53 protein-coding genes and 4 tRNA genes (1 of these 57 only partly in view) are annotated in these 57,671 nt (G+C 34.0%); 21 read left to right on the plus strand and 36 right to left on the minus strand.

The genetic code is table 11. The features are described 5' to 3' along the window. Positions 1 to 4: 4 nt before the first annotated feature. The 18 genes from rpoC to HNQ00_RS04995 form a co-directional block, all read right to left on the minus strand. Positions 5 to 4,324: a DNA-directed RNA polymerase subunit beta' gene (gene rpoC, locus HNQ00_RS04910; RefSeq protein WP_173837217.1), complete on the minus strand. Its 4,320-nt coding sequence runs from the start codon at positions 4,322 to 4,324 to the stop codon at positions 5 to 7. A gap of 249 nt (positions 4,325 to 4,573) precedes the next feature. After that, positions 4,574 to 8,386, minus strand: coding sequence for a DNA-directed RNA polymerase subunit beta (rpoB, locus tag HNQ00_RS04915; RefSeq protein ID WP_173837218.1), 3,813 nt, complete (start codon positions 8,384 to 8,386; stop codon positions 4,574 to 4,576). A gap of 272 nt (positions 8,387 to 8,658) precedes the next feature. Continuing rightward, positions 8,659 to 9,027, minus strand: a complete 369-nt coding sequence (rplL, locus tag HNQ00_RS04920) for a 50S ribosomal protein L7/L12 (RefSeq protein WP_173837219.1) — start codon at positions 9,025 to 9,027, stop codon at positions 8,659 to 8,661. An 86-nt stretch (positions 9,028 to 9,113) separates the two neighbouring features. Beyond that, the gene (rplJ, locus tag HNQ00_RS04925) at positions 9,114 to 9,623 is read right to left on the minus strand and encodes a 50S ribosomal protein L10 (RefSeq protein ID WP_173837220.1); all 510 of its coding nucleotides are present in this window, start codon (positions 9,621 to 9,623) and stop codon (positions 9,114 to 9,116) included. 22 nt (positions 9,624 to 9,645) lie between these two features. Beyond that, entirely contained in the window at positions 9,646 to 10,335 is a 690-nt protein-coding gene (gene rplA, locus HNQ00_RS04930) for a 50S ribosomal protein L1 (protein ID WP_173837221.1), read from the minus strand. 14 nt (positions 10,336 to 10,349) lie between these two features. Beyond that, entirely contained in the window at positions 10,350 to 10,787 is a 438-nt protein-coding gene (gene rplK, locus HNQ00_RS04935; RefSeq protein ID WP_026708576.1) for a 50S ribosomal protein L11, read from the minus strand. Positions 10,788 to 10,857: 70 nt separating this feature from the next. Continuing rightward, positions 10,858 to 11,409 (minus strand): transcription termination/antitermination protein NusG, encoded by a 552-nt coding sequence (gene nusG, locus HNQ00_RS04940; protein ID WP_173837222.1) that lies wholly within the window; start codon positions 11,407 to 11,409, stop codon positions 10,858 to 10,860. 8 nt (positions 11,410 to 11,417) lie between these two features. Further along, on the minus strand, positions 11,418 to 11,615 hold the full coding sequence (gene secE, locus HNQ00_RS04945; protein WP_173837223.1) for a preprotein translocase subunit SecE: 198 nt from the start codon (positions 11,613 to 11,615) through the stop codon (positions 11,418 to 11,420). A gap of 19 nt (positions 11,616 to 11,634) precedes the next feature. Then, positions 11,635 to 11,705 (minus strand) — tRNA-Trp (locus HNQ00_RS04950). 51 nt (positions 11,706 to 11,756) lie between these two features. Continuing rightward, positions 11,757 to 12,944, minus strand: a complete 1,188-nt coding sequence (tuf, locus tag HNQ00_RS04955; protein ID WP_173837224.1) for an elongation factor Tu — start codon at positions 12,942 to 12,944, stop codon at positions 11,757 to 11,759. A 58-nt stretch (positions 12,945 to 13,002) separates the two neighbouring features. Further along, positions 13,003 to 13,074, minus strand: a tRNA-Thr gene (locus HNQ00_RS04960). A gap of 37 nt (positions 13,075 to 13,111) precedes the next feature. Then, positions 13,112 to 13,192: transfer RNA gene (locus HNQ00_RS04965), tRNA-Tyr, on the minus strand. Positions 13,193 to 13,250: 58 nt separating this feature from the next. Continuing rightward, positions 13,251 to 13,324: transfer RNA gene (locus tag HNQ00_RS04970), tRNA-Thr, on the minus strand. A gap of 90 nt (positions 13,325 to 13,414) precedes the next feature. Further along, positions 13,415 to 13,717 carry a ribosome hibernation-promoting factor, HPF/YfiA family gene (hpf, locus tag HNQ00_RS04975; protein ID WP_173837225.1) on the minus strand — a complete coding sequence of 101 codons (303 nt, stop codon included), beginning with the start codon at positions 13,715 to 13,717 and terminating at the stop codon, positions 13,415 to 13,417. Between the two features lie 38 nt (positions 13,718 to 13,755). Then, positions 13,756 to 14,649, minus strand: coding sequence for a tyrosine-type recombinase/integrase (locus tag HNQ00_RS04980; RefSeq protein ID WP_173837226.1), 894 nt, complete (start codon positions 14,647 to 14,649; stop codon positions 13,756 to 13,758). 77 nt (positions 14,650 to 14,726) lie between these two features. After that, complete coding sequence (gene rpsU, locus HNQ00_RS04985) at positions 14,727 to 14,921, minus strand: 30S ribosomal protein S21 (RefSeq protein ID WP_007137807.1); 195 nt, start codon at positions 14,919 to 14,921, stop codon at positions 14,727 to 14,729. A 256-nt stretch (positions 14,922 to 15,177) separates the two neighbouring features. After that, the gene (locus HNQ00_RS04990) at positions 15,178 to 16,344 is read right to left on the minus strand and encodes an acyl-CoA dehydrogenase family protein (RefSeq protein WP_173837227.1); all 1,167 of its coding nucleotides are present in this window, start codon (positions 16,342 to 16,344) and stop codon (positions 15,178 to 15,180) included. Positions 16,345 to 16,519: 175 nt separating this feature from the next. Then, positions 16,520 to 17,404, minus strand: a complete 885-nt coding sequence (locus HNQ00_RS04995; RefSeq protein ID WP_173837228.1) for a ComEA family DNA-binding protein — start codon at positions 17,402 to 17,404, stop codon at positions 16,520 to 16,522. A 290-nt stretch (positions 17,405 to 17,694) separates the two neighbouring features. Here HNQ00_RS04995 and HNQ00_RS05000 point away from each other — a divergent pair, with 290 nt between their 5' ends. Continuing rightward, positions 17,695 to 19,176 (plus strand): amino acid permease, encoded by a 1,482-nt coding sequence (locus HNQ00_RS05000; RefSeq protein WP_173837229.1) that lies wholly within the window; start codon positions 17,695 to 17,697, stop codon positions 19,174 to 19,176. A 76-nt stretch (positions 19,177 to 19,252) separates the two neighbouring features. On the opposite strand, the gene HNQ00_RS05005 is transcribed toward HNQ00_RS05000, so the two are convergent. The 7 genes from HNQ00_RS05005 to HNQ00_RS05035 all read right to left on the minus strand — a co-directional run bounded on the left by HNQ00_RS05005 (position 19,253) and on the right by HNQ00_RS05035 (position 29,724). Next, entirely contained in the window at positions 19,253 to 19,492 is a 240-nt protein-coding gene (locus tag HNQ00_RS05005; protein ID WP_217425249.1) for a PspC domain-containing protein, read from the minus strand. Positions 19,493 to 19,562: 70 nt separating this feature from the next. After that, positions 19,563 to 20,834 (minus strand): DUF2851 family protein, encoded by a 1,272-nt coding sequence (locus HNQ00_RS05010; RefSeq protein WP_173837230.1) that lies wholly within the window; start codon positions 20,832 to 20,834, stop codon positions 19,563 to 19,565. A 53-nt stretch (positions 20,835 to 20,887) separates the two neighbouring features. Then, positions 20,888 to 21,376, minus strand: coding sequence for a 3'-5' exonuclease (locus HNQ00_RS05015; protein WP_173837231.1), 489 nt, complete (start codon positions 21,374 to 21,376; stop codon positions 20,888 to 20,890). A gap of 108 nt (positions 21,377 to 21,484) precedes the next feature. Then, complete coding sequence (locus tag HNQ00_RS05020) at positions 21,485 to 22,846, minus strand: pyridoxal-phosphate dependent enzyme (protein ID WP_173837232.1); 1,362 nt, start codon at positions 22,844 to 22,846, stop codon at positions 21,485 to 21,487. Positions 22,847 to 23,045: 199 nt separating this feature from the next. Beyond that, the gene (locus HNQ00_RS05025) at positions 23,046 to 24,986 is read right to left on the minus strand and encodes a putative porin (protein WP_173837233.1); all 1,941 of its coding nucleotides are present in this window, start codon (positions 24,984 to 24,986) and stop codon (positions 23,046 to 23,048) included. Positions 24,987 to 25,148: 162 nt separating this feature from the next. Then, entirely contained in the window at positions 25,149 to 26,579 is a 1,431-nt protein-coding gene (locus tag HNQ00_RS05030) for a RagB/SusD family nutrient uptake outer membrane protein (protein ID WP_173837234.1), read from the minus strand. A gap of 10 nt (positions 26,580 to 26,589) precedes the next feature. Continuing rightward, positions 26,590 to 29,724 carry a SusC/RagA family TonB-linked outer membrane protein gene (locus HNQ00_RS05035; protein ID WP_173837235.1) on the minus strand — a complete coding sequence of 1,045 codons (3,135 nt, stop codon included), beginning with the start codon at positions 29,722 to 29,724 and terminating at the stop codon, positions 26,590 to 26,592. Positions 29,725 to 29,927: 203 nt separating this feature from the next. On the opposite strand from HNQ00_RS05035, the gene HNQ00_RS05040 reads away from it, so the two are divergent. After that, on the plus strand, positions 29,928 to 30,593 hold the full coding sequence (locus HNQ00_RS05040; protein ID WP_173837236.1) for a ribonuclease HII: 666 nt from the start codon (positions 29,928 to 29,930) through the stop codon (positions 30,591 to 30,593). A 59-nt stretch (positions 30,594 to 30,652) separates the two neighbouring features. Here the strand turns inward: HNQ00_RS05040 and HNQ00_RS05045 are convergent, their stop codons facing one another. The 4 genes from HNQ00_RS05045 to HNQ00_RS05060 form a co-directional block, all read right to left on the minus strand. Continuing rightward, positions 30,653 to 31,624: a transporter gene (locus HNQ00_RS05045; protein ID WP_173837237.1), complete on the minus strand. Its 972-nt coding sequence runs from the start codon at positions 31,622 to 31,624 to the stop codon at positions 30,653 to 30,655. A gap of 4 nt (positions 31,625 to 31,628) precedes the next feature. Further along, complete coding sequence (locus HNQ00_RS05050) at positions 31,629 to 32,666, minus strand: cytochrome-c peroxidase (protein WP_173837238.1); 1,038 nt, start codon at positions 32,664 to 32,666, stop codon at positions 31,629 to 31,631. A gap of 143 nt (positions 32,667 to 32,809) precedes the next feature. Continuing rightward, positions 32,810 to 33,607 (minus strand): MbnP family protein, encoded by a 798-nt coding sequence (locus HNQ00_RS05055; protein ID WP_173837239.1) that lies wholly within the window; start codon positions 33,605 to 33,607, stop codon positions 32,810 to 32,812. A 111-nt stretch (positions 33,608 to 33,718) separates the two neighbouring features. After that, a complete protein-coding gene (locus HNQ00_RS05060) occupies positions 33,719 to 34,093 on the minus strand; it encodes a hypothetical protein (protein WP_371738857.1) in 375 nt (124 codons plus the stop codon). 126 nt (positions 34,094 to 34,219) lie between these two features. Between HNQ00_RS05060 and HNQ00_RS05065 the strand changes: the two genes are divergently transcribed. Continuing rightward, positions 34,220 to 34,708 (plus strand): hypothetical protein, encoded by a 489-nt coding sequence (locus tag HNQ00_RS05065; RefSeq protein WP_173837240.1) that lies wholly within the window; start codon positions 34,220 to 34,222, stop codon positions 34,706 to 34,708. A 36-nt stretch (positions 34,709 to 34,744) separates the two neighbouring features. On the opposite strand, the gene hemL is transcribed toward HNQ00_RS05065, so the two are convergent. The 4 genes from hemL to HNQ00_RS05085 all read right to left on the minus strand — a co-directional run bounded on the left by hemL (position 34,745) and on the right by HNQ00_RS05085 (position 38,314). Then, positions 34,745 to 36,031 (minus strand): glutamate-1-semialdehyde 2,1-aminomutase, encoded by a 1,287-nt coding sequence (gene hemL, locus HNQ00_RS05070; protein WP_173837241.1) that lies wholly within the window; start codon positions 36,029 to 36,031, stop codon positions 34,745 to 34,747. A gap of 36 nt (positions 36,032 to 36,067) precedes the next feature. Then, positions 36,068 to 36,961, minus strand: a complete 894-nt coding sequence (locus tag HNQ00_RS05075) for a glucosaminidase domain-containing protein (protein WP_173837242.1) — start codon at positions 36,959 to 36,961, stop codon at positions 36,068 to 36,070. Then, positions 36,954 to 37,850, minus strand: a complete 897-nt coding sequence (locus HNQ00_RS05080; protein ID WP_173837243.1) for a 1-aminocyclopropane-1-carboxylate deaminase/D-cysteine desulfhydrase — start codon at positions 37,848 to 37,850, stop codon at positions 36,954 to 36,956. The genes HNQ00_RS05075 and HNQ00_RS05080 overlap by 8 nt, the downstream gene beginning before the upstream one ends. Positions 37,851 to 37,984: 134 nt before the next feature. After that, the gene (locus HNQ00_RS05085) at positions 37,985 to 38,314 is read right to left on the minus strand and encodes a hypothetical protein (protein ID WP_173837244.1); all 330 of its coding nucleotides are present in this window, start codon (positions 38,312 to 38,314) and stop codon (positions 37,985 to 37,987) included. A 152-nt stretch (positions 38,315 to 38,466) separates the two neighbouring features. Here HNQ00_RS05085 and HNQ00_RS05090 point away from each other — a divergent pair, with 152 nt between their 5' ends. From HNQ00_RS05090 to HNQ00_RS05175, 18 genes are all read left to right on the plus strand, one after another. Continuing rightward, on the plus strand, positions 38,467 to 38,643 hold the full coding sequence (locus HNQ00_RS05090; RefSeq protein ID WP_173837245.1) for a DUF5522 domain-containing protein: 177 nt from the start codon (positions 38,467 to 38,469) through the stop codon (positions 38,641 to 38,643). 394 nt (positions 38,644 to 39,037) lie between these two features. Beyond that, complete coding sequence (locus HNQ00_RS05095; protein WP_173837246.1) at positions 39,038 to 39,568, plus strand: DUF4136 domain-containing protein; 531 nt, start codon at positions 39,038 to 39,040, stop codon at positions 39,566 to 39,568. A gap of 61 nt (positions 39,569 to 39,629) precedes the next feature. Beyond that, entirely contained in the window at positions 39,630 to 40,037 is a 408-nt protein-coding gene (locus HNQ00_RS05100) for a group III truncated hemoglobin (protein WP_173837247.1), read from the plus strand. 6 nt (positions 40,038 to 40,043) lie between these two features. Further along, positions 40,044 to 41,171: an esterase-like activity of phytase family protein gene (locus HNQ00_RS05105; RefSeq protein ID WP_173837248.1), complete on the plus strand. Its 1,128-nt coding sequence runs from the start codon at positions 40,044 to 40,046 to the stop codon at positions 41,169 to 41,171. A 302-nt stretch (positions 41,172 to 41,473) separates the two neighbouring features. Continuing rightward, on the plus strand, positions 41,474 to 42,445 hold the full coding sequence (locus HNQ00_RS05110) for a tetratricopeptide repeat protein (protein WP_173837249.1): 972 nt from the start codon (positions 41,474 to 41,476) through the stop codon (positions 42,443 to 42,445). 2 nt (positions 42,446 to 42,447) lie between these two features. After that, positions 42,448 to 42,708, plus strand: a complete 261-nt coding sequence (locus HNQ00_RS05115) for a hypothetical protein (RefSeq protein WP_173837250.1) — start codon at positions 42,448 to 42,450, stop codon at positions 42,706 to 42,708. 169 nt (positions 42,709 to 42,877) lie between these two features. Further along, the gene (locus HNQ00_RS05120; RefSeq protein WP_173837251.1) at positions 42,878 to 44,596 is read left to right on the plus strand and encodes an ATP-dependent nuclease; all 1,719 of its coding nucleotides are present in this window, start codon (positions 42,878 to 42,880) and stop codon (positions 44,594 to 44,596) included. Positions 44,597 to 44,786: 190 nt separating this feature from the next. Next, entirely contained in the window at positions 44,787 to 45,263 is a 477-nt protein-coding gene (locus HNQ00_RS05125; RefSeq protein ID WP_173837252.1) for a glycine zipper 2TM domain-containing protein, read from the plus strand. 185 nt (positions 45,264 to 45,448) lie between these two features. Further along, positions 45,449 to 45,853: a hypothetical protein gene (locus HNQ00_RS05130; RefSeq protein ID WP_173837253.1), complete on the plus strand. Its 405-nt coding sequence runs from the start codon at positions 45,449 to 45,451 to the stop codon at positions 45,851 to 45,853. Positions 45,854 to 46,054: 201 nt separating this feature from the next. Further along, positions 46,055 to 46,750, plus strand: a complete 696-nt coding sequence (locus HNQ00_RS05135) for a DUF3667 domain-containing protein (protein ID WP_173837254.1) — start codon at positions 46,055 to 46,057, stop codon at positions 46,748 to 46,750. 151 nt (positions 46,751 to 46,901) lie between these two features. Beyond that, positions 46,902 to 47,714, plus strand: a complete 813-nt coding sequence (locus HNQ00_RS05140; protein WP_173837255.1) for a metallophosphoesterase — start codon at positions 46,902 to 46,904, stop codon at positions 47,712 to 47,714. An 841-nt stretch (positions 47,715 to 48,555) separates the two neighbouring features. Beyond that, positions 48,556 to 48,735 (plus strand): hypothetical protein, encoded by a 180-nt coding sequence (locus HNQ00_RS05145; RefSeq protein WP_254598443.1) that lies wholly within the window; start codon positions 48,556 to 48,558, stop codon positions 48,733 to 48,735. A 236-nt stretch (positions 48,736 to 48,971) separates the two neighbouring features. After that, on the plus strand, positions 48,972 to 49,682 hold the full coding sequence (locus HNQ00_RS05150) for a hypothetical protein (protein ID WP_173837256.1): 711 nt from the start codon (positions 48,972 to 48,974) through the stop codon (positions 49,680 to 49,682). Between the two features lie 119 nt (positions 49,683 to 49,801). Continuing rightward, complete coding sequence (locus tag HNQ00_RS16390) at positions 49,802 to 50,500, plus strand: M949_0222 family glutamic-type intramembrane endopeptidase (RefSeq protein ID WP_463671349.1); 699 nt, start codon at positions 49,802 to 49,804, stop codon at positions 50,498 to 50,500. Positions 50,501 to 50,614: 114 nt separating this feature from the next. Then, positions 50,615 to 51,823: an aspartyl protease family protein gene (locus tag HNQ00_RS05160; RefSeq protein WP_173837258.1), complete on the plus strand. Its 1,209-nt coding sequence runs from the start codon at positions 50,615 to 50,617 to the stop codon at positions 51,821 to 51,823. Between the two features lie 81 nt (positions 51,824 to 51,904). Continuing rightward, on the plus strand, positions 51,905 to 52,822 hold the full coding sequence (locus HNQ00_RS05165) for an ABC transporter permease (RefSeq protein ID WP_173837259.1): 918 nt from the start codon (positions 51,905 to 51,907) through the stop codon (positions 52,820 to 52,822). Further along, complete coding sequence (locus HNQ00_RS05170; protein WP_173837260.1) at positions 52,819 to 53,499, plus strand: ABC transporter ATP-binding protein; 681 nt, start codon at positions 52,819 to 52,821, stop codon at positions 53,497 to 53,499. The genes HNQ00_RS05165 and HNQ00_RS05170 overlap by 4 nt, the downstream gene beginning before the upstream one ends. A 309-nt stretch (positions 53,500 to 53,808) precedes the next feature. Further along, positions 53,809 to 55,566: an aromatic amino acid hydroxylase gene (locus HNQ00_RS05175; protein WP_173837261.1), complete on the plus strand. Its 1,758-nt coding sequence runs from the start codon at positions 53,809 to 53,811 to the stop codon at positions 55,564 to 55,566. 403 nt (positions 55,567 to 55,969) lie between these two features. Here the strand turns inward: HNQ00_RS05175 and HNQ00_RS05180 are convergent, their stop codons facing one another. The 3 genes in view from HNQ00_RS05180 to HNQ00_RS05190 are tightly spaced (at most 4 nt apart) and all read right to left on the minus strand, a layout consistent with a single transcriptional unit that may run on beyond the window. Further along, positions 55,970 to 56,590 carry a DUF4230 domain-containing protein gene (locus HNQ00_RS05180; RefSeq protein WP_173837262.1) on the minus strand — a complete coding sequence of 207 codons (621 nt, stop codon included), beginning with the start codon at positions 56,588 to 56,590 and terminating at the stop codon, positions 55,970 to 55,972. A 2-nt stretch (positions 56,591 to 56,592) separates the two neighbouring features. Then, the gene (locus tag HNQ00_RS05185; RefSeq protein WP_173837403.1) at positions 56,593 to 57,543 is read right to left on the minus strand and encodes a GSCFA domain-containing protein; all 951 of its coding nucleotides are present in this window, start codon (positions 57,541 to 57,543) and stop codon (positions 56,593 to 56,595) included. 4 nt (positions 57,544 to 57,547) lie between these two features. Further along, positions 57,548 to 57,671 carry the final stretch of a hypothetical protein gene (locus HNQ00_RS05190; RefSeq protein WP_173837263.1) on the minus strand. The gene runs 662 nt beyond the window's last position, so 124 of the gene's 786 nt are visible here — the last part of the coding sequence; its start codon lies off the right edge, out of view — the gene reads right to left on this strand; it ends in the stop codon at positions 57,548 to 57,550.

A 57,671-nucleotide genomic window follows, 5' to 3' on the forward strand; every position in this document is an offset into this window, starting at 1 on the left:
AAAGTTAGTAAATATATTCTTCTTTATTAGCCATCATATCATTGTAATCTTCTTTTGAACCTACAATAGCATTATCATATTCTCTCATACCAGTTCCTGCAGGAATTCTATGTCCTACAATTACATTTTCTTTCAATCCTTCTAAGTAATCGATTTTACCTGCAACTGCAGCTTCGTTCAATACCTTAGTTGTCTCTTGGAAAGAAGCAGCAGAGATGAATGATTTAGTTTGTAAAGATGCTCTTGTGATACCTTGTAATACTGGAGTACCAGTTGCTGTGATTACATCACGAGCCACAACGATATTTTGATCGTTACGTTTCAATAATGAATTTTCATCACGCAATTCACGAGGTGTTACGATTTGCCCCTCTTTCAAGTTAGCAGAATCTCCCGCATCTTCAATAACTTTCATACCATAAAGTTTATCGTTTTGAAAGATAAAATCTTTAGTGTGAATCAATTGATCTTCTAAGAATAATGTGTCTCCTGGATCTTGAACTCTAACTTTACGCATCATTTGACGTATTACTACCTCAAAGTGCTTATCGTTAATTTTCACCCCTTGTAAACGGTAAACTTCTTGAATTTCATTAACCAAATACTGCTGAACAGCTGCTGGCCCTTTAATTCTCAAGATATCTTCTGGAGTAATTGCTCCATCAGATAAAGGAACACCTGCTCTTACAAAGTCATTCTCTTGTACAAGAATTTGACTTGATAATTTAACTAGGTATTTCTTAATTTCACCAAACTTAGATTCGATAATAATCTCACGGTTACCTCTTTTAATTTTTCCAAAAGAAACAACACCATCAATTTCAGAAACTACTGCTGGATTAGAAGGATTACGTGCTTCTAGAAGCTCAGTAATTCTAGGTAAACCTCCAGTAATATCTCCTGATTTAGAAGAACGACGTGGGATTTTAACTAAGACTTTACCAGCCTTAATTTTCTCACCATTTTCAACCATTAAGTGGGCTCCAACAGGTAAGTTATAAGAACGAATTAACTCATCATCTTTACCGTAAACCAATAAAGTTGGAATTAATTTTTTATTTCTAGCTTCAGAAATTACTTTTTCTTGGAAACCAGTTTGCTCATCCACTTCAACCATGAATGATTGTCCTTGCTCTAAATCTTCATAAGCGATCTTACCAGTGAATTCAGAAACGATAACTCCATTATATGGATCCCATTTACAAATTGTATCACCTTTTCCAACAGATTGACCATCTTTCACAAAAATACTTGATCCGTAAGGAATATTATGAGTGTTTAATAAGATACCTGTTTTCTCGTCGATTAATTTCAATTCAGTAGAACGTGAAACTACAATATCTACTGCGTTACCATCATTATCCTCACCTTTAACAGTTTTTAAATCTTCAATTTCTAGCTTACCATTAAATTTAGTAACGATACTAGACTCTTCAGAAATACCCCCTGCAACCCCTCCAACGTGGAAAGTACGTAAAGTTAACTGTGTTCCTGGCTCTCCAATAGATTGTGCTGCAATTACACCAACTGCTTCACCTCTTTGTGTCATCTTACCAGTTGCTAAGTTACGACCGTAACATTTAGCACAAATTCCTTTAACAGCCTCACAAGTCAACGGTGAACGAACTTCTACTCCTTCAATTGGAGAAGCTTCAATACGTTTCATTATTGCCTCAGTAACCTGTTGACCAGATTCGATAAGAACTTCATTAGTTAAAGGATTAATTACGTCTTGTAAAACAACACGTCCTAATATTCTTTCTCCTAATGATTCAACAATTTCTTCATTCTTTTTTAATGCTGATACTTCAACACCTCTTAATGTTCCACAGTCTTCAATGTTAACAATAACATCTTGAGAAACATCATGCAATCTTCTTGTTAAATATCCTGCATCCGCCGTTTTCAAGGCAGTATCCGCAAGACCTTTACGCGCACCGTGAGTAGAAATGAAATACTCAAGAATCGAAAGACCTTCCTTAAAGTTAGAAAGAATTGGATTCTCAATAATCTCTCCACCACCAGCAGTCGATTTCTTAGGCTTAGCCATCAATCCACGCATACCAGTTAACTGACGAATTTGTTCCTTAGAACCCCTCGCCCCAGAGTCAAGCATCATATACACCGAGTTGAAACCTTGCTGGTCTTCTCTAATGTTTTTCATTGCCAACTCAGTTAATTGTGCATTTGCAGAAGTCCATACATCAATAACTTGGTTGTAACGCTCGTTATTTGTAATAAGACCCATGTTATAATTTGCAGAGATACCTTCAACTTGCTCTCTAGCATCTGCAATTAATTTAGGTTTTTGATCTGGAATTCTAATATCCCCTAATGAGAATGACAATCCACCTCTAAAGGCAAATTTGTACCCCATATCTTTCATATTATCCAAGAAGGCAGCCGTTTCCGGTACACTTGTTGAATTCAATACGTGACCGATAATGTCTCTAAGGTTTTTCTTAGTTAATACATCATTGATATATCCAGCTGCTTCTGGTACTACTTCATTAAATAATACACGTCCTGCAGTTGTTTCAATAATTTTGTACACTAATTCTCCAGCATCATTAAAATCTTTTGCTCTAATTTTCACTCTAGCATTCAATTCTAATCTTCCTTCGTTTAAGGCAATATTTGTTTCTTCTGCAGAATAGAAAACTAGATCTTGACCTAAAATTTTCTTCTCTGGAGTAGACAATCTCTCTTTGGTCATATAATATAGACCCAAGACCATATCCTGAGATGGTACCGTAATTGGTGCTCCATTTGCAGGGTTTAAGATATTGTGTGAAGCCAACATTAATAATTGTGCTTCAAGAATAGCTTCTGGTCCTAATGGTAAGTGAACTGCCATTTGATCCCCATCAAAATCCGCATTAAATGCCGTACAAACTAAAGGGTGCAATTGGATTGCTTTTCCTTCAATTAATTTTGGTTGGAATGCTTGAATACCAAGTCTGTGTAAAGTAGGGGCTCTATTCAGTAATATAGGGTGACCTTTAATTACGTTTTCAAGGATATCCCAAACTACAGGCTCTTTCTTGTCTATTATTTTCTTAGCTGATTTTACAGTTTTAACAATTCCTCTTTCAATCAATTTACGGATCACAAAAGGCTTGTATAATTCGGCTGCCATATCTTTAGGGATACCACATTCGAACAATTTCAATTCAGGTCCAACAACAATTACCGAACGAGCAGAATAATCCACACGTTTTCCAAGTAAGTTTTGACGGAAACGTCCTTGCTTACCTTTAAGGGAATCAGATAATGATTTTAATGGTCTGTTTGATTCTGTTTTAACAGCAGATGCTTTTCTAGTATTATCAAACAATGAATCTACCGATTCTTGCAACATACGTTTCTCGTTTCTTAAGATAACTTCTGGAGCTTTAATCTCCATTAATCTTTTCAAACGGTTGTTACGAATGATTACACGACGGTATAAATCATTTAAATCTGAAGTTGCAAAACGACCTCCATCAAGTGGCACAAGCGGACGTAATTCTGGTGGAATAACTGGCACCACTTTCATAATCATCCATTCAGGACGGTTTTCACGGTTTAAGTTAGACTCACGGAAAGACTCAACAACTTGTAATCTTTTTAAAGCTTCAGTTTTACGTTGTTTAGATGTTTCGTTATTAGCTGAGTGACGTAATTGATAAGATAACTCATCAAGGTCAATACGTGCTAATAAGTCCATAATACACTCTGCTCCCATTTTGGCAACAAATTTATTAGGATCGAAATCGTCTAAATATTGATTATCAGCTGGAAGAGTATCTAAGATGTTCAAATATTCTTCTTCAGTTAAGAAGTCTAATCTTTGAACAGATTCACCTTCAGCATTTTTAGCAATACCTGCTTGAATAACTACGTATCTCTCGTAGTAAATGATCATATCCAATTTCTTAGATGGAAGACCTAAGATATAACCAATTTTGTTAGGAAGAGAACGGAAATACCAAATATGAGCAATTGGCACAACAAGATTGATGTGACCTACTCTATCTCTACGTACTTTTTTCTCAGTAACTTCAACACCACAACGGTCACAAATGATTCCTTTGTAGCGAATTCTTTTATATTTTCCACAAGCACATTCGAAATCCTTTACAGGTCCAAATATTCTCTCACAAAAAAGACCGTCACGCTCTGGTTTGTGCGTACGGTAATTTATAGTTTCTGGCTTCAAGACCTCACCTCTTGATTCTTTCAAAATAGATTCAGGAGATGCAAGTCCTATTGAGATTTTACTAAATCTTTTAATAGGATTTTTATCTTTATTATTATTGTTATTATTTCTATTATTCATCATAGTTTTTACTACTGATTTAATTGCAATTAAAAAATTGATTATAGTACATAGCACGTGCTATGTATTTACCTGGATTACTTCTCTAAACTTTAAACTTTTATTAAAGTGCTAATTATATAAAACTAAATCTATATAAAAAATCGGAACGGTTTACGAGGCTAAATCCAAAAAACTTATATTCTTAGTAAACAGTTTCAGTCCCAGTTTTCAGTTTATAACCGAATACTGAGACTGTGACTGCAAATTTATTTATTCTTCTAACCTAATATCAAGACCAAGACCTTTTAATTCATGCATTAATACATTGAATGATTCAGGTAATCCTGGCTCTGGCATAGACTCTCCTTTTACGATAGCTTCGTAAGTTTTAGCTCTACCAATAACATCATCAGATTTAACTGTTAAGATTTCACGTAGCGTACTAGAAGCTCCATAAGCCTCAAGTGCCCAAACCTCCATCTCTCCAAAACGCTGACCTCCAAATTGAGCCTTACCTCCAAGTGGTTGTTGCGTAATCAATGAGTATGGTCCTATTGAACGTGCGTGCATCTTATCATCAACCATGTGTCCTAATTTTAACATATAGATCACACCTACAGTTGCTGCTTGATGGAAACGCTCTCCAGTACCACCATCATAAAGATGTGTATGCCCAAAACGTGGTACTCCAGCTTCGTCAGTCAATTCATTGATTTGGTCAAGAGAAGCACCATCAAAAATTGGAGTAGCAAATTTTCTACCCAAGTTCATTCCAGCCCATCCTAATACCGTTTCATAAATTTGACCAATGTTCATACGTGAAGGTACCCCAAGTGGGTTCAACACAATATCAACTGGTGTTCCGTCTTCAAGGAAAGGCATATCTTCATGACGAACGATACGAGCAACAATACCTTTGTTACCGTGACGTCCAGCCATTTTATCCCCTACTTTCAACTTACGTTTCTTAGCGATATAAACTTTTGCTAATTTCAAGATTCCTGCTGGCAATTCATCCCCTACAGTAATCGTGAACTTCTCTCTACGTAAAGAACCTTGCAAGTCATTCAACTTAATTTTATAGTTATGAATCAATTCATTCACCATTTTATTAGTTGCATCGTCTGCTACCCATTGTCCTTTGCTTAAGTGAGCAAAATCTTCAACAGCATAAAGCATTTTTTGAGTGTATTTTTTACCTTTTGGTAAAACTTCTTCACCCAAATCATTCATTACACCTTGAGACGTTTTTCCGTTAACGATCAAGAAAAGTTTCTCTACTAATTTGTCTTTTAATTCAACAAATTTAGTTTCGAACTCCATTTCTAAAGCACCTAAAGCATCTTTATCTTGCGTACGTTTACGTTTATCTTTTACCGCTCTTGCGAATAATTTTTTATCAAGAACCACACCATGTAAAGATGGAGACGCTTTTAATGAAGCATCTTTCACATCACCTGCTTTATCCCCAAAGATTGCACGAAGCAATTTCTCCTCAGGAGTAGGATCTGATTCTCCTTTTGGAGTAATTTTTCCGATAAGAATATCACCAGGTTTAACCTCGGCACCAATTCTAATCATACCGTTTTCATCCAAGTCTTTTGTAGCCTCTTCAGAAACGTTAGGAATATCATTTGTAAGTTCTTCGTTACCTAATTTAGTATCTCTAACCTCAAGTGAATAATCATCTACGTGAATAGATGTAAAAATATCATCACGAACTACTTTCTCAGAAATTACGATTGCGTCCTCAAAGTTGTATCCTTTCCATGGCATAAACGCCACTTTCAAGTTACGACCTAAAGCAAGTTCACCATTTTGAGTAGCATACCCCTCAGACAATACTTGACCTAATTTAACTCTGTCCCCTTTTCTAACGATAGGTTTCAAGTTAATACTAGTTCCTTGATTGGTTTTTCTAAATTTAATAAGGTTGTACGTTTTATCATCTGTATCAAAACTTACCATTCTTTCTTCTTCAGAACGATCGTATTTGATAGTAATAATATTAGCATCTACATATTCTACAGTACCATCGCCTTCAGCGTTGATTAATACTCTAGAGTCAGAAGCAACTTGACGCTCCAATCCAGTTCCTACGATAGGTGCTTCAGGACGAATTAATGGTACGGCCTGACGCATCATGTTAGATCCCATCAATGCTCTATTCGCATCATCATGTTCCAAGAAAGGAATTAAAGATGCAGAAATTGATGCAATTTGATTAGGGGCAACATCGGCGTAATCAACTTTTGTAGGATCAATCACTGGGAAATCTCCTTCTTGACGTGCAATTACATTTTCAGCAAGAATCTTTCCAGAATCATCCATCTCAATATTTGCTTGAGATATCAACATTCCTTCTTCTTCTTCAGCACTTAAATAAACTGGAGTTGATTCTAAATCAACAACACCTTCAGTTACTTTACGGTAAGGCGTTTCAATGAACCCCATTCCGTTAACCTTAGCATAAACTCCAAGAGATGAAATCAAACCAATGTTTGGTCCCTCTGGTGTTTCAATAGGACATAAACGTCCGTAGTGCGTATAGTGAACGTCACGAACCTCAAATCCAGCTCTTTCTCTCGAAAGTCCACCTGGTCCTAGCGCAGATAATCTTCTCTTGTGCGTAATCTCAGCTAATGGATTCGTTTGATCCATAAATTGAGACAATTGGTTCGTACCAAAGAAAGAGTTGATAACAGAAGATAATGTTTTAGCATTAATCAAATCTATCGGTGTAAACACCTCGTTATCTCTAACGTTCATTCTCTCACGAATAGTTCTAGCCATACGAGCAAGACCAACACCGAATTGTTGAGACAATTGTTCTCCAACTGTTCTAACACGACGGTTTGATAAGTGGTCAATATCATCAATATCTGCTTTCGCATTAATCAATTCAATTAAATACTTAACAATAGTTATGATATCTTCTTTGGTAAGCACTTGCTTTTCCATTGGGATATCCAACTGTAATTTTTTATTCATTCTATAACGACCTACTTCACCTAAGTTGTAACGTTGGTCAGAGAAGAACAATTTATCAATAATACCACGAGCAGTTTCTTCATCAGGCGGTTCTGCGTTACGCAATTGTCTGTAGATATGCTCAACAGCTTCTTTTTCAGAGTTTGTTGGATCTTTTTGTAACGTATTATGGATGATAGCATAATCAGCTTGATTAGCATCTTCTTTATGTAACAAAATAGATTTAACGTTAGAATCAATGATTTCTTCTACATTATCTTTATCGATAATTGTATCACGATCAAGGATTATTTCGTTACGTTCGATAGAAACTACTTCACCAGTATCTTCATCTACGAAATCTTCATGCCATGTATTTAATACACGTGCAGCTAATTTTCTACCGATATATTTTTTAAGTCCTGTTTTAGAAACTTTAATTTCTTCAGCAAGGTCAAAGATTTCAAGGATATCCTTATCTCTTTCGAATCCTATAGCACGGAATAAAGTTGTAACAGGTAATTTTTTCTTTCTGTCAATATAAGCATACATTACGCTATTAATATCTGTAGAAAACTCAATCCAAGAACCCTTGAAAGGAATTACTCTAGCAGAGTATAATTTTGTTCCGTTAGCGTGAAAAGACTGACCAAAGAAAACCCCTGGTGATCTGTGCAACTGAGAAACAACAACACGCTCAGCACCATTTATAACAAATGTTCCGCTTGGAGTCATGTAAGGAATTGTCCCAAGATATACATCTTGAACAATAGTTTCAAAGTCTTCGTGCTCTGGATCTGTACAATAAAGTTTTAATCTAGCTTTTAAAGGCACACTGTGTGTTAAACCTCTTTCGATACACTCTTGGATTGTGTAACGTGGTGGATCTACGAAATAATCTAGAAATTCCAATACAAAGTTATTTCTTGTATCTGTAATTGGAAAATTCTCCATGAAGGTATTATAAAGTCCTTCATTGCCTCTTTCATCAGATTTAGTTTCTAATTGAAAAAAATCTTGAAAAGATTTAACCTGAACATCTAGAAAATCTGGATAGTTCGGGATATTTTTTGTAGAGGCAAAATTCAATCTTTCAGTCTGATTTGTAATCATCAATGGACAAAATTTTGATTATAAAAGTAATTTTTTTGTAAAGGTTATTTCGCCTTTACTAAATTTCACAACCATTACATCTTTAAAAATCAATTTAGGATAACTACTTTCTTATTATCTGTTAACTTTTTTTCCTCGTAATGGAGTAAAACATAAAATACAAAAGCTAAAAATGACGAATCAAATTCTAGACTTTTGTTATACGAAAAATGGTTTAGGTCTTTGAGCGGTAAAACTCAAGACCTAAACCTTATTCTTTAAACTAAATTAAACTATTTAAGTTCAACTACAGCTCCAGCTTCTTCTAACGATTTTTTAAGACCTTCAGCCTCTTCTTTAGTAACACCTTCTTTAACAGTAGATGGTGCACTATCAACTACATCTTTAGCTTCTTTCAAACCTAAACCTGTAAGTTCTTTTACCATTTTCACAACAGCTAATTTAGAAGCACCAGCTTCTTTTAAGATAACTGTGAATTCAGTTTGAGCTTCTTCAGCAGCTTCTCCACCACCTGCAGATACTACTACAGCTGCAGCAGCTGGTTCGATTCCGTACTCATCTTTTAATATTGTTGCTAATTCATTAACTTCTTTAACAGTTAAGTTAACTAATTGTTCTGCGAATTGTTTCAAATCTGCCATTTTTTCTATCGTTTAAAATGATTTGTAAAATATATTTTGTTTATTGTGCGCGTTGTAAGTAATAATTGAGACAAGCTCGATTATTATTATGCTTCTTCAGTTTCAGCTTGCTCTTCTCCAGCAAACTTGTTTTGAAGTGCAGCGATAATTCTTTGAGCAGGTGATTGAAGTAATCCAATAAGCTCTCCAAGAAGTTCTTCTTTAGATTTAATAGTAGATAACATATCTAATTGATCGTCACCAATATAAATCTCAGAATTAACATAAGCTCCTTTTAAAATAGGCAAAGCCGATTTTTTACGGAAATCTTTAATGATTTTTCCAGGTGCATTCGCAACATCAGCAATGAAGATTGCACTGTTTCCAGTTAAAACCTCTGGTAACTCACCATATTCATTTTCAGAAACTTCCATTGCTTTCACAAGTAAAGTATTCTTAACAACTTCTAATTTAACTCCAGCTTTATAACAAGCTCTTCTTAATTTTGAAGTTGTATCTGCATTCAGTCCAGAAATATCTGCTACATAAACAATATTTGTACCAGCTAACTGTGCAGTTAAATTTTCAATCGCGATTGATTTTTCTTCTCTAGTCATACTAAAAATTATTAACTACCAATTATACTGCTTTTGGGTCTAATGCAATAGCAGGACTCATTGTACTTGTAAGGTAGATACTTTTGATGTATACTCCTTTAGCAGCAGTTGGTTTAAGTTTGATTAATGTTTGAATAATTTCGTGTGCATTGTCAAAAATTTGCTCAGCTCCAAAAGAAACTTTCCCAATTCCTGCATGAACGATACCAGTTTTATCAACTTTGAAATCGATTTTACCAGCTTTAACCTCTTGAACAGCTTTTGCAACATCCATAGTTACAGTACCTGTTTTAGGGTTAGGCATTAAACCTCTAGGTCCTAAAATACGACCTAATGGACCTAATTTACCCATAACGCTTGGCATAGTGATGATCACATCAACATCTGTCCAACCATCTTTAATTTTTTGTAAATACTCGTCAAGACCTACATAGTCTGCACCAGCTTCTTTAGCTTCCGCCTCTTTATCTGGAGTAACTAATGCTAATACTTTAACATCTTTACCTGTTCCGTGAGGTAATGTAACAACACCTCTCACCATTTGATTCGCTTTTCTTGGATCTACACCCAAACGTACTGCGATATCAACAGACTCATCAAATTTTGCAGAAGAAACTTCTTTTATTAATGCCGCAGCATCTTTTAAAGAATATAGTTTGTTCTTATCAATTTTTGAAGCAGCCTCTTTTTGCTTTTTTGTCAATTTTGCCATTGTCTTTCTCTTAATTAAAAAGGAGCGTCTCCTGATACAGTTATACCCATAGATCTAGCTGTTCCAGCAACCATACTCATTGCAGACTCCATAGTGAATGCATTTAAGTCAGGCATTTTGTCTTCAGCAATAGCTCTAATTTGTTCCCAAGTAACACTAGCTACTTTTTTACGATTAGGCTCACCAGAACCAGATTTAAGCTTCGCAGCTTCCAATAGCTGAACGGCTGCAGGAGGAGTTTTAATAACAAAATCAAATGATTTGTCTTTATACACAGTAATTTGTACTGGGCATATTTTGCCGGGTTTATCTTGTGTTCTAGCATTGAACTGCTTACAGAACTCCATGATGTTTACCCCAGCAGCTCCTAAAGCAGGTCCAACCGGTGGCGACGGATTCGCAGCACCTCCCTTAACTTGTAGTTTAACTACTTTACTAATTTCTTTAGCCATTTTTTTAAAAATTTTATATTACAATCATTGGAAGCGATTGTAATAGATATTATAGGTAATGTAACAAAAATTATACTTTTTCAACTTGCATAAAGCTCAGCTCTAATGGTGTTTTTCTTCCGAAAATCTTAACCATTACCTCTAACTTACGCTTTTCATCATTAATTTTTTCAACTGTACCATTGAAACCATTAAACGGTCCATCAATAACCTTAATCGTTTCACCTAAGTTGAAAGGAATAGTATGAGTATCTGTATTCACAGCCAACTCATCAACTTTACCTAACATTCTATTTACTTCTGAAAGTCTAAGAGGAACAGGTTCACCACCTTTAGTTTCACCTAAAAAACCTATAACACTTGTTATTGATTTGATAATATGAGGAATTTCACCAACCAAGTTAGCTTCAATCATCACATAACCCGGAAAGTAAACTTTCTCTTTAACTAATTTCTTTCCATCTTTTACAGAAACTACTTTTTCAGTAGGAACTAAGACTTGAGAAACATAGTCTTCCATTCCTAAACGAGAAATTTCAGTTTCTATGTAAGCTTTCACTTTATTCTCTTGTCCGCTAACTGCACGAACAACATACCATTTTTTTACATTATTATCTGTCATCACAAAAATTAAGCTTTTATCCAATTAAAAAATCCAGCTAATGCTTTTGCAAAAAACTCATCTACTCCCCATGTTGCCAAAGCGAATAATACTGAAAAAATAGCAACAATAATCGTTAGACGTTGTACCTCAGCCCATTCAGGCCAAGTAACATTTGACTTTAACTCCTCAAATGATTCTGTTATATAATTAACTATGTTTGCCATTTTAGATATATTTTTTTTGCACGGGCGGAGGGATTCGAACCCCCATCAACGGTTTTGGAGACCGCTATTCTACCCTTGAACTACGCCCGTAGAATTAACCAGCAACTCCATAAGAAGTTGCTGGTTATATAATTATTTGAATTATGCTACAATCTCAGTTACCTGACCTGCACCTACAGTTCTACCACCTTCACGGATAGCGAAACGTAATCCAACATTCATTGCGATTGGGCTTAACAAAGCAACATTGATTGTTAAGTTATCTCCTGGCATTACCATCTCTACTCCTTCTGGTAAAGTAATAACTCCTGTTACGTCAGTTGTACGTACGTAAAACTGTGGACGGTAGTTGTTATGGAATGGAGTATGACGACCACCTTCTTCTTTTTTCAAGATATAAACCTCAGCTTTGAAAGTGTTGTGTGGTTTTACTGAACCTGGCTTAATAATAACCATACCTCTTTTGATATCAGCTTTATCAATACCTCTTAACAATAAACCTACGTTATCTCCAGCTTCACCTCTATCAAGGATTTTACGGAACATCTCAACTCCAGTAATAGTAGAAGTTAATTTTTCAGCTCCCATACCAATGATTTCAACTGGGTCTCCTGTATTAGCAATACCTGTTTCGATACGACCTGTAGCAACAGTTCCACGACCAGTAATTGTAAATGAATCCTCAACTGGCATTAAGAAAGGCTTCTCAGTATCACGTACTGGCTCTTCAATCCATGCATCAACTGCAGCCATTAATTCAAGAATTTTAGGAACCCATGCTGGATCGTTGTTCAATCCACCTAAAGCAGATCCTTGAACAACTGGACAGTTGTCACCATCGTATTCATAGAAAGACAATAAGTCTCTAATTTCCATTTCAACAAGCTCTAACAATTCCTCATCATCAACCATATCCACTTTATTCATGAATACAACCATTCTAGGAATACCTACTTGACGACCTAATAGGATATGCTCACGTGTTTGTGGCATTGGACCATCAGTTGCAGCAACTACAAGGATAGCACCATCCATTTGAGCAGCACCAGTAACCATGTTCTTTACGTAATCCGCGTGACCTGGACAGTCAACGTGAGCGTAGTGACGATTAGCAGTTTCATACTCAACGTGAGATGTATTAATTGTAATACCTCTTTCTTTTTCTTCAGGAGCATTATCAATTTGATCAAATGATTTTGCTTGACAGTAACCTGCATCAGATAACACTTTAGTTATTGCAGCAGTTAATGTAGTTTTTCCGTGATCTACGTGTCCGATCGTACCTATATTTAAGTGTGGTTTCGAACGGTTAAAGGTTTCTTTTGCCATTTTACTTCGTTTTTAATCTTTTATTAATATTTATTAGTGTTCAAAATATATTTTCTTGAGCCAATGTCGGGAATTGAACCCGAGACCTCTTCCTTACCAAGGAAGCACTCTACCCCTGAGCTACACCGGCAGAGTTCTTTTATTAGACTCAAAAATCTTCTATTTTGTGGGGAGAGCAGGATTCGAACCTGCGAAGTTTACACAGCAGATTTACAGTCTGCCCTCGTTGGCCGCTTGAGTATCTCCCCTCACTTTTTATCTTTTAAAATACTGCAATTAGCCTAATGCAATATTACCACTATTTAGAGCCGGCGGAGGGACTCGAACCCACGACCTGCTGATTACAAATCAGCTGCTCTAGCCAACTGAGCTACGCTGGCAGTATTGATAAAAAGTCCGCTATTTCTAACGGACTGCAAATGTAGAAATTTTATCCATGAATCAAAACATTTTTTTGAAAAAATTTCAAATTAAATATGCAACCTGACCTTTTCTTTTCTTTTTAGTAACATTCGCTCTAAAGATTCAGCCGAAAGCTCTACTGCCTCTTCAAAAGTTTTACATTGTTTCTTGACTACAAAATCATCACCAGGAACATTTAATTTAATCTCAACAAGCTTGTTTTCTTTATCACTTGTATTCTCTACTTTCAAATACACATCTGAACAAACAACCTTATCGTAATACTTCTCTAATCTATCTACTCTCGTTTGAACAAAATTTACCAATTTAGCATCAACAGCAAAGTTGACCGCATGAACACTTACTTTCATAATCAATATATTTAATAGTTATACTTATCGAAATTTTATTATTTATTCCTGGGATGCGCTTCTTTATACACTTTCTTCAATTGCAATAAACTACTATGTGTATAAATTTGAGTTGACGCTAAGCTGGCATGACCCAATAATTCTTTTACCGAATTTAAATCAGCTCCATTATTTAACAAGTGAGTTGCAAACGTGTGTCTCAAAACATGAGGACTTGTCTTCACCTTTTCTGAAGCTGTACTAAAGTAAGAATTTATTAATCGGTAGACAAAAGATTCACTCAACTTTATTCCTTTTTTTGACAAAAAGAAATACAGCTTATCTTTTTGCTCGCCTAGATCACGACGCAATGCCTGATACTTTTTAATCTGAGTAATGATAACAGGCAAAACAGGGATTAACCGCTCCTTATTTCGCTTTCCTAAGACTTTAATAACATTAGATGAACAATCAACATCCATATCTTTTAATCCAATCAACTCCGCTCTTCTTATTCCCGTTGTATAAAGCAAATCCAAGATCAGCTTATTTCGCACAATCTCAAATTCATCAGCACCAATCACAACACTTAAGACAGCTGCTAATTCTTTTTCTGAAAAGGGTATTTGAATTTTTTTTGCCGTTTTTAATGACTTATGTTTCAGTAAGGGCGAAACATCAATTTGCTTGCATTTTAATAAAAAGACATAGAAAGCTTTTAACGAAGCTAACTTTCTATTAACCGAAGCGTTTGATAAACCTGAATCAACTAAAGCTATAATCCACGATCGAATCTCTCCATAACTCGTTTTTTCAAAATTTTCAGAATCAAAAGTTAAACGATAATATGCTTGAAAATCTACAACGTCCTTGAAATAAGCATTGCAAGTGAGTTGAGAATATTTTTTCTCTTTGTGTAGATAATCATAGAAAGACGTAATTGTACTATTCATAGCAATAAAAAAAACCGTTAGCATCAAAGTTAAAAAACTTTAATGACTAACGGTAATTATCATGTAAAAAGAACTACTTAGTTTTCTAAGTTGTCTTTCATGTTTTGAATATAAGCTGCTTTTTGAACTTTAATTCTATTTTTTACAGAAGGCTTAATAAAAGCAGTACGTGCTCTTAACTGACGAACAGTTCCTGTTTTATCAAATTTTCTTTTATAGCGCTTTAATGCTCTATCGATATTTTCTCCGTCTTTAATTGGTATAATTAACATAATTTTGACACCCCCTTTCGTTAAGTCTGCAAAAGTAAACATTATTTTGACTTAATAGCCATAAATAAATAATTATTTTGGGTGTGCCGGCAAATCCACGTCTATCATTTACCAGAAGATCTCAATTGCCGTCAGGCTATTCGATACAATCTTTTATTCCGTTACACTTTATAAAAGGATTTCCACTACTATCCTTCACACAAAAAAAGAGCCAACAATTACGCTGACTCTTTAGATTATTATTTAACTCCTGTAATTATACAGCAGGCTTATAATTTTTATTATCAATTATCATTTTTGACAAGATCTCCTTTAAGATCTCTGATGTACCGCCACCAATAGGCCCTAAACGACTATCTCTTAACAATCGAGCTAATGGATACTCTTCCATATAACCATAACCACCTAGCATTTGCAAACAGCTATAAATAGTTTCATCTGCAACTTTAGTAGATTTCAGTTTAGCCATTGTAGCTTCTTTCACCACATATTCTTGTTTATCTAGTCTCGCTACAGCAGCATAATTAAACACTTTACAATGCTCAACATCTGTCGCATGCTCCACTAGCGTGTGTCTTAATACTTGAAATTTATCAATAGTTTTACCAAACGCTTCACGTTGCGACATGTACTCGATAGTATAATCAATTGCATATTCAGCTCTTGCATGCGCATTAATCGCCATTATTAAACGCTCTAAAGCAAAATGCTGCATGATATAAGGAAATCCTTTACCCTCCTCACCCATTAAATTAGCAGCAGGAATTTCAACATTATCAAATGCAATTTCGGCAGTATCTGAAGCTCTCCATCCCAATTTATCTAATTTGGTCGCAGAAACACCAGCGGTGGCCGCATCAATTAGAAATATACTGATTCCCTTATTTCCTAATTCTGGACTCGTCTTAGCAGCTACAACATAATAATCAGCATAGACACCATTAGTAATAAATGTCTTAGAACCATTAATTACATATTTATCACCTTGCTGCATTGCAGTTGTGCGCATTCCAGCAACATCACTACCTCCAAAAGGTTCTGTAATACACAAAGCCCCAATTTTCTCACCTAAGATACTAGGAGCAAGATACTCCTGTTTTATACGTTCGTCACCTTCAGCATTTAAATGCGTCATGGCAAGATAAGAATGAGCCCACATAGCAGCAGCAAAACCTGAAGATTTAATTTTTTGCAGTTCTTCTAGAAAAATTACCGTATAAAATAAATCTAAATTTAATCCTCCGTATGCTTCAGGATAATTAATACCAAAGAAACCCATTTCACCAAACTTGCTCCATATAAAGCGTTCGATTGATCCTGTTCTCTCCCATTTTTCAATATGTGGAACCACTTCCTTTTGCAAAAATTCTTGCAAACTCTTTCTAAATAATTGGTGCTCCTCTGTGAAATAAATTGATTCCATATAAATGTTTTTTTAAACGACCTGAGTTTATTGCTATAAAAAGCATCAGCTTCTTATTTCTTTATAGTTAATTTCTTGGATAATTAATTGATTGCTAATTGAAAGATATAAGTGACAATAGAAATGAAAACACTTTTCGTTTACCTCCCACATTACACATCTCAATTGTAAACATCTAATTAAAGTCCAAATATAAGGCAATTATTTTTGCTTTATCAACAGGAAATCCCTTAATTTCTAATAAATCCTCAATCTTTTTAAAATCACCGTTCATACTACGATAAATCACAATACTCCTAGATAGTTTGTAATTAAAGTAGGGAAATTTACTAATATCCTTTATTGAAGCATTATTAATAGCTAACTTATTAACGGCCGTTTGTTCACCCACCTTGAAGTGCTCTTTAATTCCTTGTACAGCATCATCAGACAATCCCCAAACCTCAGTTATTTGCTCCATTGAGACAAAAGCGCCTATTTTTGACCGATAATTTAAAATCCTTTTAGAAAAAGCACCTCCTACTCCATATACTTCAATCAGTTGTTCTGCAGTGGCATAATTAATATCGCGTTTTACAATAGCCTTTTTATTACGATTGTTTTCTTTATAATTAACATAAGTTGCTTTTGACTTTCTATTCTTAACCCAATCAGGAAATTTAAAAAATGTCACCATTGTACTTAATAGCGAGTCTGAAACTTTAGTAAGCTTTTGAAATTCCTCGGCAGAATTTACATATTTATTTTGTTTTCGATAGGCATGCAAGCGATCAATTTCCTTCACTGACATCCCTAGAGTGTACCCTTTATAATCTGTTATGAAATTAGGATTAAAAGGGTATCGCTTATATTCAGCTTTTTCTTTTGCGTTTTTTAATGAGTCTATTTCTACCTGCAGAGACAACCACTGTTGTTTCTCCTCGCTATCTATGCCATCAGTATTAAAATCCATAAAAAACACGGCAGCTTGTGCACAAAAGATGAGAACTAACAATAAAATAAGCGCCTTGCGTTGCTCCTTAGAATAATTAAAGAATTTATAAAGAGCTTGAAAATTCATAGACAAGTGATTTTATTGCAAAAAAATTATAATTCATTTACTGACAACAGTATACAGCGATACGATTGTAATACTAAGCGCAACAAGATACAAAATCATAATTAACAACAACGTATCTAAATACCCAATTAACAAACATATTCGCAAAGTTGAGTAGTAGAATTTTCTATATTCTAATATATCTATAATGAAGACTAGCAATATTATTTTAAAGTTATCTGATAATATTGTTTTTATATTTTGCAAAAAACAATACATTTGGGCACTAATAACAATAAACCTAAAAATATATGTCAATTTGGAAAACAAAACCACTTTCGGTTTTATTAAATGAAGCTTCTGACGATGAGAAAGGTCTAAAGAGGACGTTATCTGCACGTTCCCTAGTCGCACTTGGTGTTGGAGCTATTATTGGTGCAGGATTATTTTCGTTAACAGGTATAGCTGCCGCAGATAATGCAGGACCAGCAGTAACCTTATCTTTCATATTAGCAGCTTTTGGCTGTGCCTTTGCGGGATTGTGTTATGCTGAGTTTGCATCGATGATTCCAGTTGCAGGAAGTGCTTACACCTACTCTTATGCTACCATGGGAGAATTTGTAGCATGGATTATTGGATGGGATTTAGTACTAGAATATGCACTTGGAGCAGCCACCGTTGCGGTTAGCTGGTCGCAATATGTTGATAAATTCTTAGCCAATTATGGCCTCCATATTCCGCAAGAGATCCTCCATGGACCATGGGACAGTAGCCCTGGATATATAAATTTACCTGCAATACTTATAATATTTGCTCTATCCCTTTTATTAATTAGAGGTACAAAAGAGTCTGCCTTACTAAATAATATTTTAGTTATCTTAAAAGTAACTGTTGTTATTGTATTTATCGCATTAGGTTGGGGATTCATAGATGGAGCAAACCATACGCCGTTTATCCCCGTAAATGAAGGAGAAGCGCTTTTAAGCTCAGGCAAGATGACTTTTTTAAACTTCTTTAGCAGTGACTACTTTGGTCATTACGGATGGAGTGGAATCTTGAGAGGTGCTGGAGTTGTTTTCTTTGCATTTATTGGTTTTGACGCTGTATCTACGGCTGCACAAGAAGCAAAAGACCCACAAAAAGGAATGCCAATAGGTATTTTAGGTTCGTTAATTATATGTACAATTCTATACGTTTTATTTGCTTTTGTATTAACAGGTTTAGAAAACTACTTAAACTTTAAAGGAGATGCTAGTCCAGTAACGACTGCATTTGCTAAGACAGGATACACCTTCTTAAACTCTGCACTTACAATTGCTATTATAGCAGGATATACTTCAGTGATGTTAGTAATGTTAATGGGACAAAGCAGGGTATTCTATAGCATGAGTGTTGACGGTTTATTACCTAAATTCTTCAGTACACTACATGCAAAAAATAGAACACCTTACAAAACAAACTTACTTTTTATGGTTTTTGTAAGTGTATTTGCAGGATTCGTTCCAGTGTCTGACTTGGGTCATATGGTTAGTATCGGTACCTTATTTGCTTTTGCTCTAGTATGTATTGGAGTTATTGTAATGAGAAAAACAAACCCTGATGCCGAAAGAGGTTTTAGAGTTCCATTTGTACCTGTCTTCCCTATTATAGGTGTAATCATCTGCTTGATATTAATGGCTGGATTACCTATCGTTAGCTGGGAGAGACTTGCAATTTGGATGGTAATTGGTGTAGTAATTTATTTCTTATACGGAAAGAAAAACAGTATACTAAACAACCCAAATAAAAAGTAACAATTTTTACTTAACATAAAAAAAGGGATTATAAAGTACCAACTTTATAATCCCTTTTTCTTTATGTATAACTGCGCTATAAATCAAATACAGAACTGCGTTTTGCACGAATCAAATCCTTCAATTTAAGCCAGAAGGCTATAGTTAAATATACTCCAAACCACAGTCCCACAGTAACGAATGAGATGTAAATAAAAAACAATCGCACACTTGTTACTCGCATTCCTAGCTTATCAGCCATACGTGATGACACGTGAAAACCATATTTTTCAAAAAAATATTTTATCTTAATTACATTTCTAATTTTCTCTGGCATAGTACTACTTTTATCGTAACCGAATTCAAAATTAAACTATTCCATCAAATTATCTACTATATCACAGTCATCAATTCCCTTTCAACAACTGCATACCAATAGCACACTCTAGACATTTACCTTTGTTACAATATTCATTTTTTAACTGTAAAAGTGATTGCGAATCAAATGCATTAGTAGCTTTTAAACCAAAAATCCCAAACTTTTGAATGATTGTATTCTTCTCACTAGCTATTTGATTCATAAGACCAACTAATTTATCTGTGTCACTTAAACCCATTGCTTTTCCGTAGGCGAATTGTAAAGGAATAATTGTGTTGATAATAATTAAATCTATAAATCCTTTAGCTAATTTCTTATTTTTAAATTCACTTTCTTTATCGAATAAAAAATGGGTTTTCCAGTAGGTCGAGACAGAAACATTAAAAACTTCATACACTGCCGCTACAGTAGAAGCATGAATTATTTTCGAAAACAAATTATGCTGGTTCGAATATAAAGAACCTAACTGTGATAACCGTATGGTAGGAAAGTTATCTGGTCGGTGTTTAAAAAACTGCAACGGCTCAAACACTTGCGTTTGCAAATTATATTTATTGAGCAAATAAAAATACCTAAACTTAAGATCTTGAAAATAGCGATCTTCTTTTTCAACTTGCAGCAGCTGTGTTGAACCAAAAAAAAGTGCTTCTAAGTTTTCATTTTCAGTAGCCTCTTTTCTGATGATATGAAAAGGAATATGTTGCGCCATTTTAAATAAAATAGCTCCATTGGTGTTGAGTCCAAAATTTTTGGCTAATAAACAAAAAAGCACTGCTTCCCAATCATTATTAGTGCTTTGTAACAAATCATTTATAAGTAAAGACTTTCGCTCTAAGCGTTCAAAAAACAATCGCTCTTGCCAGTTTTTAATAGTAAAGTCATCAATCGTTTTCAAATCCTTTTCGCAATTAATCCACGACTGAGGCGTCATTAACGACTTGTAATTATTTAAAGTTTCTGAAGCAATATAATTCTTCAACTCTAAAACAGGAATCTCGGAATTATCTTTTCTAAAAATTTCTGAATCATGATTCCATACAACGTGTAGAATGACGTTGTCATAATTAGCGTCTCTTTCATGATTGTGAACATACCAATCTGAAGAATTGATATGAATTTCGACATTACCAGCCCATCTTTGATTTCCTATAGCAATTTGTGCATTAAAAAAATCAGGCCCTGCTAATTCTAGATATTGACCTACACTAACAATTGAGAGTTTCTCGTTATTTACAGTCCTTAAGTTTTGTGTGTCGAATTTTTTAAATTTCCAGAGGTGATGTAAAAAAGCTTCTTTCATAATACGCATTGGTTAAACCACTAATATAATGAAAATAAACACTTTAACAAACCCTAAACCTCCCTCATTAAATATAATTGTGCACAAGCCCTAGCGTCAGATAACGCTTCATGGTGATTTAACTCAACATTCATAACACGGCAACAGTCGCTTAATTTTGTTGGTTTTAAACCTTTTGCCTTGTATATTTTAACCGTACACTCCCACTTTAGTGCAATATTTAAGTCGTCATAATTTAAGTTGTAAAGCGCCATAGATTTACTTAGTACATTTCGATCAAAACTCTCATTATGAGCTACAACAATTTTCCCTTGCAATCTCTTTTTAATCTCTGGAAATACCTGAGAAAACGTTTTTGCATTCACTGTATCTCTAGGATATATCCCATGGACCTGAATAGTGTATGGAGAATACACATTATTGGGCGGCTTAATCAAACTAACATATTCATCTACAATTATTCCATTCTCTACGGTAACAATACCCACTGAACAAGGGTGATGCCCTACAGCGGTTTCAAAATCAATAGCAGTAAAAGTCATTTATATTTATTTTAAAATTTTAAAAACCTCAAGGCATAAAAAACCACGAATTTTTATTCGAAATAAAGATTTAGAATAAAAATTCGTGGTCATTAAAAGGGCATGCTATTATTTTATAGAACCAATAATATCATATTTTGTAATAATGTGGTGTCTACCGTTTCCTAAATCAACTAACACAGCTTGATTTTCTTTACTAAACAATTTAGAAACCTCTTCAATAGTAGTTCCTAATTGTACAATAGGATATGCTTTCCCCATGACCTCACGTATGGGTCTTTCGGCAGTATTTTTATCAGAAACGTAGCTTTGAAATAGATCAGACTCATCTAATGATCCTACAAAACCGGTAATATCCATTACTGGAATTTGAGAGATTTTATATTTACGCATTCTTTCGATTGCGTGCGAAACTAACTCTTCAGTCCTTGCTACTATTAATTGCTTATCTATATGATCTTTGATTACATCTTCAGCCTTAGTCACTGTCTCATCTAGGAAACCTCTTTCGCGCATCCAATCATCATTAAACATCTTCCCTACATAACGACTTCCTGAATCATGAAACAATACCACCACAACATCTTCTGGTTTGAAGTGTTCTTTCAATTGTAAAAGTCCCTTTATTGCAGCCCCAGCTGAATTACCCACAAATATACCCTCTTCAAGAGCAATTCTACGAGTATAAACGGCTGCATCCTTATCTGTTACCTTTGTAAATCCATCAATAATAGAGAAATCTACATTTTCTGGCAAGATATCTTCACCAATACCTTCGGTGATATAAGAGTAGATTTCGTTCTCATCAAAAATACCGGTTTCGTGGTACTTTTTAAAAACAGAACCATAGGTATCAATTCCCCAGATCTTAACGTTTGGGTTTTGTTCTTTCAAATATTTACCTACACCAGAAATAGTACCACCTGTACCCACTCCTGAAATAAAGTGTGTAATTTTACCTTCTGTTTGTTTCCAAATTTCCGGACCAGTTTGCTCATAATGTGCTAACGCATTTGAAGGATTATCGTACTGATTTACATACCAAGAATTAGGAGTTTCAGTTGCCAATCTTTTAGAAACTGAATAATAAGAACGTGGATCTGTAGGTTCAACATCTGTAGGGCAAACAACAACTTTGGCACCTACAGCCCTTAAAATATCCATTTTTTCTTTGGATTGCTTATCAGAGATTACGCAAATAAGTTTGTATCCACGTATAATTGCAACAAGAGCCAAGCCCATTCCTGTATTACCAGAAGTCCCTTCGATAATCGTACCTCCCGGTTGTAAACGACCGTCAGCTTCAGCATCATCAATCATTTTCAAGGCCATACGATCCTTAACCGAATTTCCAGGATTGAATGTTTCCACTTTTGCTAAAACTAAAGCATCAACACCTTTAGTCACTCTATTTAACTTAACTAATGGCGTATCACCAATAGTCCCTAATATATTTTCTGCGTATTGCATTTAGTTTTACGTTTAAGATTGTAATTTAATTATAAATACCAGTGCAAAGATAGTATTTTGTATTAAATATACATAGGCAATGCCATTTGCATTAAACTAAACAAATAGAAAATTATGGATTATACGAGTCTAAAACAGAGAATAAATCACTTACACCTACAAATAGAGGTGAAAAATTATTCGAAACATAATGAAACTATTAATTAAAGAAATTCCATATTAACCCAAAACGCAACATAAAATCACGGTACGGATTATTAGGTGATGCATAAAAATTGTTGCCCGTCAACGAAGAGTTGAAATGCTCTGCTTTAAAATAAATGCGTGTACGTTGAATCTTAGCGTTGATAAAGAAATCTAGATTGGGATAACCACCTATCTCTTTTTTATCCTGCACAAAAAATTCTCCAATGACTGGATTGTATTCATTTGCATAATACTTAGTGAAATAATTTAAAGTAATTCCTGTTTGTAAAAATAATGCCTTCTTAAATAAAAAATCAGTAAAGTAAAGCGTATTTCGTGTCACAAATTTTGGTACGTTTAAGACAGCATCATCTTGACTTACATTCTGAAACAATAAAGTATTGTCTAAGGCAAATTTACCGTATTTGAATTCGCGACCTAACTTAAGAGAAACATAATTAATAGTTTTCTCATATTGCTGAGGAGATACTATTTGCTGTACCTCATTTGTTGCAATGTCATTAAAATAAAGATGATCATTCAAGGTAGAGAATTTAGCAGAAGCTGTTAACCAAGGCGTGACAGCCTCAGCAGATAGTTCATTAATCTTTTCATTCTTAAAGTTATTAGACCAATTGTAAGCCACGTAACTACTTTGATACAAATTATAATTATCGTTTGGCAATTTATTCAGATTCTGATATTCAAAATTAAATTGAAAATCATCATTCAAATCATATTTCATTTTTGCATCTAGATTTGACAACGATTGGTTTGTGATCGATCTCGAATACAAGAATTTACCCGTCCATTTATTCTTTTGATAATCATACTGTCCACCTGCACTATTAATATTGCGGGATAAGGAAGCAGGAATAGTACCATCTGTTCTAATTAGTATTTGATCATAATAAAAATTACTTTGATAATCATCTACAAAAAATTGAAATTTACCTAAAGTGCTATTTTCATAAGTAAGGCCCACTTTATTGTACATTTTATTATAATGTGTTTGATCATTGATTCCACTATTCTTGTATGCATCACCAAATCTGACAATAGAACTCGTACCAATTGTAGAAGTAACTGTGGGCTGGTTAAATTCAAAAAATTTATTCTCATAATTAAATTGATGGTTCACATATAAATTATTATTTCCTTTTTTAGAATTAACTCTAAAATAGTGGTCTGCAAACAACCTTCTACCTTTTAAAAATGATTGTGCATCTGTGAAATAAACTTCTAAACGTTCTCGGTTATCATAATCAGGATTCTCACTCTCAAAGTCAGAGACTGTCGTGATACCACCATTTTCCTCATTTAAAATATCTTGATACGTATAATGAGCATTTAAAACGTAGCGATCATCTTTTGCGCTATAACTAGAGGTAAACCTAAAATTACCAGTACTTGTTAATTGATTTATGTAATGTCCTTCAGATCTCAAACCTTTATAAGCTATTGAAAAATTCAATCTTGGATTGATATTTAAAGTAAAAAAAGCATCAAGATTTTGCCCTTTCTGCATTACAGATCTAAAATATAATTCGGTTACAGGAGTTGCAACAGAACTGTATTTAATATCATTTGCCTCAAGAAAGTTAAAGTGCTTAGCTTTAAAACCCATCTCTGGATAAGGGCTGTACTTATCAAGTCCGTATTGTAAGGTATTGTAAGTTTGACCTTCATTAGGAAATGCTAGTAACCCAAAGTTGTCTTTATGCAAATAATTAAATGAGTACTCTCTTTGAATCGTTAAAGATGTATCTAGATAGGTAGTATCTCTATCAATGTTGATAAAACGATATTGATCAATGTTAGCTATTTTTTCTGGTTTGATAGAGTCAGAAGACACTCTATTGTCTCCATTTCCACTTGATGGTTGAACGGGACGAGCTTGAGAGTGCGTTAAAAATGGCAGCAATAGTATAAATATGTAACTAAGAATTCTCATTTATAAATAAGATTAGATAAGCAATTACGAAACAGGATATAAAACGACAAAGGTAAATGATAATAAGCTATAAAAAAACAGTGTTATGAGTAGAATCAATATTAAATAAAAACCCCCTCACTATTAAATAATGAGGGGGCTTAAATTAGTATAGATTAAAAATTATCTATTTTCATTCACAGAATCATCTATTAAAAGATTGGCATCAATTTCAGGCTGTGGAACTTTAAGGTAGAATTTTTTGTCATTTGCAAGCAAACTAGCAGATGCACCAACGCGGTGATTACCTGTTCTAGTAATAGCTCTTTGCAAACGCTTAGCATCAAACCACTCAACTCCAATTTCAGCATATAATTCTTTTCTTCTTTCTAGTAAGATTTCTTCGATTAATGCTGTACCAGTATTAGTAGATTTTACAGCATTTACGTCTCTTTGACTTTGTAAATAATATAATAAAGTATGCGCTTCTGCTTCCTTACCAGGAATTCTCGCTTTTGCTTCAGCTTCGATTAGAATCATCTCTGCTGTTCTCATAATAGCATTATCTCCTGCAAAAGTAAAAGTGAATTTACGAGTGATCCAGTATCTGTAATCATTTAAGTCAGTAATCGCTGCACTTTTCTTAACGAAAACTCTTCTAATATCTGTTGCTGAAAACAAATCAACAAAATTTCTATTTATGAAAGTTGCAGAATATGATGTAGTAAAGTGATCCGCCATTGATGCAGGAGCATTCCAATAATAATTAGATTGGTCAGTACTTTGAGCACTACCCCAGATCCATTCAGAATTGGAAATATCGTCAAACCCTTTTGCATAGTCAAGATTTAATGTTGTAGCAATATTTCCACCGTATGCCGCTTTTGCAGCATCTGCAGCTCCCTGCCAGTTACCCATTACCTGATAAACTTGAGCTAAAATACCTTGTGCAACATTCTTGTTAATGTAAGATTTACCTAAGCGATCAGCTGTTAAACCATCAACGGCCAATGTTAAGTCTGATACGATTTGCTTGTATACCTCATCTACTGTTGTCATTGCCTTACCTTCTGCAACAGACTCTGTATAAATAGGTGGAGCTGGGAAGTTTTTATCCAAAGAATAAGCAGTAGAAAACTCTAATACTAATTGGTGATAAAAGAAACCACGCAATGCATATCCATAAGCACTAAATTCTTTTTTATCAGCATCACTTAATTCACTAGTTTCAACACCTGCGATTAATGAATTAGCTTGGTTGATCATGTAATAGCAATAATTCCAAGTAAACCTAGTTCTTCTATAAGAAGGCTCACGGTTTGAATTTGCATAATCATCTCTAAACCAAGTGCTTGACTGGATTATATCGTTACCTTTCAAAGTTCTAGCATAGAAGATTGAGTTTAAACCAGCTGAGTCAGTAGAGTCATATTGTCCTCTAAATCTTCTCATAATTCCAGATATAAATGCTTCGACACCCGCTCTAGATCCAAAAACAACCTCTGGAGAAACAGTATCTGTAGGGGTAGGTTCATCAAGAAACTCTTCGCTACAGCTTACAGTCATAAACAAAGCCATAAAAGCTATGAATATTTTTATAAATATATTTTTCATATTTTTTTTTTTAAAATTCTAAATTAACACCAAAAGATACAACTCTTTGATTGTATGATCTACTATCAGTAGTTCCTGCAAAACTTTGCTCAGGATCGATTCCTTTGTGAGATTGGTAAGTCCATAAGTTATCTGCTTGGAAATACAATCTTAATTTGCTCAAATTCATTTTCTCAACCAAATCAGTTGGGAAATTATAACCAATGTTCAATGCTTTCAATCTCACATAATTATTCTTGAACAAGAATCTACTAGATGTACTGTTAAAGTCATTATTTGAAGCTAACAATAATGGCGTATCTGTGATATCACCAGGATTTTGCCAACGATTTTCAACATCTTGATGAGCAGCTCTACCAGCAGTTTCAAATCCTTCCATTAAACTCGCGTAAGTACTATCGTATACATAGGCACCATAGCTAAAGTTAAAAAGAATGTTCATATCAAGATTATTGTATCTAAAGTAATTTGTTAATCCTCCTACAGCTTTAGGTAGAGATGATTTGTTTACATAGTTTCTAGTAGCGTCTGTATATACTTTTGTTGTAACTTTTTCACCTGTAGCATTACCATCAACATCTAAAACGTCTTTGTACCACATTCCGTAACCATCTTCTGGATCAACTCCTGCCCATTCTTGCATAAAGAATTCGTACAATGATTTTCCTACTTCCCATCTTTTAGTTCCATTTACAAAACTACCTTGAGTCAACTCAGTAACTTCATTTTTATCAATAGAAAAATTAACTCCTGTAGTCCAAGTAAACGATGGAGTTTCGATATTTGTAGAGTTTAAAGTGAACTCATATCCGTAGTTTCTAAGACCACCTACATTTGTAAGTATTCCAGTGTTCCCTGTAGAACCAGCAATTGGCTGATTGTAAAGTAAATCGATAGATTTTTTATTGTAATAATCAACCGAACCAGTAATTCTATTATTAAACAATCCAAAATCTAATCCTATATCTGTAGAAGCAGTTTTCTCCCATGTTAAATTTCTGTCAACAAGACCTCCTAAAACTACTCCAGTATTTGTAAGTTCGTTAAAACCTGTTTCAAAAGACTGGATGTAAGGGAAATAAGAATTAGCTCCAGAAGAACTTTGTGCTTGATTATTTCCAAGCTCTCCGTATGAACCTCTAATTTTTAAATTCGATAAAAATTCACTATCCTTTAAGAAATTTTCTTCTGAGATTATCCAAGACCCTCCTACAGCATAGAAGCTTCCCCATCTAACATCAGTGTTAAATCTAGAAGATCCGTCTCTACGAAATGATCCTTCTAAGAAATACTTTTCTTTGTAGTCATAACTCAAACGACCTAAATAACTAGAAATTCTATCCTTTGCAGTATAACCTGAAACAGATGATGGTGTAGTACTACCATTTAACACTGTAACACCTGGTAAAAATCCTTCTCCTTGCGCTCCTAAAGCGTCAATTTTAAATTGATAAGCTTCTTGAATTAAATCCACTCCAAAAGTATGATCACCAAATGTCTTTTTATAATTTAAAGCATTGGTAATATTTACTCCTGTAGTAATATTTCTATCTTGTGAAACTCTACCATTCACATTAGAAGCATACCCTACTTCACTACTTGCGTAAGTGAATGAATCGTAAATGTACTTTTCAAAAGCTATAGTAGTTTTGAATGACAACCCTTCTGCAAGTGCTGCTTCAATATACGTGTTTGCTGTAAAGTTATCTCTCTTATACCCTATATCATACTTGTATAATGAACCAAATGCATTTTCATTTTCAAAAGTAGGACGACTAGCATTCACTAATTGACCTGTGTTTGCACCGTAGTCAAATTGTTTTTGACCTTTACCATCTAATAACAAATCACCATTTCCATCTCTTCTGTAAACTGGATAAATTGAAGGTACATTATAAATAAACTGTACAGCACTCTGATAACTAGTACCACTTTGAGAAGGAAAGTTTTGATCTGAAGTCGAATAAAACATTGTCACTCCACTTTTTAACCACTCATTTACTTTAGTATCAATACTTAATCTAGTATTTAATCTATCAAATTTTGATGTTGTAACATTTCCTTCTTGTGAAAGGTAATTTGTAGTAAAATAGTATTTTGTATTCTCGCTACCTGCTGACAACGCTAAAGTATGTTCTGTTCTAACAGCTGAGTTATCTAATATTAAATTAGCCCAGTTAGTATCCCATTTTTTCTCAGTCGTAACTAAGTTTCCATTTGCATCAACAGGCGTTGCAGCAGTATATGGGTTATACCCTAATCTTGTAACCAATGCATTTGAAGCATTTGTCCCAGCAAGAGCTGGAGCTTGACCGTTGATGTACTGATTAGTATTTCTCATAGCCTCCCAGTTTAACTGCATGTATCTATCAGAACCAACCATCTTGTGCAATGGCACTGCATTGTTAGCAAAACCTGTAGTTGACGTAATTGCAATTTTTGGTGCGCTATTAAAGTTACCTCTTTTAGTTGTAATAAGAATTACTCCATTAGCTCCTCTTGAACCGTATAAAGCCGTTGAAGATGCATCTTTTAATACACTCATAGATTCAATTTGATCAGAACTAATAGCATTTAAATTACCGTTGAATGGAGCTCCATCTAAGATAATTAAAGGATCAGCTGACGCATTGATTGAACCAGTACCACGAATACGTATAGTAGGACTCTCTCCTGGCATACCACCCGCTGCAATTATGTTTACCCCAGAAACACTTCCTTGTAACGCAGTCATTACGTTAGTAGCTTGTTGCTTAAGCAATACATTACTATCGATGGTTGCAACTGAACCAACAATTGATTTAGCAGTTTGCTTACCATAAGCCACAACAACTACTTCATTTAATGATTTAGCTGAAGACTCTAAGGAAATATTAATTTTATTTGAAGCACCAACTGTTGCCGACTTGTCTTGAGTCCCAATAAAAGAAAATACTAAAACATCGCCAGTATTTGCTTTTATAGAGTACTTACCATCAAAGTCTGTTTGTACTCCCCTTGTTGTTCCTTTAATAACTACATTCGCACCTGGAAGTGGTCCTGAGTTATCTGTTACAATTCCTGAAATTGTTTTCTCTTGTGCAAAAGAAAACTGGATACTTAACACTGTTAAAAGTGTCAAAATCCATTTGAATTTTAATCTCATATTTAATGAATTTGAATTAGTTCTTACAAACATCTTAAAATTATCTTAAAAACGAAATTAAAAAGTCATAAAATTTACCTTTTGACCATAAACATTTAACATATTATGCACATAAACGCCCATTTCATCTTCAATCATCACCACATTTTCTGAAAATTCGTACTTTTACAATTAATTAATATCAATTTTAACTTTAATTAACAATGCTACAAAACACCTTTTCTGAGTTTATTATTGAAGCAGGTGCAGACGAGGCCGGTAGAGGCTGTTTAGCAGGTCCTGTGACTGCGGCTGCAGTGATTTTACCTGACGGTTTTGTTAATGATATCTTAACAGATAGCAAGCAGCTTTCAGAAAAAGCTCGGGACTTGTTAAGACCAATTATTGAGGAATATGCAGTCGCATTTTCGGTGACGCACCTTGAACCTCTAGAAATCGACGAAATCAATATTTTAAATGCCTCTATAAAGGGAATGCAAGAATGTGTCTTGAAATTAAATCCAGCGCCACAATATGTAATTGTGGATGGTAATAGTGCTTTCATCCAGAAAAAGTGGAGAGAAAATAAAAACGGCAAAATTTTGACGGATCAAGAAAAAGAAATACTCGCCGCAATACCTAACAAGGCTATCGTAAAAGGGGATTCAAAATATTTAAATATTGCAGCTGCCTCAATTTTAGCAAAAACATATCGCGATGAATACATGAATCGCATTCACGAGGAATACCCTATGTACAATTGGAAAAAGAATAAAGGCTACCCTACTAAAGAACATCGGGCAGCAATTGCAAAATACGGTGTAACAAAATACCACCGCTTATCCTTTAAACTATTACCAGACCAGCTAAAATTAGATCTAGACCAATAAAACAAAACCCCTAAGAGCATGTAGCTTTTAGGGGTTCCTTCTTTCTTGGCGTGTTTATTTTACAAACTGTAGTTTAAATTAACGCTCCATCTATAATTAGCTTCAATTTTACCATTTGATAAATGCTGGTTAATTGGCAGCATAGCATTAACACCTAACGAAAACCTATCCTTCCCTAGTTCGAAACCAAATTTACTAAACAATATATCTCCCGCAGTATTCAATACATTTTCCCCATACTGCTTATTCCTCTCATAAACTTCTCCTGCGATTCCAACTTGTGGAACAAACTGAACTGTATTGAAATCTAATAGGTAAAATAAAGTCGAACCGTAGTTCAATTGATTCCCGAATTGGTACTTTTTATCATTTTCGGTTTTGATGGTGTAATTAAGCATGTTGTTTAAACCGAGGTTTTTTCTTTTAATAACGTATTCAGTTAATAATAGGTAATCCCAACTACCCGTACCCAACTGAAAACTTTGATTTACAGTACCAGCATTGTTCGCTTCCTTGAACTGTCCTGTAGGCAGCTTCACTCCTCCTCCTAATTGTACGTCATGCACAAACGTTGCACTGTCTTTTACCGTTTTGAAAATAGAATAAGTAGCCATAACCGTGATATCCCCTAATCCATTGATGTTTTCAATTCCTGTGCTTAATTCGCGGTTATGAAAATGGTAAGGAATTAATGCAGTCACTTGAATTTTGTCTGTAACAGGAATTTTTGCCCAAACTTGAGTAGTGTTGAAATTTTCATCAACCCATGGTGAATTGTTAAATATTCCATCTTTACTCGAGTAACTCTGATGAAAGTAGCGTACTCCCACAAAATTTGAATTCAGCATCGAACTAAAACCCATACTTCCTCCACTTGCAGAACAGCCACAAGCATCGCAGTCAAAATCCATGGCTGCGTCTAATTGTAATTTTTGAAAAGTAAAACTTGAAATACTGTCTTTAATAGGTGCCGCGATCGAAAATTGAATCGAACACAAGCTAGCCAAAAATATTATTAATGTATTTTTCATGGTATTAATATTCTGAGAATCGTTTATCACTGAGATATTGATTGTCTGTTAGTGTTTTTAAAAAGGCAATTAACTGCAATTTTTCTGCTGCAGAAATTGCAATTCCAATCTTTCCGTCTTTTTGTAAAACAGGATCTAATGTTGGTGACGCATTTACTCCAGTTGCATAATGCTCTAAAACTGCTTCAAGAGTTCCAAATCTTCCATCATGCATATAAGGTGCTGATTTCTCAACATTACGCAAACTAGGTACTTTGAATTTGTAATAGTCTTGAACAAGTTCAGTAACTCTATAGCGTCCTACATCATTTATTAAAGGATTAATCGCTAAGCCGTTGTTCCTGAAAGAATCGTCTGTTTGTAAATCAGCAGCATGACATGAGGCACATTTTGTTTGAAATAATGCATAGCCTGCGCGCTCCTCTACAGTCAGTTCTCCACCCGCTTCATTGCGCCTGTAGTGGTCAAATTTGGAATTAGATGATGTTAGCATTACCATAAACTGCGATAGTGCTTTAAGCATGTTCTCTATAGAAACGGTGCCGTCAGTAAAAGAAGCTTTAAATAAGTTTTGATATTCTTTGTCTGATTTCATCATGGCAAGAATAGCAGTCAAATCACCGTTCATTTCGATTTCGCTTGTCAACGGAATTATAGGTTGCAGATCTAAGTGGCCCGCCGCACCATCATACATAAATATAGATTGGTAGGCTAGGTTTTGAATCGAAGGAGCGTTTCTCGTGCCCAGGGCATTATCAACTCCATGACTGACTGTATGCCCATGATGTGTAAACGCGTCGGCTTGAATATGGCAAAACCCACAAGAGACTAATCCATCTGAAGCTAATCGCCCATCATAGAACAATTTTTTCCCTAGTTCGAAACCTTTCTCTGTAGGTGGATTTGCAGCAATATCATATTGCAGATTGGGAAAATTTGACGGAACCGCAAAGTCTAATGGCAGGTTCACATACTCCTCTTCCTCACTAGAGCAACTCAGCAAAAGCGGAATTAGTAGCCAAAGAAAATAGTTGATTTTCATGGTTGTAAATTTTAAAAGAACCACAAGAGTTGTCGCCTAGCCCCGGTTGCAGCGGCATCCTTTTTTTTATTTCAAAAAAAGATACAGCGGAAGACGGGACTAATGTGCTTGATAAACCAACTCTTGTGCTCCTAAAAATGAAATTAATCGTTGTGTACGTGGTCTACAGTAAACATTGTAGCAATATTTGCTGTGATCAACGATAGATTAACTCCTCCCATGATGTTTGCACCTGTTTCATTAGGATTATTATCAGATAACTTGATAGCATTTGTACTGTTTAAAATCTTCGCGAGGTCGGCTTTAATATGAACCTGAGGCGTAATCGTCTCTCTCACTAGTGCTTTGCTATTTAAATCAAGAGAAACAGTGGTGTAATTGTAAGCAGTAGCTGTTTGCCCCGTGTGCACTCTAAACGCAACTGGAGTTGTGAATTCAGAAGATGTAAAAGTACCTTCAAATGCTAAAAATTTGTAGCCTGCAGACCATCCCCACAACATATCAGCAGCATCAGCTGTAGCAAGAAAATCACCTTGACCATTTGCACCTGTTTTGTACTGCTCCTCGTCTACTCCTATCCCAAAAGTCACTTTAGTATAATTAGCCGCCGGTATGTCTTTTAAGTTTAATACATGTGTTGACGCATCTGCTTCATCTACGATAAAATAACTACTACTTTTAGGGTAGGTGAACACCGTGCCATCCTCTGTGGTTAAAACAATATTGCTAACGATGTATTTTATTGAACTTATTTTTAAGACTTCGTTACTCGCAGTAGTATTTGCTTGCGTGTCTAATATTAAATCATTTCCTGCAAATGAGTTATCAAATTCTAACCCTAAATTTCCTGTTCCTGCAATAGCCTCATCATCACTTGAACATGCTGTAAATGCTGCGCTCAAAGCTAAAACAGCTAAGGCTTTGTATACTAAATTTTTCATTCTTTATGTTTATTTTTCTTTATATAATTTTTTAAAAACAGATCACATCGCTGCTTGTTCTTTTGGCTTTCGCCAAAGAATACAGGGATACAACAATTTGCTTGTATGTAATTAAGAAAGAAAAATTGGGGGATGAAAAATAGCGTCGCAATCTAAATGAGAATAGAGATTAGCATACCTACTTATACTGCTTTTTGAAGGAGTAAAGTCTAAAATTGCAAAGTGACAAGAAATCACCTCGGCAACAATAACATCGACTAATTGGTTTGCATTTTGCTTCTTATCTGATGTAAGTGGTTTGTCATCGTCAGCTGCTTTTGCAAGCTCTTTCATCAGGTGACATTTTCCATTACAATGCAGTTCTGGTTTGGCTTTATTAATACAAAGCACCTCTGTGATATAGTCGTAATTAACAGCATAGTCTATAACCGGAAAAATCGGTTTTAGAAACAAGACTAATAGGATTATGACTGCAATTTTTTTCACAGCGCAAATATAATACTGAAATCTAAAATACACATCATAAAAATCGCACTATTATTAAAGTTTTGTTAAGCATTAAACCTTTATGAGTTATCGCTGTCTTATCATTATAACTTTAAAACAACAAAAATGAAAAAATTATTTATTGCTGCCTTATTAGCAGTTAGTATAGCCAACTTTGCGCAGGATAAAAAAGACCAGCCAAAGAGAGAGAGAATGGAAAAATTTACTCCAGCACAACAAAATGATTTGATGTTAAAAAAGATGACCTTAGAACTAGATCTAACGTCAAAACAGCAAGATCAAATGAAAAGTGTCATTGCAGAAAAAAGAGCTAAAAGAGAAGCAATGATGCAAGAGCACAAAATGAAAAAAGAGGCTAAAACAAAACCATCAGCAGACGAACGCTTTGCAATGAAGTCTAAAATGCTAGACGAGCAAATCGCTATGAAAGGGAAGATGAAATCAATCTTAAATGCAGAGCAGTTTTCAAAGTGGGAAACTATGAATGCTAAGCACCACAAACGTGGCAGAAGAATGCATAAAAAAGGTACAGAGGTAGCTTCTCATGACAAGTCTACTCGTGGTAAGTCTACTCAAAGACAAATGCAGAAATAAAAAAAAACTTCCGGTGAGAGCCGGAAGTTTTTTCGTTTAAAATGTTTTACTCACTTTATCTACTGCTTTAATTGTAAAGTCTAAGTCTTCATAAGTAAGCGCATCTGTTATAAACCAGGTTTCGTATGCCGAAGGCGCGATATAAATTCCCTCTTGCAACAACCCATGGAAGAACTTTTTAAAGGTTTCGTTATCCCCCTTTGCAGCTGATTTAAAATCAACCACTGGAGCGGCATCAAAATGCACTGATATCATAGAACCTATTCTATTAATGGTATGCACCACATTGTTTGCTTTTAATACTTTCTCGATACCTTCATGTAAGTAGGCCGTTTTAGCATCTAATCTTTCAAAAATAGCCTTATCATTGTGTAATGTTTGTAGCATTGCTAAACCTGCAGCCATTGCTAGTGGGTTTCCTGATAAAGTTCCTGCTTGATAAACGGGTCCTAATGGCGCAAGGTAATTCATGATTTCGTTACGAGCTGCAAAGGCACCTACTGGCAAACCACCACCTATTACTTTCCCAAAACAAACAATATCTGCGTTAACACTGAACAGTTCTTGAACACCACCTGCTGCAAGTCTAAATCCGGTCATCACTTCATCAAAGATCAACTGGATACCGTTTTCTGTACAAAGCGCACGCAAACCTTCAAGAAATCCTTCTACTGGAGGAATACATCCCATATTTCCAGCAACAGGCTCTACAATAATGGCAGCGACCTCTCCTTGATTTGCCGCGATAATATCTTTTACATTCTCTAAATCATTGTACGTTGCAAGCAAGGTATCTTTTGCTGTTCCTGCTGTAACTCCAGGACTGTTAGGCGAACCAAAAGTTACCGCACCACTTCCTGCTTGAATTAAAAACGAGTCAGAATGACCGTGGTAGCAACCTGCAAATTTTATAATTTTATCTCTCTTTGTAAAACCGCGAGCTAGACGCACTGCACTCATACAAGCTTCTGTCCCCGAGTTAACAAATCGTATTTTATCAATATTAGGAACCATCTCAACAGCTAATGCCGCAATTTGAGTCTCTAATTCTGTAGGCATCCCAAAAGAAGTACCTAATTTTGCCTTCTCTATTACAGCTTGCACAACAGGCTCAAATGCATGTCCTAGAATCATAGGACCCCAAGAGTTGATATAATCAATCAAGCGGTTACCATCTGCATCATACAAATAAGCTCCACTTGCACGTTCTACAAAAATAGGCGTTCCTCCTACTGCTTTAAAAGCTCTTACAGGTGAATTTACACCGCCTGGAATTACTTTTTCTGCTTCAGCAAATAGCTGACTACTTCTTTTATATAACATCGTAATAATTGTTTTTTATTTTTTGTTCGAATGGTATTACTTTACAATCAATCGTTGCCCTATCGAAATGATATTCTCCGAAAGATTATTTTTCTGCTTTAAATCAGCTACTAAGAGATTGTATTTTTTTGAGATCGAATACAAAGTATCTCCTTTTTGAACTTCGTGGTAAGTATAATTAGAATTGTAAGCAATAGAAGTACTCACTGTTCTTATAACCGAATTATTGTCCATCGGAATGTATTTATTCCCTAGAACCATCGCATCGTACTGTCCTAAATCGTAGCGTTCAATATACGAAATCAATTTGTCTGGATAACGAGGATCTGTAGCGTATCCTGCTTTTCTTAAACCTTTGGCCCAAGCCTTATAATCGTCTTTGTCTAGAGTAAACAAATTAGAATACCTGCTTCTACCGGTTAAAAAAGTGGCGTGATCTTTAAATGATTCTTCTGCTGCATCGTATTTTCTAAAACACTCTTGACTCGCGTCATCATCATGTTTTACACTGTCCCCAGTCCATCCTGCATGGCATTTAATCCCAAAATGATTATTAGCTGATTGTGCTAAGTCGCCTCTTCCTGCACCTGACTCTAGAATTGCCTGCGCTAGAATAATACTTGCTGGAATTCCGTAGGCTTTCATATTACTCATTGCAATATTTCTATAACGCAAAATGTAGTCTCCTATCACATCGTTAGAAACTACCGTTCTTGACGTAGACTCAATAACCTCATCACTACTGCTTGCTCGCGTTGTCGTAGTATTTCTAGTATTTACAACTGGCTTATACACCTTTGTTGACTTCCCTTTTACTGTTGGTTTTCTAGTGGTCGTAGTTGTGGATTTTGAGGTCTTAACAGGCGCTTTTGTCGCGTTGCAACTTGCTAGGGTAACCAATATGATAACAAGAAATATTTTTTTAAACATAGCCATTTATTAAAGGTAATTGCTTTTTTTTCAATAGGGTATTCATTCCATGGATTCCTTGAAGTCCTCCTGTATGAATCAACAAAATTTTAGACTGTGGTTTAAAATAATTGTTGGTAATCAGGTCAATAACGCCAAAAAACATTTTTCCAGTATAAATTGGGTCTAAAAGAACGCCAGTATCTTCAAAAAACTGATTTATAAAGACAATTAATTCGGCTGTAACTTTCCCATAACCCCCAAAATGATAGTTGGTTATGAGTTCCCAATTTTTATTTTCGACAAAAATACGAATTTCATCTTGTAAAAAGTCTCCTTTTAAAGCGGGAAAACCTAAAACTTTTTGATGTGGCAAAGCACTATTGATAATTCCCGAAATTGTACCCGCTGTTCCCACCGCACAACATACGTAATCAAACTGTGCATCTTCAGGAGTCAAAATCTCCTCACAGCCTTTTATAGCAAGTGCATTTGTACCTCCTTCAGGAATGATATAGCAGTCGTCATAACGGTTTTGCAATTGCTCTAAGTAGGCTTTTTCGTTTTTATTGCGATACGCTTCTCTAGATACAAATTCAAATTCCATACCGCATTCTTGCGCAAATTTAAGTGTGGGATTATCATGAATTTTATCTGCTAGTTCGTCTCCCCTTATCACCCCTATGCTTCTCATACCAGCTTCACTAGCAGCATAAGCAACAGCGGCAATATGGTTAGAATAAGCCCCTCCAAAGGTGAGTAAACCATTCTTTTTTACGCTTTTTGCCTCGAGCAAATTATACTTTAATTTCCTGAATTTATTTCCAGAAACAAACGGATGAAGCAAATCTTCCCTTTTAACGGTAAGCGTAATAGCATGTGGTAATTGTATGGTGAGATCCTGATTCAACTTTTTTTTTCAAAGGTAAAGACTTATGTATAAATAGCGGTCAATTCCACTAGGATAATGCACTTGCAAGCAGTTAGTTTTTTTTTTCGAAAATAAAAAAGAAAGTCTCACTTTATACCCGAATAAAGAGCGAATTATAAAAGGTATTTGGTAAAGGAGTACCACTTTCTACCGTTTAGATAGCGTAGGTTTTTTTCATTCGAATAAGCCTCTCTCTCAAAACTAATGTTGCGGTAGGCGGTGTTAAAATTTTTATATTCGAATAAACGAATGACAAACTCTAGTCCGTAAAATATAAAAAAAGGAAGAATTAACAGCTCCAGTTGCTGCCTTAAATGAATGCGCTCGTGGTTTAGCAGCACCTCATTTTTACGATCTTCTTTGTACCTGATAAACACAAACGGAAAAATGGTAAGACCGCGATACCCTCTAGGAATAAGAATTTTTGTAACTATTAACACCATTTGCAATTGTATAATTGGGATTAAAAGTACTAAAAATTATGTGGGAATCTAAAAAGACAATCGTTTTAAAAATCTTAAATTTGCAGTAGTGAAATGATTTTTATCGAAAGTCAGTTTCACCAGTACTACAAAATTAAATAAGAGATTAAAAAATGCTTGAATCAGAAAGTCCGAACAAACTAGTAGAAGGAGAAGATTTCTATTACACTCCTGAAGGTTACAAATGCTTTACTGAAAAGCACCACTTAAAAAGAGGCTATTGTTGTAAAAGCGGCTGCCGTCACTGCCCCTATGGCTATGATAAAAAAACAGGAACAATCAAGAAATAAATACTGCTGCTGCTTTCATTGAAACTCGCTTTGTCATCTGCTTGCAATAAAAGCACTTTTTGAGTTATAGCAATACAAGAGTTGTTAAAGACGGTTTACAGTAGATGGAAACTGAATAGTAGTATTAATAAAAGCTGATTTTTGATTCCTTATTCGCAGTTTTTTTGGTACGATTCTTGATAATTATAAAAAAGCAGCAAATCACTTAGCATCAGTGCTTTTACAGCGATTTAACTGTTAGATTATCATATACTTTAAACAGTATTGTGGCGTTGAATTTAGATAGAAAAAAAGCTGTATTATTACTGTTTTCTAACTAAGGAACACGACAGATTTAGTCGCTTATAGCTTGCCCAATTATTAAAAGTACCCATAAATATTAAAACACATCACTATGAAATCATTAAAATTTATCCCCGTTATACTCCTCTTAGTGCTATCAGCATGTAGCGCAGTACGTGTAAATGCCGACTATGACAAAGGCACTAATTTTACCGAATACAAAACCTATGCCTTCCATAAAAGCGGAATTGACAAGGTCGAAATCTCTGAATTTGACAAGAAAAGAATTCTTCGTGCTATTGACACCCAATTAAGCAGCATGGGAATGACTAAAAGCGAAACTCCAGATTTACTAGTTAACATTTTCACTAAAGAAAGAGAAAAGGTAGAAGTAAGCCAGTTCAATGCTGGTTGGGGTTATGGATGGGGCTTTGGTTGGAATCCTTATCTATGGGGCGGTCGCAATTTTGTAAGCAGCTCAACAGAAGGAACTTTATACATCGATTTAATCGACGCTAAGAAAAAAGAACTAATCTGGGAAGGAAAAGGGGTTGGAAACCTTACCGAAAACAGAGCAGATAAAGAGCAACGCATCAACGAATTTGTCGCTAAAATATTGGCGCAATTTCCTCCACAGGAATAAAAAACAAGCACTTTTTATATTAAATGGCCTACCTTTGTGTAGGCTATTTTTATTTTAAATTATGACAGCATTACAAGACATATCAAGCTTTGAAGACATTAAACTTCTCGTGGATACTTTTTACGATAAGGTGCAAAAAGACGATTTCATCGGACCCATATTTAATGAGAAAATTGGGCATCGTTGGCCTGACCATTTAGAAAAAATGTACCGCTTTTGGCAGACTGTTTTACTGGAGGTGCATTCCTACTCCGGCAGTCCGTTTCCTCCGCACAAACACCTCCCTATTGACAAAGAACATTTTGATCGCTGGATGCAACTTTTTATCGAAACCAACGACACTTTGTTCCAAGGTCCAATCGCTGAAGAAGCTAAAATGCGCGCTAAAAACATGGCCGAAATGTTCCATTATAAAATCAACTATTTCAGAGATCAAAATCAAAAAGGCGATCTCCTAAATTTAAAATAATATTCCATGCGCAAATTCATCCTTGCATTACTTCCCTTAGCAGTGGCATCTTGTTCTTCAGTGCAATCTACTGTAAGCAACAATCCAAATCCAACATTCAAATACATCAACACTATCGAAGTACCTTTTAACCAAGAGTTTAAAAATACGGTTGTAGGTGGTTTATCGAGTATTGATTATGATAAAAAAAACGATCTCTATTATTTGATTTGCGACGATAGAGCAGTATACAATGACGCCCGCTTTTATACCGCAAAAATTAAAATAGCAGCCGATAGTTTGCATACGATTACATTTCAAGATGTGGTATCGCTAAAAGATAAGGCAGGAAATAAATATGCCAACTGGGAGAAATACCCAAACAGCTCAATAGACCCTGAAGAAATGCGTTATAATGATAAAACAAAATCAGTGGTATGGAGCAGCGAAGGCGCAAGAGTAGTTGCCAAAGATTTTGCTGTGATCCAAAACCCATCTTTGCAAAATGCCTCTCTACAAGGAAAATTCATCAGTGAATTTAACTTACCTGCAAACCTCAACATGCAAAAAGAGGAAAAAGGACCACGTAGCAATGGTGTGCTAGAAGGCATTACTTTCAACAAAGATTTCAGTACCCTATATACTAATGTCGAAGAGCCATTGTATGAAGACGACAACCAAGCGACTACTGCCAAAGGGGGTATGATTCGCCTATTTGAATTTGATACTAAAAGCAACACCAACACAGCACAATACGGTTATTTACTAGACCCTATCGCCATAGCACCAAATCCTCATACTGGTTTTGCAGTAAACGGAATTTCGTCAATTCAATACTACGAACCCAACAGATTATTGGTTGTAGAGCGTTCGTACTCTGTAGGGAAACAAGCCTGCACAATCAAAGTTTATTTATGTGATTTTACCGAAGCTACAAATGTGAAAGACGTTGTCTCATTACAAAACCAAGGTGTGAAACTAGCCACAAAAAAGCTCATTTTAAACATGGATGATCTGGGTATCTTTACTGATAATATCGAAGGAATAACTTTTGGTCCCAAATTAGCCAATGGCAAACAATCAATCCTTTTCGTCTCAGACAACAACTTCTCCGACAAACAGAAAACGCAAGTATTACTATTCGAAATAGAGTAATGTAACTTTCAGATACAATACTAAAAATCCGCAGCAGTTTGTTGCGGATTTTTTTTGTTTCTTTATTGAGAATGGTTGTTTTGTACCTTGTATTTCAAACAAACAGTACTCTTGAATTTTAAAAAAAATGTTTTTTTTTTATAGGATTTATAGTTCGAATTAATATACTTTTATGATTAGTTATACTACAAGATAAAACTTCGTTAATACGGCGATTATTGAGTGGGTTTGCGAAGGTTTGTTTCGTGTATACGATAGTTAGCAGACATATTAGAAAAACGAAACATTAATCAACAAGAAATATGAAAAAAATAATCTTAACATTACTATTTTTAAGTAATTTATCCTATTCACAAAATAGATATTCACAATCATCAACTTCAACATATACACCTATGACATTAAGTGAAATGATGGTTGTTCCTCAAAATTTAAGTAATAAATATAATGAAAATCAAAAATATTTATATTCTTTAAAAAACTGGATTTTAGAATTAAAACCACAAGTAACAGAACAATCATTTATTATCAGATTTAATAAAGAATATAATGACCTTGTGAAAATTGAAGATAAAGATTTATCTAAAGCAACCCAATATTTACAACAAACAGAAAATGCAATAAGAGAAATAATTTCAGATTATAACATTTATGTTGCAAAACTAAATAAAGAAAATCAAACTAAACAAAATCAAACTTCAACAAATAATTCATCACAAAACTTAATCCAAGTTGCCTTTAAGTATTATGAAGAAAAAGATTTTGCTAAATCTGTAGCTACTTTTTCTAAATATTTAGAAAATGACAAAAATAACACAGATGTGATTTTTTATCGTGCTTTAGCAAAAACAGAATTAAATGATTTCTATGGTGCTATATCTGACTATGAAAAAATCATTGAGTTAAACTCTAACTATCCTTTACAATATAATAAATATGCAACAGTTTATAATAACAAAGCATATACTTTAGTTAGACTTAAAAAATTCCAAGAAGCTTTGCCTTTTGTTGAAAAAGCATTAGCACTTGATAAAACAGAATGGTTTATTTGGGATACAAGAGGAGAAATTTATTACAATTTAGCTATTTATGATAAAAGTTTAAAAGATTTAAACAAAGCAATTGAATTAAAAGAAAATGACAACTCGTATTTTTTAAGAGGTTTAGTTTACATCAAACTAGGTCAAAAAGAAAAAGGATGTAAAGATTTATCAAAATCGGGAGAACTTGGAAATTCAGAAGCATATGAAAAAATTAAAATTAATTGCAAATAAATATGATTAATAGCCAAACTATAGAAAATTATAGAACAAGTGATTTTGAGGAATTAATGAATTCTAAAATAAAAATTACTTTAAAAAAACCATTTAAAATTAAATCAACAGAAGAAGAAGGAAACGTATTTACTGGACAAATTGTTAGTTTAGGTTTATCAGCTAATTCACCTCATTTACCTGTAAGTATTGATTTTTTAATTGAAAATACCGATGATAAAATATCCCCAAATATTTTCCAAATTGATAGTATAGAATTATAAATACGTCTGCTAACACACGTTTGGCGCAATTGCGAATTTTGTGCTAAATTCACATTCACGTTTCGCAAGAAATATTATCTTAGTTGAAAATAATCAGTTCCGGAGTTCGCAACTGACGCCAAGCGCGGGAACGTTGTGCGACATTATAAAAAAAACGAGATGAAAAATTATGTCTGAAATTCGAATTAAAACTATTTCAATTAAAAATTACAGATCGTTTAAAGATCGTCAAGTATTTAGATTTCCTGATAATGAATATTTAAAACCAATATCAATTATTGGTTATAATAATTCAGGAAAAACTAATTTAATGAATTCAATACTTTACAGTATAGGAAATAAATTCACTTCAAAAGAAACATTTTCTATAAATGATTTTTATAATCGTGACATTATAAATATTCCAGAAATTATTTCCTTAACAGAAAGTACAACAGTACCCAAATATGATGGTAAATTAGCTAACTTAAATGGATATAATAGATTAGAAATCCAAACCGATGGTTTTGAAATTGAAGGCGCAAAAATTGCATCATTAAAGCCAAATTATACTGATAAAAATTGGGAAGCATTTGGAGCAAATAAATACTTTAATATTTTTTTCATTAATTTTCATAACATAAAAGAAGAAATTTCAACAAAAAAAACAAGTTGGGGAAATTTAACTTCATTTTTAGCCAAACATATAAAAAAATTAGTTGACGGAGATTTAGAAATGTCAAGTAAAAAAGAAGCTTTTAATACTGAAACTAAAAAAGCTACTGAATCTGTTTTAGAAAACTCTGATTTAAAAAAATTTATTTCTAATATTAAATTAAACTATACAAACAACTTAAGAAATAATAACTGTCACGTTGAATTTGGCTTGCCAAATTATGAAGATATATTTCTTCAAATGATATTTAAAATTGGACTAAACGGAAATAATGAAAAACAAATTCCCATTGATCAATTTGGAGATGGTTACATCTCAATGTTTGTTATGGCCGTAATTCAAGCAATTGCCGAAACTAATACTGAAGATAAATGTCTTTTCTTGTTTGAAGAACCAGAAAGTTTTTTACACGAAAATCATCAAGAATATTTCTATAAAATGGTTTTATGCCCTTTAGCCTCTAAAGGTCATCAAGTAATTTATACAACACATTCTGACAAAATGATAGACATCTTTGATACAAAAAGTATTATTCGAGTAGAATTTGATGAAAATGAAAAACGAACTATAAATAAATATAACAATCTTGAAGATTTTATACCAACCATTAAACCGATCATATCATTAGAAAATTATAATAGTTTTATAAAATCGGTTGAACCAAATTTGAATAAAATACTTTTTAGTAGAAAAGTAATTTTAGTAGAAGGACCTAATGATTTACTTGCATATAATTTCGCAATTGAAAAAACAGTTATGACTTTAATAAATGACATAAATTATGCAAAATCATATTTAAATTTTAGAAATATTAGCATAATTCCACATCACGGTAAAGCAACTGCTTTATTATTGATTGACTTATGTAAACATTTTGGTCTAGAATATTTTGTTATCAATGATTTAGATTTTGAAGACAATTTCATAACTCAATTAGATAATTTTGAAAATTTGACAGAATTAAAAGAAAGCAATTTATATCTTGATAAAAACAGTGCTAATAGAGGAATGATAACGACAAATTGGAACTTAATAAAAAGTGCTAACTTGAATAATTTACACTTTAATATTCCGAAACTTGAAAGTGTTTTAGGATATGAAAGTAACGATAAAAATAGCTTAGGAATTTGGAATAAGTTAAATGAAATTGAAAACTTTGAAGAGAATTTTTTACCCAATAAATTAGCTTCATTTTTGGAATTTGATAGTTTAGAGGAGCTATTAAAAGAATAACGATCGCACAACAGCGGTTTGCAAAAATGACGAGATATGTGGTGAATTCACGATTATCTTTCGCAACAGATTTTATCTTAGTCGAAAATCTCGGTCACGAAGTTCGCCACTTCCGCAAGCCGCGACACGTTGTGCGTCAGTTTAGAGAAAGTACATTCTAGACAAGATATTCATTTAAAAAAATAATTTCATGAAAAATTGGACAGAAAAACTAAAAGAAGTTTTAGAAATTAAAACTAAAAACTATTCAAGTCAGGAAAAGGAAAATATAAGTTACAAATACTTAAACAATTTAATTTTAAAAATTGAAAACGGAATTATTTCAGCAAATGAAGAACTAAAGTCCAAAGTAGAATATGTAATTAATGAAATACCGTACAAAACACCCGAAAATAATATAATTTATAATACTAAACATTTAAATGAAATATCAAATTTACAAACTTTTATAGAAGAAAATTTCAAACTTGTTAAAACAAAAACATTTCAGAAACGTTATATGTTGTTAGGAATTCCTCTTGGATTGCCATTTGGATTGCCACTTGGAGTAGCCCTTGGTAACATCGGTCTAGGTGTGATTATCGGTATGCCAATCGGAATGATTGCAGGACTTTTAATCGGTAATTATTTAGATAAAAAAGCAGAAAAGGAAAATAGAACAATATAAAACCGATCGCACAATAGCGGTTTGCAAAAACGGCTAAATATGTGGTAAATTCACGATTCTCTTTCGCAAAAAATTTTATCTTAGTCGAAAATCTCGGCTACGAAGTTTGCAACCTCACAAAGCGGCAAAACCTTATGCATCAGATAAATACAAAAATTAAGAAAAACAATTAAAATTACAATTAAATGAAAAAATATATAATTTTAGTAATCATATTGACATTGAATATTAATTTGTATGCGCAAGCTCAAATTGAAAAAAAACAAAATGATTTACAACAAATAAATGAAAATTATATTAAAACATATAGAATGTTTCCAACTGCAAATGTATGGCATTTTATAAAATTGAACACTCAAACTGGACAAATGTGGCAAGTTGAACTTAATCAAAAAAAATCTAATCAATTGGAAACTCCTATAAATAGTTCATCGTTAGTAGAAAAACAAAATGAAGTAGATAATAGGTTTACACTATATTCTACTAATAATAGTTGGAATTTCTTTCTTCTAGATCAAATAGATGGTAGAGTATGGCAATTAAATTGGTCAACTAAATCTGGGAAAAGTGAAATTATACCTATCCAGTAATTAATTAATAATTACGAGAAAGAATGGTCGATCGCACAACAGCGGTTTGCAAAAATAGCGAAGTATATGGAAAATTCACAATTCTACTTCGCAAGAAATTTTATCTTAACCAAAAATAATCGGTCACGAGCTTCGCCGCTTCTGCAAGCCGCGACATGTTAGCAGAAATTATATTACAAAAACTAGAAAGAGTCTATTTATATGGGGAAAATTGAGGGTTTTGAGGAAAATAAAAAATTGAAACGGATCGATTCGTTATATATTATTCATGAAATAAAACATCTTTTACATCTTGAGAGTGGTTTTTTGTTTACCGTAAAACAACTTTTTATAAGTCCAGGGAAATTAGTAAGGAATTTTATTTTTGAAGACAGAAGCAAAGTTACCAAACCTCTAATTTTTTTAATATTTTCCACTACGATATTTACTCTAGTACTTCACTCTTTACATATTGAATATCAATACTTCAATATTGGAAACGGAAGTATAGACTCATATTTATCAAAAGAAGCTCTTAATAATTGGTTAAATAATCATGTTGGTTATGCTTCACTCTTTTTTGGATTTTTAATCGCATTATGGACAATGTTGTTTTTTAAAAAACATAAATACAACATTTATGAAATTACAATTTTGCTGTGTTATTCTTTTGGACAATTATTTTTAATATTATTGAGTTTCTCATTAATAGGTTTTTTATTTAAAAACAATTCCATTGCCTTTGTAGGTGTTGTTATTGGATATTTATATGTTGCTTGGTCTATTGGACAATTTTTTGGAGAGAAAAAAATTACAAATTATGTTAAATCAATATTCTGTTGTATTTTCGGATTTGTTTCTTTCACTCTTATTATGTTGATACTCGCACTTATTTTTAAACAATTGGGATTGAAATAACTGCTGTTAACAGCCAATTGCAAAAATGGCGAAATATGAGGTAAATTCACGTTTATCTTTCGCAGGAAATTTTATCTTTAGCGGAAAATAATCGATTACGTAGTTCGCAACATCGCTAAATGCCAAAACGCTACCAATAATTGAATAAAAAATGAGCAAATTAAGCAGAAGAGAATTTATTAAAACAGGGATATTTGCCTCAATTGGATTAGTTCTTTTGGATGCTTTTTGGTTTGAGAAATATGTTATTGATTGGAATTATTTTGACATTTCAAAGTCGGAAAAAAATAAAATAAAAATTGTTCAAATTTCAGATTTGCATTTCGACCAATTAAGATATTTTCATAAATCAATCGCAAAAAAAATCAATTCAATTAACCCTGATTTAATTTTCATCACTGGAGATTCTGTTGACAAAACTGAAAAAATAGATTCATTAAACGAGTTCCTCTTGTTAATTGATCATTCGATTAAAAAGTATGCGATAACTGGAAATTGGGAATATTGGGGAAATGTGGATCTGACAGAGCTTAAGCGTATTTTTTCTATAAATAATTGTGAATTATTGATAAACGAAAATAGGACACTTTCGATTAAAAATCGTAAAATCTCAATAATCGGAATTGATGATTTTGTTGCTGGAAGCGCTGATTTTGTAAAAGCAGTTGAAAATCTAAAAGAATCTGAAACCAATATTGTGTTATCACATTGTCCAGAACACAGAGATATAATCACAAAACAAAAGGGAAATTTAAATATTGATTTAGTCCTCTCTGGTCATACGCACGGGGGACAGATAACATTTTTAGGTATTGTTCCTTTCAAACCTAAAGGAAGTGGAAGATATTTAAAAGGCTGGTATAAAGAATCTGAGCCAAAAATGTATATTTCAAAAGGAATAGGAACAAGCATTTTACCAATCCGATTTGGAGCAAGGGCTGAAATGGTTGAAATGGACCTATAAAACTTATGGAGAATAGCCATTTTAAGCTAGCTAAAATTCATTGGAATTAGCATTTTTAATCCTTAATTTTCACTCTCAATACCAAGGTGGTAATTGGGATAGATCCAGAAACTGCTCAAGCTTTGCATTAGCTACAAGCGGTCTAAGATCACTATAAACAAATGCTCTGGCTCTAGGAGTTGTTGAAACAATGAAAGGGCTATAACGTTAATTGGTAAACGATATCTTGGATATGTTGATATTGTATTAATGATGTATGATTTTAAAAACTGTGTTACCAAACTAACCGAATATTAAGAACCTATTTATGGACAACCAGATTAAATTGAATCACCGTTTATCAGAAATTGTAAATGTTTTGTATATGATTGGTTATATCTTAGATTTTGTTGAGAGAAATGCAAACTTACAATTATCAATCAAGTATATCTCGACCATACCTTTTATAATAAACTTCATCATACTTTTTTATTTACTATTTCATAAACTGAAGATTAAAAAAATGGAAGGAAATCATAATGTAAAAATAGCATCAGTGATATTCAGGTTAGTACTTAATTTATTATTTTTATTATTGATATTATTTTTTGATACTTTATGGAAATCAATATGATTCGTTGTAGCTCAATACTTCGTACAAAAAAACATAAACCTTTAATCTAAACTATCGTAAAGTAAAAGCAGTTTTATCTTTACCAAAATTGATTTTATAGCTCATGGAATTTTTAAAAAATGTTTTAAAAAAGATAACTAGTAGTGTCAAAATAACAAAAGATTCTAACGATATTTAAAAACGATTATGATGATAAAATTTTGGATGATTGCTGTTTTTATTTTTATTATGTCAACATATATCTTGTCGAAATTAACTTTGAAATCAAACAGAGAAGAAGCTGGTGAAAGAATTTGGAGATTTGGAAACGGACGCTCTGTCTATTGGCGTATTCTTACTTTGTGTAGTTTTGGAGCAACTGCTGTAATAATGCTTATCATGCACTGGATTGGGATTTCTATTATTTAAAAGTTGACCTATTGTAAAAGATCGCTTTAATTGCAAATTGGTTTCAGTACTAGAACCAACATGTACAATAGAAAGGTGCTAGTTAATACAAACGGTTACACAAGGCAAAATAACAAGCTATAGTTTCCACTGCACATCAAGTGCTATGACGTAGAAAATGGCTCGGTTATCTATTTCCAGCCATGTTATAATGGAGAACTTAAAAGAAAACAACACACGTTACAACTGATTATATTATGGGATTTTTAGAAAAACTTTTTGGAAAGAAACAAGCAGAGGATCGCTCACAAAACATAGTGAAAAATGAAACTATTGCAGTAGAAAAAGGAGAAACTTTTATTGCTACAGCTGAAAATCAAGGGTATAAAGTTATTAGACAATTGACCGCAAAGCAGCGCGAAAGCATTGACAAATCGACGATTTTACTACGAGCAAGCCAACTCTACATGCATTATTACACAGACAACCTAGTTTGTACCGATAAAAACGATCCAGAATGGCTTAACAAGGTAATGTTCTTCTGGAAAGCCGAAGAGCCATTTCCTAAAAAATCGCTTCCTCCTGTATTTGAAACTTTCAAAATCAAAAACTTCTTGTTTGTGGGCGATGTTCCAAACGTTACCCTACAAGTTGCGCAGGCCATGCCGTGGTTTGGAATGCCAGGACTTGGGGATAAATGTGTATGCGAACTAAACGGAGAACAAATTACAATACCCGAGTTAAACAAACTAGGAGTGGTTGACTATGTGGAGCCAGTTACCCTGACAAATTTTAACTTGGAGATGCTATTTAACAAGGGGGAGTACTTCTGGCTAATCGATGATAGAATGACCCCTTTTAAAAATGGCTCTTTCCACCTCAATGATAAACCAATCCCAATCGATGTAGCCTATAGCATTGGTGGTATTCATCTAGTAAAGAAAACGACTTTAGAACAAACGGCATAGTGGCCACTTAGTACTTTGAGGCTGCTTTTTGCAAGCTAAATTGTAGTGGGTTTTCTGTTTCAAATTGCTTTTAATATTAAAGAAATAGCAACCAAACAAAACTAAAATTTCACTAACGAATGCGCCCTAAAGCGTTAAAATACAATACATTGCCATACAATTTAATAAAAGTTGATTTTTTGAATTTCTTTAAAAACCCCAATCAAAAGTTTATGGGGCCATTTAAACGAGATTTCTTTATATTTCTTATTCTTACGCTACTGAATTTTTTAAGTGTATATGTAAAATCACTATTTACCCACAATCCGTTTATCGATGAAGGAGATTTGGCAAAATTTAATTCTGCAAAACTTTTTTCCTTTGTACTTCTAATACCATTAATCGAAGAATTAGTCTTTAGGGGATTCTTACAGTATAAATCGCGACTAATTTTTATGTTAAGCGCTATAGCAGTACTCTTTTTTACGAGTTCTTTTATTAAACTAGAAACAGCTAGTACAGCTATTTTAGTAATGGTATCGATTTTAAGTTTAATAGTTCTCTTCAACAAAAGAGCATATCATGCTATGTTGCGTTTTATAGCAAGAAACACCATAGCAATCACTTTAATTTCAGCAATTTTGTTCGGCTTTGTCCATTTATTCAATTACGATACTTTTATCTGGTTGAACTTAATTCCAATAGCCGATAAAATAATCTCCGGACTATTTCTATGTTATATAGCAAAAAAATACAGTATTTGGCATTCTTATTTCTTCCATGCACTAAATAATTTGATTCCTTTTCTACTCATTTTACTGTATCAGTTAATTCAATAATCAGCTGCTATTAATCACAATTTAAATAAATAGTTAGAAGAGGTCGAAGGAGTTGGGGATAATGAGAATATAGGAAATAGTATTTTAAAACGATTTAATACAATAAACGAAACAATGAAACATATTTTACTAGCATTTTTTTTATTTGTGATAATAGGTCAAAATGTGTATTCACAAGTCAAATTGCCCATTCTAAAATCAAATATTAAGGAATTAGATATAAAAGAAGGCACATCTCTTTACAAAAAAACTTGGAATGTATCACCAAAAATAAAGCCTGATGTATTTGTTACAAATGCATTTAAAGGATCTAAGCAAATTGTTTTTTATTCAGATATTGATTCAATCAAGTTTACAGTTAAGCCAAACAAAAAATATGATTTTATTGTATTATTAGATGGAAAAGAAAAAGCTTACAGTCAAATAAACACCTATTCGAACGAGGAGCCTTCCCTAGACCCAAAACTTTTCTACACTAGATTGAATGCTAATGCAGGAGCAATTGACACTATTCCATTCAAACTAGGAGAAGACAACCGCATTCATTTTGAAGGTCGAATAAACCAATCAACCATATTAAACTTTCTGTTTGACACTGGAGCGAGTTCTTGCATAATTACCAGCTCGATAATTAATAAAAAAGTACTTTTAAATATAGATTCCAATCGAGAGAATGTAGGTACTGATGGTGTGTCAACGGTAGGTGTCAGTAGAAAAAATACAGTTGAGATTAATAATTTAATTTGGAGCGATGTAACCTTATTATCCATTGATTACAAAAAACCTTCTTTTGACGCAGTTATAGGTTGGGTGGCATTCGAAAATAAAATAGTGGAAATTGATTATGAAAATAATATACTGGCTATTCATCAGTCATTACCAGAACTATCAAATGAATACACAAAAATTGATTTAAAACTAATAGGCGGTATTCCATATATAAAATGTCAACTAATTGTAAATGGAAAAGAGACGGAAGGTTGGTTTGATTTTGATACCGGTTCAGATGGAGAATTAAGCATAGGCCAGTTTTTTGCCAAAGAGCATTCATTAATAAACGTCATGAAGGAAACAGGAACCAGTGAATCAATTGGTACTGCTGGAAATAGAATTAAAAGTAAAGAAGTTATACTTCCAATATTAAAATTGGGAAAATATGAAATGTATAAAATTCCACTGTCAATTGAGTTAGAAGAGGTCGAAGGAGTTGGGGATAATGAAAATATAGGAAATAGTATTTTGAAACGATTTAATACAATAATGGATTTTAGAAATAACTATATTTATTTGAAACCAAATAGCTTATTCCATAGTCCATTTTGAACAATGGGAAAAACCAGCTTTTTAACTTGTGGGAGTCGCGAGGAAGTGCGTTCTTGAAACAGATTCCAACCTACTTAAATAATGAAAGAATATTTCACTTTACAATATAAAATGGGAAACAGACATCTAACCGAATGGGGAATCGAACCTCTAATTGGGTATGTTGCTAGTAGTGTATTGTTTGTTTTTATTTCTGTTCGTTTGTTTGATAAAATGCAATACGCCGAATACCTCTATGTTGCCGCGGCTTTGACTATTATAATAAAATTGAGCGAAGGAAATCGAACAACCTTTTTGAAGTTTTGCTTCTCTAAAGTGCAATACATGAAAATAAGACTAATTGAAAATGGTTTGTTTGCAGCTCCCTTCCTTATTTTTTTGGCATATCAACAACTGTACTTGACTGCTAGTGTATTAGCACTATTCTCTGGCCTTTTATCACTAATGGATTTAAAATATAAATCGACATTTACATTACCCACTCCTTTCTATAAACGCCCTTTTGAATTTGCTGTGGGCTTTCGGTCAAATTATTTCGTTTTCCCTTTTGCCTATTTTTTGACGTTTATGTCAATCTATGCTGATAATTTTAATTTGGGAATTTTTTCATTACTTCTTACGTTCCTTTGCTACCTCGCTTATTATACAAAACCAGAAGAAGAATTTTACGTTTGGGTATTTTCTTTGAAACCAAAAGAGTTTTTAAGATATAAGCTAACAAATATTATCCAGTACGCTAGCATATTATCCCTGCCTATAGTCGTTATTTTATGTTGGTACTTTAGTGAAAACATAGAGATAATAATAGCATTTCAGTGTTTGGGTTATCTCTTTGTATCTACAGTAATGTTAGCGACATACGCTATGTTTTCTGAAAAATTGAATATTAAGTTTGGAGTGATTTTAGTTTTGACATTTTGGTTTCCCCCATTGTTGGTGCTGATTATCCCTTATCTCTATTTTCAATCAATAAAAACGCTAAAAAAAACATTACAATGATTACTATTGAAAACGTATCTAAATCATTTGGTAGCAAAGTAGTCTTAGAAAACATAAACCTGAAACTGGAGAAAGGAAAGGTTTACGGAATTGTAGGCGAAAATGGCTCGGGTAAGACTACCTTATTCAAATGCATCGCTGGTTTAGAAAGCTACCAAGGGATTCTAAATTGCGATTATGGAAACAGTAAAGATTTTCTTGGTTATTTACAAACAGAGCCGTTCTTCTTTCCAAAGATAACAGGAGCAGAATACATCCGATTACTTTGTAATGCCAGGAATGTTGCTTGTGACAATTTAATCGAGAAGAATGTATTTGATTTGCCGCTGAATGAATATGCTGTTAATTATTCTACCGGGATGAAGAAAAAACTGGCTTTTACTGCAATATTATTACAAGAAAACAAGCTGTTTATTTTAGACGAACCTTTTAACGGTGTGGATATTCATAGCAACATGATCATCACTGAAATAATTAGTAAATTAAAAGAAATGGGGAAATCAGTTCTAATCTCTTCGCATATTTTCTCAACCCTAAACGACACTTGTGACGAGATCTTTTTATTAAAGAATGGCACAATAATTAAAAGTGTTACGAAAGGCGAATTTCATGATTTAGAGAGCGAAATGAAAGCGTTTACATTGGGAAATAAAATTGAAAAATTAAATCTAAAGTAAAAGAATTTAGTTTACATGATTGCTTCGTTTCTAGCAATGACTGTAATTGCACTTAATTCGTTTTTGTCACTACTTATATTATTTGGTTCCTTCATATACTATCGTACCACAGCTCCCCTAGCCGCGATTGCAATGAAAAGCTTTTTATGCAAGCCGTTTTTTGGTTTTTCTAGTTTATAAAAAGCGACCGCAGGAAGCTCTTTTAGAAACTTTAGAAAAACAAACGGCTCAATAAAAACTTGTAATGAAAAGCGGGAAATAGCTTCTATAATTCGTACTTTTGTAGCTCACCACTACAACGTTTTAGATATGAATGCAACTATTGAAAGTAATCCCTTATTAGACCGATTACCCAAACATTTAAAGCAATTTATTAAAGCTCAGGATTATAGCGATTACACGCCTATTAATCAGGCAGTTTGGCGCTATGTGATGCGTAAAAATGTAGATTATCTTTCGCGAGTAGCACATAATTCGTATTTAGAGGGTTTGAAAAAAACCGGAATTCAGATTGATAATATCCCTAGTATGTATGGTATGAACCGTATTTTGACCGAAATAGGTTGGGCTGCTGTTGCTGTGGATGGATTTATTCCTCCTAATGCGTTCATGGAGTTTCAGGCGTATAACGTTTTAGTGATTGCATCAGATATTCGTCAACTCGAACATATAGAATACACGCCTGCTCCAGATATTATTCACGAGGGTGCTGGGCACGCGCCTATTATTGCCAATCCTGAATATGCGGAATATCTTCGCCGTTTTGGAGAGATAGGTTGCAAGGCGATTTCGTCAAGCAAAGATTACGAGATGTACGAGGCAATCCGACTTTTATCGATTGTAAAAGAGGCTGAAGGAACGCCACAAGCGACGATCGACGCTGCTGAAAAAGCAGTGGAGGACTTGCAAAACAACATGGGAGAATTATCTGAAATGGCTCAAATACGTAACCTGCACTGGTGGACCGTAGAATACGGTTTGATTGGAACTGTTGAAGATCCTAAAATTTATGGTGCTGGATTACTTTCATCTATAGGAGAAAGTGCGCACTGCATGACGCAAGAAGTAAAAAAAATACCTTATGATATATCAGCAGCTTACCAAAGTTTTGATATTACAAAACTACAGCCACAACTGTATGTAACCCCTACTTTTGCCTATTTAAATTTGGTTTTAGAGGAATTTGCTAATAAAATGGCGTTGCGTACTGGTGGTCTATCTGGAATTGAGAAGTTAATTAATTCAGCTGCTCTTGGAACGATTGAATTGAGTACTGGATTGCAAATTTCGGGTGTTTTCACTAATGTGATTGCACATGAAGGTAAACCAATTTACATACAGTCAACAGGAAAAACAGCGCTCGCTTCACGGGAAAAAGAATTGGTAGGACACGGAACTTTGACGCATCCTGACGGTTTTGGTAGTCCGATTGGGAAACTAAAAGGCATCAACTTAGCTATAGAAGACATGAGTCCGAAAGACTTGCTTGCTTACGACATTCTAGAATCTAAAACGGTAAGATTAGAGTTTGAAGGAGGAGTTGTTGTTGAGGGCGAAATCGTAACGGGTTCTAGAAACTTACAGGGTGAAATTATTTTGATTCGTTTTAAAAATTGTACCGTTACGCATGGAGAAACTATTTTGTTCCAACCGGAATGGGGCGTTTATGATATGGCGGTAGGAAAGAAAGTAGTTTCGGCTTTCTCTGGACCCGCTGATGTGAATAGTTTCGACTTAATCACACACATGCCTTCTAGCACAACAATAAAAGCGCAACAAAGCGCAGAACGTGATGATCTGGAGGTTCTGTATCAATCTGTTCGAATGATTAGAGAGAGCAAAGACACTACCTCTTCGTTGGTTGTGATTTTTGGGGATGTACAGCAAAACCATCCTAAAGATTGGTTGCTTTCTGTAGAAATCGCCGAACTGTTGCAAGAACGCAACGATATGTTTTTAATGGAAGAGGTAATCGCCTATCTTGAAACACAAAAACAAAGAAGACCAGAAGTAGCACACTTAATTTGTGGTGGACTGGATTTAATTTTCGAAAAAGCCAACGCCTAGTTAAAGCAAATAGATTCACTGATAGATGTGAATGCAACAAATATAAAAACCGCAAATTCGCTGATCATCATAGCGGACTTGCGGTTTTGTTTTGAGACGAATTAAACCTCAACTAATAATTACACATTACTATGCTAAAAAAAATCAACCGCTAATTCGCAAATTATTGTAGCGCACTTGTGGTTGTATTTTAAAATTAAAAAGCCTTACTATGCTCAAAAAAATTAACCGCAAATTCGCAAATTATTTTAGCGCACTTGTGGTTTTGTTTTAAAGTAATACAATACTGAATTGAGCTATTTTTAATCTGCGAATTTGCGGTATTATTGTAAAGCATTATAAAGCATAGTGGAGCTCTTTTTAATCTGCGAATTTGCGGTAAATAAAAACGGTAAATAAAAATTTAAAGCTTTATTTGTTGATTCAAAGCTTCATTATTTTCAATAACTTTTCCGTCGTATTTTAAGGTCCATCCTAAAGTACTGGTCGTAATCAACAACTGCGACAATTCACTAATTAAGCGGTTTTGTGCATTTGATTTCAAGGTAGATTTTTCGATCTTCTTAGCCAAATTCGCTTTAACCGATTTGTTGATTTTGTTATAGTCGTCAGCCGTAAAAGGATTCAGCTTACTTTGTTCTACATCATAGAATTTAATATCTGGATTGATTTTTATTTCCTCTTTAGGTATGTAAACAATTGAAATCACCTTATTTGCTTCGTCGATTTCGTATTTCATCTTATGCAAGTCGTAAGCCACCGAAACATCTGCATTGACTATCACTAAAGCTTTCTTGTCAAAGTGTACCATTCCCATTAAATACTTCTCTTGGTTTTTGTACGTGATCACTTCTGAGAAATGCCCTTCGGTAACGATAAGCTTTCCTACGTTCAAAATTTGCTGCTGGATTAGACCCGCACTATCTATTGTCGTTGCATCATCGGATTTTTTAAAATCACAAAACTTGAACAGCAGTAATACAGTCCCTATTAATCCTATAAAAATGAAGAATCTCTTTAACATAATTAAAATTTCATGAATGAATATTTAGCCACTACTTTAGCAATCTTAGCCTTTAAGTTGGCTTCAAATTTTTGATGACTCTCAGAATCTGGATTGAAAGACCGATGCTGTAATGATTTTTGGATTGTCTCTATCGCATCCATAGTTTCAAAGGCAGCACTAGCAATATAGGTTTCTTTAAAACGATCCCAAATATACTGTATAGCAACCGCTGATGGGTGCAACATATCATCAGTATAAAAACGATAATCTCTTAACTCGTCCATCATGATTTCGTAACTAGGAAAATAACTCGTAGCTGCATTTTTAAAATCGCAAGAGGAATGAAGTGCACTTATTAAATGCGCTTTACTCAATTGATTTTCGACATAACCGTCTTTGATATGACGTACTGGTGAAACGCTAAAAATAAAGTGAATTTCAGGATTAATCGATTGAATTAGTTTCAGGGTGTTTTCGATACTCTGTTGGATCGCTATAATTGAAAGCAACTCTTTGCTAAACTGCTTTTGAGGTACTTTATGACAATTAGCCACAAGCTCACCAGTTTCATTAAAACGATACACCCATGAGGTCCCATACGTAATAATTACAGTGGTTGCAGCAACTAATTGGCTTCTAGTTGCCACTATAATAGCATTTAAATCTCTAAGTAATTCTTCTTTATTACTATTGCTCAAATCTGAATGTGCATCAAAACAATGCCAACGCTCATTGTGAAAAAACAAGTCAGTTGCGGTAAACTGTTTATTCAAGACTGCGTGACTAACCAGTTTTTCAATTGCCACAGGATGGAATAAGATACCAAAAGGATTGCAGCTATTTTGAAACTTAAAATAGTCTAGTTTTTCAGCCATATTTACTGCAAAGCAAGAACCCAAAGACACCACCTTTGCATCGTAATCAATTTCATGACCACTTTTAAGAATGGGTATTTGGGTTCTAAATTGCATGTCTTTACTCATTGTAGAAATAAGTGGTTTTTAACGCTCCTGATTTTCCGTTTTGCGGTCTCACATCAGAAGTGATTTGCTCCGTAGGACGCTTTCCTTTTTCATCATAGGTATAGCTATACATATAT

This window comes from Flavobacterium aeripolare (assembly GCF_013294025.1).
GTDB lineage: Bacteria > Bacteroidota > Bacteroidia > Flavobacteriales > Flavobacteriaceae > Flavobacterium.

What these genes read in the sequence shown, in the direction of transcription:
- rpoC (WP_173837217.1), bottom strand. Translation starts at nt 4,324, where the DNA reads ATGATGAATAATAGAAATAATAACAATAATAATAAAGATAAAAATCCT.
- HNQ00_RS04980 (WP_173837226.1), bottom strand. Translation starts at nt 14,649, where the DNA reads ATGAATAGTACAATTACGTCTTTCTATGATTATCTACACAAAGAGAAA.
- HNQ00_RS05105 (WP_173837248.1), top strand. Translation starts at nt 40,044, where the DNA reads ATGCGCAAATTCATCCTTGCATTACTTCCCTTAGCAGTGGCATCTTGT.
- HNQ00_RS05115 (WP_173837250.1), top strand. Translation starts at nt 42,448, where the DNA reads ATGATTAATAGCCAAACTATAGAAAATTATAGAACAAGTGATTTTGAG.
- HNQ00_RS05180 (WP_173837262.1), bottom strand. Translation starts at nt 56,590, where the DNA reads ATGTTAAAGAGATTCTTCATTTTTATAGGATTAATAGGGACTGTATTA.
- HNQ00_RS05020 (WP_173837232.1), bottom strand. Translation starts at nt 22,846, where the DNA reads ATGCAATACGCAGAAAATATATTAGGGACTATTGGTGATACGCCATTA.
- HNQ00_RS05065 (WP_173837240.1), top strand. Translation starts at nt 34,220, where the DNA reads ATGAAAAAATTATTTATTGCTGCCTTATTAGCAGTTAGTATAGCCAAC.
- HNQ00_RS05075 (WP_173837242.1), bottom strand. Translation starts at nt 36,961, where the DNA reads ATGTTTAAAAAAATATTTCTTGTTATCATATTGGTTACCCTAGCAAGT.
- HNQ00_RS05040 (WP_173837236.1), top strand. Translation starts at nt 29,928, where the DNA reads ATGCTACAAAACACCTTTTCTGAGTTTATTATTGAAGCAGGTGCAGAC.
- HNQ00_RS05030 (WP_173837234.1), bottom strand. Translation starts at nt 26,579, where the DNA reads ATGAAAAATATATTTATAAAAATATTCATAGCTTTTATGGCTTTGTTT.
- HNQ00_RS05175 (WP_173837261.1), top strand. Translation starts at nt 53,809, where the DNA reads ATGAATGCAACTATTGAAAGTAATCCCTTATTAGACCGATTACCCAAA.
- rplJ (WP_173837220.1), bottom strand. Translation starts at nt 9,623, where the DNA reads ATGACTAGAGAAGAAAAATCAATCGCGATTGAAAATTTAACTGCACAG.
- HNQ00_RS16390 (WP_463671349.1), top strand. Translation starts at nt 49,802, where the DNA reads ATGCGCCCTAAAGCGTTAAAATACAATACATTGCCATACAATTTAATA.
- rpoB (WP_173837218.1), bottom strand. Translation starts at nt 8,386, where the DNA reads ATGATTACAAATCAGACTGAAAGATTGAATTTTGCCTCTACAAAAAAT.
- HNQ00_RS05170 (WP_173837260.1), top strand. Translation starts at nt 52,819, where the DNA reads ATGATTACTATTGAAAACGTATCTAAATCATTTGGTAGCAAAGTAGTC.
- HNQ00_RS05005 (WP_217425249.1), bottom strand. Translation starts at nt 19,492, where the DNA reads ATGCCAGAGAAAATTAGAAATGTAATTAAGATAAAATATTTTTTTGAA.
- HNQ00_RS04995 (WP_173837228.1), bottom strand. Translation starts at nt 17,404, where the DNA reads ATGAATTTTCAAGCTCTTTATAAATTCTTTAATTATTCTAAGGAGCAA.
- HNQ00_RS05150 (WP_173837256.1), top strand. Translation starts at nt 48,972, where the DNA reads ATGGGATTTTTAGAAAAACTTTTTGGAAAGAAACAAGCAGAGGATCGC.
- HNQ00_RS05135 (WP_173837254.1), top strand. Translation starts at nt 46,055, where the DNA reads ATGGGGAAAATTGAGGGTTTTGAGGAAAATAAAAAATTGAAACGGATC.
- HNQ00_RS05095 (WP_173837246.1), top strand. Translation starts at nt 39,038, where the DNA reads ATGAAATCATTAAAATTTATCCCCGTTATACTCCTCTTAGTGCTATCA.
- tuf (WP_173837224.1), bottom strand. Translation starts at nt 12,944, where the DNA reads ATGGCAAAAGAAACCTTTAACCGTTCGAAACCACACTTAAATATAGGT.
- HNQ00_RS04990 (WP_173837227.1), bottom strand. Translation starts at nt 16,344, where the DNA reads ATGGAATCAATTTATTTCACAGAGGAGCACCAATTATTTAGAAAGAGT.
- HNQ00_RS05110 (WP_173837249.1), top strand. Translation starts at nt 41,474, where the DNA reads ATGAAAAAAATAATCTTAACATTACTATTTTTAAGTAATTTATCCTAT.
- HNQ00_RS05100 (WP_173837247.1), top strand. Translation starts at nt 39,630, where the DNA reads ATGACAGCATTACAAGACATATCAAGCTTTGAAGACATTAAACTTCTC.
- hpf (WP_173837225.1), bottom strand. Translation starts at nt 13,717, where the DNA reads ATGAAAGTAAGTGTTCATGCGGTCAACTTTGCTGTTGATGCTAAATTG.
- HNQ00_RS05055 (WP_173837239.1), bottom strand. Translation starts at nt 33,607, where the DNA reads ATGAAAAATTTAGTATACAAAGCCTTAGCTGTTTTAGCTTTGAGCGCA.
- rplA (WP_173837221.1), bottom strand. Translation starts at nt 10,335, where the DNA reads ATGGCAAAATTGACAAAAAAGCAAAAAGAGGCTGCTTCAAAAATTGAT.
- rplL (WP_173837219.1), bottom strand. Translation starts at nt 9,027, where the DNA reads ATGGCAGATTTGAAACAATTCGCAGAACAATTAGTTAACTTAACTGTT.
- HNQ00_RS05185 (WP_173837403.1), bottom strand. Translation starts at nt 57,543, where the DNA reads ATGCAATTTAGAACCCAAATACCCATTCTTAAAAGTGGTCATGAAATT.
- HNQ00_RS05120 (WP_173837251.1), top strand. Translation starts at nt 42,878, where the DNA reads ATGTCTGAAATTCGAATTAAAACTATTTCAATTAAAAATTACAGATCG.
- HNQ00_RS05010 (WP_173837230.1), bottom strand. Translation starts at nt 20,834, where the DNA reads ATGAAAGAAGCTTTTTTACATCACCTCTGGAAATTTAAAAAATTCGAC.
- HNQ00_RS05160 (WP_173837258.1), top strand. Translation starts at nt 50,615, where the DNA reads ATGAAACATATTTTACTAGCATTTTTTTTATTTGTGATAATAGGTCAA.
- HNQ00_RS05130 (WP_173837253.1), top strand. Translation starts at nt 45,449, where the DNA reads ATGAAAAAATATATAATTTTAGTAATCATATTGACATTGAATATTAAT.
- secE (WP_173837223.1), bottom strand. Translation starts at nt 11,615, where the DNA reads ATGGCAAACATAGTTAATTATATAACAGAATCATTTGAGGAGTTAAAG.
- HNQ00_RS05145 (WP_254598443.1), top strand. Translation starts at nt 48,556, where the DNA reads ATGTCAACATATATCTTGTCGAAATTAACTTTGAAATCAAACAGAGAA.
- HNQ00_RS05045 (WP_173837237.1), bottom strand. Translation starts at nt 31,624, where the DNA reads ATGAAAAATACATTAATAATATTTTTGGCTAGCTTGTGTTCGATTCAA.
- hemL (WP_173837241.1), bottom strand. Translation starts at nt 36,031, where the DNA reads ATGTTATATAAAAGAAGTAGTCAGCTATTTGCTGAAGCAGAAAAAGTA.
- HNQ00_RS05125 (WP_173837252.1), top strand. Translation starts at nt 44,787, where the DNA reads ATGAAAAATTGGACAGAAAAACTAAAAGAAGTTTTAGAAATTAAAACT.
- HNQ00_RS05050 (WP_173837238.1), bottom strand. Translation starts at nt 32,666, where the DNA reads ATGAAAATCAACTATTTTCTTTGGCTACTAATTCCGCTTTTGCTGAGT.
- HNQ00_RS05025 (WP_173837233.1), bottom strand. Translation starts at nt 24,986, where the DNA reads ATGAGAATTCTTAGTTACATATTTATACTATTGCTGCCATTTTTAACG.
- rpsU (WP_007137807.1), bottom strand. Translation starts at nt 14,921, where the DNA reads ATGTTAATTATACCAATTAAAGACGGAGAAAATATCGATAGAGCATTA.
- nusG (WP_173837222.1), bottom strand. Translation starts at nt 11,409, where the DNA reads ATGACAGATAATAATGTAAAAAAATGGTATGTTGTTCGTGCAGTTAGC.
- HNQ00_RS05000 (WP_173837229.1), top strand. Translation starts at nt 17,695, where the DNA reads ATGTCAATTTGGAAAACAAAACCACTTTCGGTTTTATTAAATGAAGCT.
- rplK (WP_026708576.1), bottom strand. Translation starts at nt 10,787, where the DNA reads ATGGCTAAAGAAATTAGTAAAGTAGTTAAACTACAAGTTAAGGGAGGT.
- HNQ00_RS05165 (WP_173837259.1), top strand. Translation starts at nt 51,905, where the DNA reads ATGAAAGAATATTTCACTTTACAATATAAAATGGGAAACAGACATCTA.
- HNQ00_RS05140 (WP_173837255.1), top strand. Translation starts at nt 46,902, where the DNA reads ATGAGCAAATTAAGCAGAAGAGAATTTATTAAAACAGGGATATTTGCC.
- HNQ00_RS05035 (WP_173837235.1), bottom strand. Translation starts at nt 29,724, where the DNA reads ATGAGATTAAAATTCAAATGGATTTTGACACTTTTAACAGTGTTAAGT.
- HNQ00_RS05090 (WP_173837245.1), top strand. Translation starts at nt 38,467, where the DNA reads ATGCTTGAATCAGAAAGTCCGAACAAACTAGTAGAAGGAGAAGATTTC.
- HNQ00_RS05015 (WP_173837231.1), bottom strand. Translation starts at nt 21,376, where the DNA reads ATGACTTTTACTGCTATTGATTTTGAAACCGCTGTAGGGCATCACCCT.
- HNQ00_RS05085 (WP_173837244.1), bottom strand. Translation starts at nt 38,314, where the DNA reads ATGGTGTTAATAGTTACAAAAATTCTTATTCCTAGAGGGTATCGCGGT.